A 43,179-nucleotide genomic window follows, 5' to 3' on the forward strand; every position below is an offset into this window, starting at 1 on the left:
TGAATATAGGAATATTAATTAAAGGAGTTTTAAAATGAAATTTAAATTATTAGGAACTGCAATATTATCATCAGCATTAGTATTAACTGCATGTGGACAAGATGGGGATAAGTCGAATAAAGATGATAATAAGAAGTCTGAAAGTAAGTCAGATAAGAAGTCAAACGATCCAAAAGAAAATAAAGATAAAAAATCAGAAGACAATAAAAAGAAAGATAGTAACAAAGATAAAGGTCAACCAAGTGAAGACACACAACAAAATGAACAGTCTAATGAGCAACAAACTCAACAAAATAATACACAGAACAATTCAAATCAAATTAACCAACAACAAAACAATCAACAGGCACAACAATCTAATAGTAAAGAGCCTACAAAAGAAGAAATCGCAGAATGGGATAGACAAAACGTCAAGGGTGGTACCGATTACGGTTTAATAGACCCTAAAGAAGATAATGAGTCTTCACAATCTCAAAATGAAGAACCTGATGAATGGGTTAAAGGTCAAGAAGAGTGGGCTAACGCTAACCAATCACAAAAAGAAGAAATACGTAAGCAAGACGCAGAAAAATATGGTTATGAATATGACCCTAAAAATTACGAGGAATAACAATCCGCCCTTTTTTCACTACGGCAACTACGCTATTACATTTGAGCCGTTGAGAGTATATGGATATAAAAATATAGAATAAAGGAGGTTGAGGGATGGAAGGAAATAAGAGGGAAGTTTATAAATCATTTTTAAAAACTACAACAAAATTAGTTGATATTTATGATAGTGCTAATCTACAGAATCGAAAAATAAAGTATTTACCAGAATGGTTAGAATTTTATACAAGTCAGTTATTAGAAGAAAACAATAACAAACATAAATTATACTCAACGTACAAAAGAGGCACTATTATCTATGTAAATTTAGGTAGTAATATAGGGAATGAATTTTCCGGTAATCATTTTTGCATAGTTCTGGATAAAAAAGACAATCCTAAAAAGAGTACTGTTACAGTTGTACCTTTATCATCTAAAAAGTCCAGTCATTATACGCAATTAACTTCATCTATTTTTGATATTACTATAGACGAATTAAATAAAAAGGCAATCCAATTAATTGAAGAAGCTGATAAAACGGAAGATTTTGCTAATTTGGTGATGGATAAACATGAAAATTATATAAAAAGTAGAGCAGAAAGAACTGCACTATTAATTAAGTACAAATATTTATCAGAAGAGTACATAGCTAAAGAGTTTGAAGAACTTGAAGTTCTGATAAAAAAAGAAGCTAAAATATTCAAAGAAAGAATATCTAATTTAAAAAGTAGAGCTGAAAGTATCAGTCTTGTACGAAAAGTTTTTGAAAGACATAAAAACAAACAATCTTTTGCAAATGTTTCTGCAATAACTACAATAAGTAAAAAAAGAATTCAAAAAATTAACAGTGAAGATCCTACAGGAAAAATCAGAATTAGCACTGATGATTTAAAGAAAATTGAGAAACAAATAATAATCAGATTCATAAAAAGTTGAAATTAAGGGTAACATTTGGTATATTTATATTAACAATTCGCGGTGAAATCCCGCTTTCTACTAAATTATAGTAGCTCATTCCCGGTAACCATTCCGATTGACCAGATGTTAATTCATCTGGTCTTTTTTATTTTTTTAGGAAAGCAAGAATCCTTCACTTATTCCCAACAATTTATAGAATTTATTGTTAGTGAAATAAAAAAGAATCCAATAAAATTTGTGGATAGTTTAAGAAATAAAAAAAGATAACCCCAGGCACATAGGAATGCTCAGTGCTTTTGCACCTACCCCATTTTGGGACCCAGCGTTAATCCTTCTCGAGTTATCTTAAGTATAGTATAAGTTACATTGATTACTATTTCAAGAATTATTTATCGGGTAGTTAACCTACCCTTATTATTTTTTACTTTTTTTGAGGAGGAATAGGCAAAATGGCAACATTTACAGTTAATAAACGTAAAAATAAAACAAGTTCATCGTGGCAGTACGACGTTAAACACCCTACTTTAAAATCGGGGAAGAAACGTAAGTCTGGATTTAAAACTAAAGCAGAAGCCACTAATGCAGCACAACAATTAATTAGAGATTTAGAAGATGGAAACTACATAGAAGAAAGTAAAAGGTTTGTTGATTATTATAATGACTGGATTGAAATTAAAAATAAGAAACAGTTATCTACCAAACAATTTTATTGGTATGAAAGAGCTATCAAGTTATTTACCGAACACTTCGGAGAACACATGTTAGTGAAAAATATTACTCGAACAGATTATCAGAAGTTTTTAAATAGCTACGGTAAAGGGCGTACAGATGAAACAGTAAGAAAAGTACACGGATGCTTAATGAGATGTATTAGAGATGCAGTTTATGATGGTTATTTAAGGAAAGACCCTACTTATAATGTGACTGTTAATGGAACTGAAAATGCGAAAGATGAAAAATTTAAATATATAACTATTAAAGATTATTTAGCAATGATGGATTATTTCAAATCAAGAAATGAAGAGAGTTATATATTTCTATATATATTATCGATAACCGGTGCAAGATATAGCGATGTGATCAACATGACGTACAAAGATTTAAATAAAGCACCTGGAGTCGTTCATCTTCCCGGAACAAAAACGAAAAATTCAAAACGAAATGTTGAAGTTAATCCAAAAGATATTACACATATTAATACAAAATTATCAAAATTGCCTCGTCGTATTAATGGTAAGTTGTTTAACGTTAGTCATACAGCGATTGCTCAATCATTTAGACATACTAAAAGTGTTATAGGTTTAGAGGATGAAAATATCACTCCTTATTCACTAAGACACACGCATACTTCTTATTTATTGTCTAAAGAAATACCAATTGAATATATAAGTAAACGTTTAGGGCATGCTACGATATCACAAACACTAGACACGTACTCACATCTATTAGAAGAACATAAAAAAGAGCAAGGCCAACGTGTCAGAGAATTATTCTCTTGACACATATTTGACACTTACTCTCTTAAAACCCTGTCATATCAAGGGTTTAGTACGGAAACGGAGGGATTCGAACCCTCGCGCCGCTCTCGCGACCTACACCCTTAGCAGGGGCGCCTCTTCAGCCAACTTGAGTACGTTTCCATATGGCTCCGCAGGTAGGATTCGAACCTACGACCGATCGGTTAACAGCCGATAGCTCTACCACTGAGCTACTGCGGATTAATGTTATTTTATGTATCTCTATCAAGCACAAATATTATTATATCAATCTTGTTGAGTTTTTCAAGAGATATCTTAAAAAAATATACGGAACATTTACACTAATTTAATATTAACGTTCCGCATATTTTAAAAATAAACACACGAAGTTCAAAACAATTATTAATATTAAAATGCTAGAATTTACGGCTATTTTTCTTCAAAAAGAGAGTATCTAGATAAAGCTTCAAAAATATTTAATGAGGATTGATTATAGTCAATAGGTTGCTCAGGATCATTTGATTTCATACGCGCTTGCTTATCGACCATGTAGTAATAAATAATTGCATTCGTATATTGATGCCATAAACTATGATACGAAACATTTAATATAAACGATTCATTATTAGCAAATGTGATTTTACTTTTACGATTTTTAAGTTCTTTAATACTTTCAATATAATGCATGTTAATCCATATATTTTCTTCTTGTCGATCAGAATGAGTTGGGAAAAAGTAAGTTGGAAATAAAGGAGTAAGTAAAATAGGTGGTTTACTAGTAATACCAGTAATTCGATTTGTTTCAGACTTCTTGCTCAAATAGCTATTACCATAAAATTTGCAAGACCTTTCAATAATTCTTTGTACTTTAAAAGGACTCTCCTTTCTAGTTTTATCAAATCTAATAATCTCAGCTCCTGAAGTTTGTTGATATTCATCATACCTTGGGCGAATTAACATGTCACCTTTTCTAATAACATAGATTGATTCACTAAAATTAGTCATTTGATTACCTCACTTCACAAAAATATTAATTATTGTTACTATTTTCTTTTAATAATAATAACTTAATATTAGTTTATACGAAGCATGAATTAAATCAAGTTCTACTTTTATTTTCTTTTTACACATATTTCTTTCTAAATGTCAGAATATTCATTGATTTCAAAATACAAAAACTGTATACTACTCATATATAAATAAAAAAGAAAGGTAGTGATTTTTTATGAATCATAATACTAATGTTAAACACACTACTCTCGAAGACTTTGTGACCACTGTAAACGATTTAGGTGTTGAACTCGTTATCGATGAAGCGCTAAGGGAAGCGAGAAAGAAACAGCTTAAAACGCTTATCGATGAAGCACTTGTTAACAAAAATAAGGAAAATTTTATTCAGTATACAGAAGAATATAAAAAATTGGAGGCTTTTCTCAGTGAATAATTTAGATTCGAGTCACTCATTATAAATGGTCTATTCCCTACTTAATTTAAGTTTGAGAATAGACCTTTTTAATATAATTAAGACATTAATCTAATAATTTCATATTTATCAATATCACCAAAATAGTGATAAAAGTCATAATTTGCTAATGCTTCTTCTAAATGTTCAAAGTCATGTAAGCAACCTACAAGTGCACGCTCTAACTCAGTAATATCTCCTTCGCCAAAGAAATCACCAAATATCTTAGCATGTTCTATACGACCTTTTTTAACATCCAATTTGATTTGTATGAACCCTTTTTCAAATTTTTCTTCACGCTCAAAATTATATTTAGGATTATTACCGTAATTCCACTCCCAAGTACGATATTTCTCATTGCTCAACCTTTCAATGTTATTCCAATCTTCATCAGTTAAAACATATTCTTCTACTTCATTTTCCCCAAAAATAGTTTTAAGAATAATTTGTTTAAATTCATTAATGTCTAAAGGTTCTTCTAAAAACTCATCAATATTAGCAACACGCTTTCTAACTGATTTCACACCTTTAGATTTAATCTTAGCAGGATTAACTTTCAAAGCATTTTGAACTTCGTCTAATTCACAATTTAACATCAACGTACCATGGCTGAACATTCTATTTTTCACTTTCACCATAGCATTTCCCGAAATTTTAGCTTCTCCCACTTGAATATCATTTCGTCCTGTCATTTCAGCGTTGACACCAAGTGATTGTAAAGCTTGAACAATCGGCATTGTAAATTTTTTGAAGTTGTGGAAACTATTACCATCATCATCAGTAATAAAACTAAAATTTAAATTTCCAGTGTCATGATAAACCGCACCGCCACCAGAAATACGTCGAACGACATCAATTTTATGTTGATCAATGTACGCTTTATTAACTTCTTCTATCGTATTCTGATTTTTACCTACGATAATTGAAGGTCTATTAATATAGAATAAGAAATAACTTTCCTCAGATGGAAGATTTTTAAGAACATATTCCTCCATTGCTAAGTTAAGTGTGGGATCAGTAATATTATTATTACTAATAAACTTCATAACATTCCTCTCCTTAAAAAATCTCTCTATATGCCCTTACCCTAGTTATGAATGATTTATAATAAAATTTCCAATTATATACTCATTTATGTCTTACTTTTCATAATTAAATCTGCAAATAGAGTTTTTTTAAAGATATTAGTTTATTTGTTATGTAAATTTTAGTACAATATTACCTAGCTATGATTTAAGGGAGGACTCATTATGACTGTTGCAGAAGTAGGTAATATTGTAGAATTTTATGATGGTTTAAGAGGCCGTGTTGAGAAAATTAATGACAATTCTGTTATTGTAGATTTAACAATCATGGAAAACTTTAATGAACTAGATTTACCTGAGAAGACTGTCATTAATCATAAGCGATATAAAATCGTTGAACAAGAAGGTTAATTATAATGAAAAATGTTTCTAAAGCTTTAATTTGGTTTATTATAAGTTTCATCGTATTTCACGCTATTTTATTTGTGATGTGGGGTGAACACCAAGAGTACTGGTACTTATATACTGGCATTATGCTAATAGCAGGAATAAGTTATGTGTTTTATCAAAGAGACATTGCATCAAAACGTTTATTAACTTCAATTGGGATTGGTATAATTACAAGTATTGTACTTATTATTGTACAACTTATTTTTTCACTTATTTCATCAGATTTATCATATGCATCGTTAATTAAAGAATTATCTAGAACGGGTGTTTATTTTAAATGGCAAATGCTCGTCACTTTATTGTTCGTGATTCCATGTCATGAATTATATATGAGAACGGTCTTACAGAAGGAATTAATTCGATACAAATTACCTAAATGGTTAAGCATACTTATTGTCGCAATTTGTTCAAGTTCCTTATTCATTTATCTCGATAACTGGTGGATAGTATTCTTTATATTTATAACTCAATTAATTTTATCAGCAAGTTACGAATATACTAGACGTATAGCTACAACTTCTATTGCTCAGATTGTTGCTATTATATTATTATTGATTTTTCACGGATAAAAAGCATTTCTTAGTCTTATTACTTTAGGCTAAGAAATGCTTTTTTATGAAGTAAATTTACCTCGTGTCTCGTTGATAATAGTGAGGGGGTTATTTAAAGGTTAACTTTAAAATTATTTTCAACTTTTACATCATAGTTTGTGTTTTTTAAATTATTTCTAATCAAGCCGCCCATAGTTTCTCCATACGTTTCATGAATGATTGCATCTTCTAAATATTCTTTATAGTTTCTATAACAATAATCCGTCATAGTTATTCTATACATTCGCTCACTATCTAAGTCTTCTATTTCGACCCTATGATAAGGTTCTTTATTCATATCAACTGTATAATTAAAACCTTGCCAAAATGTAAATAAAGTTTCATCTACAATCGTTAAACTCAATGTTCCCTGTTCAAATTCAATATGAGAGTAACTATATTCAATGATGTCTTTGATATTTTTACCTTTAACAGTTAAATCAACTGGTTTGTCTGGATGAGGATAAGCATCATATAAATCTCTATTACGAATGACACCGTTTAACCCTTCTTCACCATTCTTAGGTATATGCACACAAGAAATTTTGTAATCATATGCATTCCTAATACCATCATGAAGTAATTGAGCAAATGGATGAGGCTTACAAATTATCTCCTCGATACCGTTAATTTCGAGATTAAATTTATTATTAGATATTACCTCGTCTGCCCAATATTCTACAGCCTTACGATCATAATACGTTTCTTTGAGTAATAACTCATCTTCTTCATAATTATTTAAATCTATGACTTTCGATTCTATATTATCAATTTCATATGAGGTCGTACGCTTTTTAAAGTGTATGGAGAGATGAACTAATTCTTCGGCATTTTGCCCCGCTTGAACATAAACTGTCTCATGATCTTTACCAACTACAGTTTGATGTTGATGTGCGGTAATAATTAAATCTATCACACCTAATTCTTCCATAATTTTTTCAGCTTCGTTTGCATTTTGTTCATTTCTTTTGTTTTGTTTGCTAATTTTATTGAGTCCGCCATGATAGATAACAATAAGGAAATCCGGTTCCTCTACTTCATGGATATATCTAATCCATCGCTTAGCAGATAATAACGTCTTTTCAATACTGACATCATCTTCCATTTCGGCATATTCATTTTTCATAAGTCCGTCCGCTGTTAATCCGACAATGGCTATTTTTAAATCATCGTAATTTTTAATTGTATATGGCGTTGAAAAATATGGCTCTCTAGTTACCGTATACTCTATATTCGCAGATAACCATGGAAATCGAGCCAATGCAACAGATCGCGTTAAAAATGATAGACCAAATTTAAATTCATTAGGACTTATACCACTAGCATCATATTGCATAGCATTCATTAATTTAATCATTGGATGTCGCTTATAAGGAGCGACAACTGCATAATAGAAAGCAGCAAGTGAACCGGCTAAACTTCCTCCGCTATCTAATAAAATGACATGTTTATTTAGTTTACGTGCATTTTTTACGTAAGTTCCTGCTCTGTATATATTAGATCCATAATCACCATTTAAGAAGTGACTATGCATATCTGAAGTTGCGATGACATCTACAGTTATATTTTCATTCTTTTCCATCAGGCCACTCCTCTCAATAGATTAAGTTTAACATGGAAGCAGCATCGAGTGTTATTAAACTAATAGTCAATTATTAAGTTACGTAATGATTTTCAAGTTAAAATAAAAACACTTTCAGCAAAATAAAATATTTTACCAAAAGTGTTTTCATATTTTTTAACCAATTTGTATACGTTCTTTAGGATAGCTATATTTATCTGGTTCTTTACGTCCAGCAAGCATGATAATGAATGAAATTAAGCCAACACGTCCTATAAACATAAGAACCATTAATACAATTTTAGTTATATTACTAATGTTGTCAGCAGTCGCACCTAGACTCAGTCCACAAGTCCCAAAAGCTGACATGACTTCAAAGAACACTTGTAAAAATGATAACTTACCTTGTTCAGTGGCTGATATCACAATCATACTTATAAACGTTAAAATTGATGCCATTGTAAATACTGCGAAGGATCTTTGGATATCCATAATGTGAACTTCCCTATTAAAGGCCTTTATAGCTGTTTTATCAGCAGTATTATTAAAATTAATCACAAAAAGTATAAGAATTGCAAAGGTAGTCGTTCTAATTCCTCCCCCAACTGAACTTGGAGAGGAACCAATAAACATTAATATACTCATAATAATATTCGTTGCATCACTGAAATGCGATGCATCTATTGTTTGTAAACCAGCACTTCTAGTAGTCGCTGACTGGAATAATGAATAGAATAAAGATTGATGCCAACTTAATCCCTTAAAAGCATGGTTATGTTCAAGTAAGAAAATTGATATAACACCAAATACAAATAAAAATAAGTATGTAGACGTTGTAATTTTAGTAAATAATGAGAACCTAAAATTAGTAACTCTATTCTTTAAATACGCTTTTAATTCTAATAGCACAGGAAATCCAATTGACCCTAATACAATTAAGAACATCACTATGGTTTGAACAAAGTAGTCTTTGGCATAGGGTACAAGTGATTGACCAGTAATATCTAGACCACCATTGGTCGTTGCTGAAACTGAAACAAATATTCCCTGCATAAAAGCATTTTTCAAGTCAGGATTATCTCGATAAAAATAAAAAGCTAATAATAATCCTCCTACAAGTTCAATCACAAATATTGTTCTTACAATTTCCAAAATCAGTTTAACTGTACCACTCATTGTATCCTTATTATTATCTAACATAATAAGTTGACGTTCTCTTATACCAATGTGTTTGCCTAAAACTACCCATAACAGTGTACCGATGGCCATAACACCAATTCCACCAATATTTAAGATAACTAATATGATAATTTGTCCAAACGTAGAATAAGTGTCTCCAATACTTACTGGAGATAACCCTGTCACACTAATTCCTGAAACTGCAACGAATAATGTATCAATAGGATTAACATTTACACCGGGTTTATGCACATAAGGTAGATTTAATAATAAGAATGCAACCACAATTGCAAAGAGATAATATAGTACAATCCCTTGTTGAGGACTCGATTTCTTAAGTAATTGACTTAAAATAGACATAGATTTCACCTCAACGTTTATTTCAATTTAATTTTGATATTTTTTTCTGAACCATTTCTGTATATTTTAGCTGTTAAAGTTTTTAAATCGTCTTTATGACTAAATATTATCTGTCTATAACGTAGATTATCTTCAACAGTTTTACCATCTAATTCTACTATTACATCATCTTTTTTCAAGCTTGATTTTTCACCTAAGCCATTTTTTTCAACGTCACCAATTAAGACACCGTTGTTTACATTAGAAGGTAAATTTGAAGAATTACGTTCTGACTCATCCATATCTGCTACATTTTTAATTTTAATGCCAGTATTCGGATATTTTACTTTTCCTTTATCTTCTAATTGTTGCGCTATTTTACGTACATCATTAATTGGAATAGCAAAAGCCATGCCCTCGACATTTTCCATATCAATTTTTAAAGAAACTATACCGATTAGCCTACCATCTTTATCAACAACTGCGCCACCTGAATTACCAGGATTTACAGGAGCATCAATTTGAAATGCTTTCATTAATACATCATAACTACCATTTTTATCTATATCTACAGGTACATGACGGTCTAAACCTGAAATAATCCCCTTAGAAACACTGCCTTTAAAGTCTACACCTAATGGATTGCCCACGACTAAAATAGATTCACCTAATACTAAATTATTTGAATCTCCCATCGTAATAGTCTTGATACTGTCGTCTGAAATTTTAGCTTTAACCACAGCTATATCTGACCATTTGTCTTTACCAATGACTTTACCTTCAACTGATTTATTATTACTATATGTAACTTTCTGTTTTTCTTTGTCACCTACAACATGTGCATTCGTTAAAATATAAATAGAGTCGCCCACTTTTTTGTAGACGACACCTGATCCAATTTCATTATCTGAGCCAGATTTACTTTTCGGTACAGTAGTATTATTTGATAAATCATTTTGAACAGTGACTACTGATTTGACAGTGTTATTCGCATTCTTCATTGTTGTAGTATAATTTTTATTCGCCCCATTAAATGCACTATCATTTGTGTGATCATTTTTATTTACTGTAGTAAAAATAGCATTAAGTATTAATAACAATAAGATGATTCCTATAATAATCAGTAATTTAGGCCAATGTTTTTTAAAGAATGAGGTAATCACATCTATAATGTGATCAAAATGATCACCTTTGTTTTCGTGATGTTGATTATGTGAGGTCTCTTGTGATGAATGAGTATTGTCCTTTTTAATATTTTGATTTTTAGGTTGATTATTTATAGGTGAGTAAGGTTTTTTATTTTCATGTTTACTTTTCTCTGCTGTCTTGTGATTCTTTTCTGGTTCATTACGTGTAGCTGAATCTTTATGAATCTCATTTTTATCACGAGTTATTTCTTTATTATCCACTACATCTGCTTTGGATGACTGTGGTTGATTTCCTTTATCCTTAGAAAGATTATTATCTTTACTATCTACATCTTGGTGATGATTTGTTATTGAATAAGGTACCTTATTGTCTCTATTGTCTTTATTTTGCGCAATTTGACTATGTTCTTTATTATTTCGTTGGTCTTCTGATAAATTTAAACCATCTTTAGTTTTGTTAGTTTCTGACTGTTCTAACCGACTTGCTTGTAATTCTTGATTTTCACCATTTTGTCTTTCCTGAGCTAACTCATGTTGCTGTTGAATTTCTTCTTGAGTTAATTTCTCTATTCTAGCTTTACGTAAATTATCTTTCACACGCTCTTCATTCATCTTAGATTGTTGCTGTGCTTTTTCAACTTTTTTCTCTCGTGCTTCACGTTCTCGTCTTATACGTTCTTCTCTTTCTTCATTATGAAAAAATTCTCGTCGTTTACGACGATACTGGCTACGGGGTATGACTTGCTTTTTATCATTATCCACTTGATGACCCACTCCTAAAATTACTTTGATTCGTATGATATGTAAAAAAATATATATAAGTTATTTCTAAGCTTTTCCAAATTCATAATGATTTAGTTCATAGTTTAAATTCTAATATTTAAACTATAAAACTGCAATGTTCAACACAACAAAGTTAAAAAGAAACTCCACTCAAATTTTAAGTGAGTGGAGCATTTCAAAACTAATATCATTACTTTTGATTCTTTTTATTTTTAATTACAGAAGTAAACCATCCTATAAGTACTAATAAAATAAGTACCGCCCAGAAGATTGACTGCCATAGTGCCCCGTGTGGAAATTCTTCAGGTAAGACACCAATATCAGGATGTGCCAGTACCATTACTACTAGCTTAATACCAACCCATCCAACAATCGCGAATGCTGCACCTTCTAAACCAGGGTATTTGTTTAGAAGTTCAACAAACCAATTAGCAGCGAATCTCATGAGAATGACACCTATCATACCACCTAAGAACATAACGATAAATTGGCCTAAATCCATTCCACCGAAATGGATGCCCATCTTAGGTAACGTCACCGCAATAGCTAGGGCTGCTAACATAGAATCGATTGCGAATGCTATATCAGCAAATTCTACCTTGAAGACTGTGCCCCAAAATGCTTTAGGTCCAACCTTCTTTTCATTACCAGATTCATCATAGTGGTGGTCATCACCCGTTTCTTTATGATGCTCTTCGTCAGATTTATGGAAGAAATCCCATAAGTTTTTAATAGACATATAAATTAAATATATTGCACCAATCGCTTGGATCCACCAGAAATTCGCAATAATGCTAATTAAGAATAAAGCAATAAATCTAAATATAAATGCACCTAATAAACCATAAAACAATGCTTTTTTACGTTGCTCTGGTGGTAAATGTTTGACCATCACAGCCATAACAATTGCGTTATCAGCTGCTAATAATCCTTCTAAGAACACAAGTACTACAAGCACCCATAAATAAGGTAAAATCAAACTTGGATCCATAGTGGACAACTCCTTTTATTTCGAAATACAAATAAAGAGACCTATGCTATATCCTAGCAAAGGTCTCACTAAGCAATAGTATTGCCCACTTTACCGGAAGACTTACCTTCGTAATGACGATAAAGTGTTAAATAGTATTCTACTAATCACTTTAATTAGCATTTACTATCCTCAAGTTACTCCCCTCTGACAAACGTGTCATAGGTATTCATTTGTTAATAATAGTATACATAGTTTGTATAACTAACTCAATCTAAATTATATTAAATTCGTTTTATACTTTTCTTAAAGATACCCATTAAATACCCTTCAAACTGAAAGTTAAACTTAAAGATTATAATAAACTGTATAATTTAATATCAGGGAACTTTTCTTCAAACCATCTTGTCGCAAATTCGTTTTCAAATAGGAACACGTAATTATCGTATCTGTCTTTCACAAGAATTGAACGTGACGTATTCATGTTGTCTTTAATATCTTCTTCATTTTCAATCCAACGTGCAATTTTACGGCCAACCGGTTCCATTACTACATCGACATTGTATTCATTCTTCATACGGTGTTCAAAAACTTCAAATTGTAATTGTCCCACAGCACCAAGAATGATTTGATTGGTATGTAGTGTTTTATAATATTGAATTGCACCTTCTTGCACGAGCTGTTCAATTCCTTTATGGAAATGCTTTTGTTTCATCACATTTTTAGCAGAAACTTTCATAAATATTTCAGGTGTAAACTGTGGTAAATCTTGGAAACTATATTTCTGTTTACCACCAACTAGTGTATCACCGATTTGATAATTACCTGTATCGTATAAACCAATAATATCTCCCGCTACTGCATGGTTAACTGTTTCTTTATCATCCGCCATGAATGATGTAGAACGTGTAATCTTTTGTTTTTTACTCGTTCTTTGTAATGTGACGTCCATACCTCTTTCAAACGCACCACTGACAACACGCATGAAGGCAATTCTGTCACGATGTTTTGGATCCATATTTGCTTGAATTTTGAAAATAAAACCTGAAAAATCTGTATCAAATGGACTTACTTCAACCTCTTCATTTGTTTGACGTGCATTTGGCATTGGCGCATGATCAACATATGCATTCAAGAAGTTTTGCACACCAAAATTAGCTAAAGCAGAACCAAAGAAAACTGGTGTAAGTTCTCCGTTTAATAACGCATCATTATCAAAGTCTTCACCCGCTTCTTCTACAAGCATCATTTCTTCAATTGCTTGTTCAAAAGCACTATCATTTTTTATCTCATGATTTTCTTCGAGTTCATAATCTTCATTTAGATGTAATAAATTCTCTTCATCTCTGAATGGTTCAATTGTTTTAGATTCTCTATCAATAATACCGAAAAAGTTTTGTCCCATACCTATAGGCCAATTCATAGGATACGTTTCAATATTTAAAGTTTCTTCGATCTCATCTAATAACTCAAACGGCTCTTTACCTACTCGGTCGAGCTTATTTATAAAAGTGAAAATTGGAATGCCACGCATTTTACAAACTTTAAATAATTTGAGTGTTTGAGGCTCAATCCCTTTCGCACAGTCAATGACCATTACAGCACTATCCACTGCCATTAATGTACGGTACGTATCCTCAGAGAAGTCTTCGTGTCCTGGTGTATCTAAGATATTAATTTTATAGTCATCATAATCGAATTGCATCACAGAACTTGTAACTGAGATACCACGTTCTTGTTCTACTTTCATCCAGTCACTTGTTGCGAATTTTCCTGACTTTTTACCTTTAACAGTACCTGCTTCTCTTATCGCACCACTGAAGTATAACAATTTTTCAGTTAAGGTCGTTTTACCAGCATCGGGATGTGAGATGATGGCAAATGTTTTTCTAGACTCTACTTCTTCCTTTAAATTCATTTATTTATTCTCCTTTTAGTTTGTTGCGATTAATTCACAAATGTCGCGTGCAAGTGCGTCCGCTTCATTTTCCGTATAAAAATTAAAAAATTGCATTAATAGTTCTTCATGAATTTCATCTTTAGACATTTCAATAGGCAGTTCAACAGACCAGTATATATCTGGAATCGCGATCATCATAACTTCCTTATCTACATTTTGGTAAAAATAGACATTCATTCTTAAACTATTATGGCAAAGTTGCTTAATCTTCAACAGGGCCACCGCCAAATTTCTTATACGCAGCTTCTAATCCGATTAAATCATCTCTATGCGGCACTTTCACATGTCCTGGCATGATTTGATAAGGTTCTCTACCTTTAGAGGCTAATACGACAGTATCGCCAGGTTCAGCTACATCTATTGCATGTCTAATGCCTTCTGCACGATCGTCAAATTCCACATAATTATCATGTGTAGCGCCTTTAGCCAATTCGGCTGTAAGCATTTTAGGATCATCGTTAGCAGGGTTGTCTGGAGTAAAGATAACATAATCTGCACGACAAGCAACACTACCCATTTCTGGAGTTTTAGTCATATCTCTTTCACCAGCCATGCCAACTAAGAATATTAATTTTTGTTTTACAAATGGTTGCACAGCATCAATTAATTTATTCATTCCGTCTGCAGTATGTGCATAGTCAATAATTAAATCGATTGGTAATGATGGGTCAAGCACTTCTAAACGGCCTTCCACAGGTTCTAAAGAAGTTACAGCATTAATAATTTCTTCCATTGTGGCACCTTTACTCCATACCGCAATGATAGCTGCCATAATATTAGAAATGTTGAAACGTCCAACATATGGTGACTTCACATGATAATCTCCGAATGGTGTACTCAAATCAAACTCGACACCTTGAAGAGATTCATTAATATTTTTAGCCATAAATTGTGCTTCGTTATCTATACCATATGTAAATACTTCATAAGGCGTGACACTTGCTAAGTAACCTGAAAAATCATCGTCATTATTCAACACAACATATTTTTCTTTAGATAAATCTTCACCGAGTTGGCTAAATAATAATGATTTAGCATGACCATATGCTTCCATTGTGCCATGGAAATCCAAATGATCTTGAGTTAAATTTGAGAAGATAGCTACATCAAATTCAACACCTCTTAAGCGTCCAAGAGATAAACCATGACTAGACACTTCCAACGTCATTGCTTCAGCACCCTCATCCACAGCATCTTTAATTTTCTTAGTTAAAGAGACCGTTTCTGGTGTAGTGTTTGCACCTTTCGTCTTCTTTTCATTAATTTGGAATCCATTTGTTCCTAAATATGCACTACTTTTATTTAACTTTCTGTAAATTAAATGAATCATCGTAGCAATTGAAGTTTTGCCGTTGGTACCTGTCACACCGTATGTTGTTAATTGATGACTCGGAAAATCAAATAACGTATGGGCAAGCAAACTCGCAACACGTAAAGTGTCAGGAACAATGACTTGTGTCACGTCTCCCTCAAGTTCTAGTTCTCTATTCACGACAACAATACGACATCCTTGTTCAATGACATTTTGACAAAATTTATGACTATCGACCGTATATCCTTTAGAAGCAACGAATATACTTCCTTCTTTGGCTGTACGTGAATCAGTAGTAATATCATCTACATTTATATCTAACGTTCCAATTACGTTTTTTACTCTTATTTTTTCGAACAACGCACTTGCATTCAAAATGTATCGCTCCTTTTTTTACAATAATTCTATTATACACGTTTTGTGAGTGTTGATAAATTTATTCTTATTTGTGCAATTCAATGTGTTCCAAATGAATTCTTCAATATTTAATATTATTTCATTTTAACTATCTATATATGATTTTAATGTTAATATGAAGCTATTTTATTAAGCTAAAGTAAAAATATCTTTAAAATATTTCCATAACCCTTTTCATCCCGATACAATTTCTACAAATAATGCTAGTATGAAAATAGGTTAAGAAATTATAAAGATTTTGCTAAGATACTTTTGAGTTACAACGAATTTTTATTTGAGTAATTTAAAACTTATTTTGAAGATGAGTATGGTATACTGCATAAATAAAAATTTTAGTTATTTAGTTTGCATAGTAGTTAAACTATTCGAAAAGTGTTGCACACTGCATTTATAGTGGATGATTGCTAAGATTTATTGTCGCTTAATTCCTTTTATAATGTATGAAAATACGTTACACTTATTATAAATTTTAAAAATTAATGGAGGGTGGCTATAAATGGTTACTCAAAATAAAAAGATATTGATTATTACTGGCTCTTTTGGTAACGGTCATATGCAAGTCACGCAAAGTATTGTCAACCAATTGAATGAAATGAACCTCGATCATTTATCAGTAATACAACATGATTTATTTATGGAAGCTCATCCAATTATGACTTCTATATGTAAAAAATGGTACATCAATAGCTTTAGATATTTTAGAAATATGTATAAACGTTTTTATTATAGCCGCCCTAACGAGCTTGATAAATGTTTTTATAAATATTATGGATTAAATAAGTTAATTAATTTACTTATCAAAGAGAAACCGGACTTAATCTTATTAACATTCCCTACTCCAGTGATGTCAGTATTAACAGAACAATTCAACATTAACATCCCAATTGCCACTGTCATGACTGATTATCGTATGCATAAGAACTGGATTACTCCGGATTCGCAAAGATATTACGTAGCTACAAAGGATACGAAACAAGATTTCGTAGAAGCTGGTGTTCCAGCCTCTCATATTAAAGTTACAGGTATCCCAATTGCAGATAAATTTGAAGAACCTATTAATAAAGAAGCTTGGTTAGCCAAACATCATTTAGACCCGAATAAACCTACGATTTTAATGTCAGCTGGTGCATTCGGCGTATCTAAAGGGTTCGATTACATGATTAATGAAATATTAGATAAGAGTCCTCACTCTCAAGTGGTGATGATATGTGGGCGTAGTAAAGAACTCAAACGCTCATTAAAATCAAAATTTAAAGATTATCCAAGCGTTTTAATTCTTGGCTACACAAATTATATGAATGAATGGATGGCTTCAAGTCAGCTCATGATTACTAAACCAGGCGGGATTACAATTTCCGAAGGATTAACAAGATGTATTCCGATGATTTTCTTAAATCCTGCTCCTGGACAAGAACTTGAAAATGCTCATTATTTCGAAGAAAAAGGATTCGGCAAGATTGCAGATACACCTAATGAAGCAATCAATATCGTATCCGATTTAACCAATCATGAACATAAATTGGAAAATATGACTAATCAAATGCGAGAATCAAAGGTAAGTTATTCAACTCAAAAATTATGTAGAGACTTATTAGACTTAATTGGTCACTCATCACAACCTGAAGAAATATACGGAAAGGTTCCTTTATATGCAAGATTCTTCGTTAAATAATTATTCTAATAACAGAAATTTCGTTATTATGTTAGTTATTTTATTCTTAATGGAATTTGCACGAGGCATGTACATACTAAGTTATATTAACTTCTTACCTACTGTGACGTCGATTGCAATTGCAATTACTTCATTTGCATTTTCCATTCATTTTATAGCTGATGCAGCTACGAACTTTGTCATTGGTTTCTTACTCAAGAAATTTGGTGCCAAAGTGGTACTTACTGCTGGCTTTTTACTCGCATTTGTAAGTTTATTTTTAGTGATTTGGTTTCCAGCCTCACCTTTTGTAATTATCTTTAGTTCAATTATGCTGGGTATTGCTGTGAGCCCTATATGGGTGATCATGCTGTCTAGTGTCGAGGAAAATAATCGTGGCAAACAGATGGGCTATGTTTATTTTTCATGGTTACTTGGTTTATTAGTCGGTATGGTTGTAATGAATTTACTAATCAAATTACATCCTACTCGATTTGCATTTATGATGTCATTAGTTGTTCTTGTAGCTTGGATTTTATATTACTTTGTTAACATTAAATTAACTAACTATAATACTAAACCAGTTCCCGAGCAACTTAAACAAATTGTAGATGTAACAAAACGCCACCTTGTTTTATTTCCCGGGATATTATTACAAGGTGCAGCTATAGCAGCACTAGTCCCAATTTTACCTAAATATGCTACTAAAGTAGTTAAAGTTTCTACCGTTGAATATACTGTTGCTATCATTATTGGCGGTATTGGCTGCGCAGTTTCAATGTTATTCTTATCGAAGATTATTGACAATAACAGTCGCGGATTTATGTATAGTATTATTTTCGGTGGATTCATCTTATATACTATCCTAATATTCGGACTATCAATGGTAACTAATATTTATATCGTATGGGGCATTGCCCTGTTTATTGGATTAATGTACGGAATTTTGTTACCAGCGTGGAATACGTTTATGGCTGGACATATTAACCCCGACGAACAAGAAGAAACTTGGGGCGTATTTAATAGTGTTCAAGGTTTCGGATCTATGATAGGTCCTTTAATCGGTGGTTTAATTACACAATTTACAAATAGTTTAAATAATACATTCTATTTTTCAGCTTTAATCTTTATATCGCTAGCTGTATTTTACGGTTATTACTTTATTAGTGGTAAACAAAACTCCAAATCATAATAGATCACTAAAGCGTTCAGAATTTTTGGGTTCTGAACGTTTTTCTTTTATCCTAATAAAAAAGAAAGCTAAGACATGATTATCTCAGCTTTCTTTAACATATTGGCAATAAATGTCTGAATTGGGATTGCGCTTATGCTTATACTAAGCTTCTTTCAATCATAGCCATCCTTGCCAGCGGTTCCCAACATAGAGAATTTCTTTTTTATGAAATTCTGCAAATAATGCAAGTTGGATGTGGAACAACAAAAATAATTTGCCAAATGAAATGTCTGCCCCACTTCCATATATTTTTATTATCCTAACTTAAATGTCTCTATTACTGACCATTTATCGTCTTCTTCACTATATTGTAGTAAAGAAAGTTCACTAATTGTTTCTTTATGATCTACCCCTGCTAATTTAACTTGACCATAAATATCTTCGAACTCTTGGCTTGAAAGGCCTTGTGCAATTGTAAAATGCGGAACAAAAGTATGTTCAGCTTTACCATAAAACTCGTCAGTGTTAAATTGATCGAATAATTTTTCTAATGAATCAGTTTTTGCCACTTTGAAGTAAATCACATTTGTTGTTGGAGCAAAATTTGAAGCTTTTGTCGCATGTACATCGACAGGTTGAATGTCGCTAATACGTTTTTTCACTTCTTCTTTAATAGAATTTAATTCATTATCGTCGATTTCAAATTGAGATTTAATTGTAATATGAGGCATAATTTGCGCATAATGTGTATCATAACGCTTACGGTATGCATTCACCTCATCTTGAAATGACTCAGACGGAACTAATGCTAATCCTAAAATCATTTAAATTCCTCCTTTGTTTAACATATTTCCATTATATCAAAATTTTTTGAAAACCGTTACTTTAAAAGTGAAAACAATTACATTTTAGAAATTTCTACATTTAAGATATCTACTTTTCAAGAAACTTCTAAATCATTTTTATAATGTCAAATATTTCTTTTAAAACAAGGACTTAATCAGGGATAACATCGCTTAAGAAATATTTTAAGATATCTCCTAACATAGGTTTCCACGATTTCCAACTATGACCGCCTTCAAATTCAGTATAATAATAATCCATATCATAGCCTTTAATGAGCTCAGAAAGTTCTCTATTTGGTGTGAGAAAATTAGCTCTTTCACCATTAGTAGGTAAAGTAAAATCTTCTTCCTCTAAACCAATTGCATGCCATAAAGTAAGTTGCTTTCTATCATCACAACTTTCTAATTTCTGTTTAATATTTTGGTTATACATCGGGCTTAACATTGCAACCTGACTGAAAATCGTCGGATACGTTAAAGCTGTCATCAAAGCAATACTACCAGCTAAACTGTCCCCTATAAGTAATCTAGCATTACCTACTTTATAAGTTGGAAAAGTAGAGTCAATATACGGCAGAATCTCTTTACCAACAGCTTGTACAGTTAGATGAGAACGGCTTCCAGAAGGATGGAATTCTTCTCTACGTTTATCAACATCTTCATAATGAAATCCTACAATAATTGCTCTTTGTATGTCATTATCCTTTCTCAATTGTTCATAAGCACGTTGTATTCTACCAAATCTTAAGAAATCTAATCCATCAAAACATAAAATAACTTGATACTTAAATAGTTCTGTATACTCCTCTGGCAAATAAATGGAGAGCGTTACATCTCTATCTAAAATATCACTATGTATTACCTTTTTATTTATCTTTCCAGCATTAAACTCTGTCATATATGAGCCCCCTCGTCGTAGTAATATTATTGTACCAATACTTAAACTACTTTTAAATTCTTGAAAATCAATTTAACGATTGAATATCATGTTTAAATCACATTCTTAAAAATCAAAGTTGTTCACTAAATCATGTTCATTGTTCAAATCATATTTTCTGATTCTCATCATTCTTAACGATGACTAGGAAAGCATTTTTCTCTTTTTAAAGATAGGTTTTTAAGATATACTTATTAGGAATAAATAAATGAGACGTAATAGGAGGAAAGAGGTTTATGTTCAATAAAGTTTGGTTTAGAACTGGCATATTTTTCATCATGCTGTTCATACTCATCAAACTATTTATGGAAGTACACAATGTATTTACACCAATTGCTACAATTATCGGCTCTGTATTCCTTCCATTCTTAATTAGTGGTTTTCTATTTTACATATGTTTACCATTCCAAAATTTGCTTGAAAAGTGGGGATTTCCACGATGGGCAAGTATTCTAACAATATTTATCGGTTTAATAGCAATCATTGCTATTGTAGTTTCATTTATCGCACCGATTATTATTTCCAATATAAATAACTTAATCAAACAAACACCAGCATTGCAAAAAGAAGCTGAACATCTCATCAACTTCTCTTTAAAACAAATGGATAAACTACCTGATGATGTGACACACCGCATTAATAAAGCTGTTAGATCTATGGGTGATGGCGTAACGTCAATCCTATCTAATTCAGTCACATATATTACATCATTTATTTCAACAGTTTTCTTATTAATCATGGTGCCTTTCATCTTAATCTATATGTTAAAAGACCATGAAAAATTCATTCCTGCTATTGGTAAATTTTTCAAAGGTGAACGTAAAGTATTCGTAGTAGATTTATTAAAAGACTTAAACTTCACTTTAAAATCTTATATCCAAGGACAAGTAACGGTTAGTGTCATACTAGGTATCATTTTATATATTGGTTATACTATTATTGGATTGCCTTATACGCCGTTACTAGTATTATTCGCCGGTGTAGCTAACTTAATTCCTTTCCTAGGACCATGGCTATCATTTGCGCCTGCCGCTATTCTAGGTATTATCGATGGACCAACAACATTCATTTGGGTATGTATTGTAACTTTAGTTGCTCAACAACTTGAAGGTAATGTAATTACGCCTAACGTTATGGGTAAATCTTTAAGTATCCATCCTCTAACAATCATTGTTGTGATTTTGGCAGCAGGAGATTTAGGTGGCTTTACTTTAATTCTTATCGCTGTACCATTATATGCAGTACTTAAGACATTAGTTAGCAATATATTTAAATATCGCCAACGTATCATTGATAAAGCGAATAGCAATGTTAAAGATTAACAATAACTTGATATATAAACATCACTTACCTTTTCGTAAGTGGTGTTTTTTTATGAATACAGAAAAAGCGGTTGAGCTTGCAACTCAACCGCTTCATACACTTCAATATTTTAAATGAAGTTATTTATTATTTAATTGCGTGGAAACCACTATCAACGTGGATGTTTTCACCAGTTACACCGCTTGATAAATCACTTAATAAGTAAGCTGCAGTTTTACCAACCTCTTCTTGATCCACATTACGTTTTAATGGTGCACGTTCTTCAATTTCTTTAAGAATTGTATTAAATCCGCCTACACCTTTTGCACTTAAAGTACGAATAGGACCAGCTGAAATAGCATTCACACGGATATTATCTTCTCCTAAATCTAAAGCTAAATATTTCACATTAGCTTCTAAGCTTGCTTTAGCAACACCCATCACATTATAGTTTTGAACCGCAAATTCTCCACCAAGATAAGTTGTTGCGACAATGCTACCGCCTTCAGGCATCAATTTCTTAGCTTCATGTGCAACAATTGTTAATGAGTAAGAACTAATGTCTTGTGCAAGTAAGAAACCGTCACGAGATGTTTCAGAGAAACGACCTCTTAAATCTTCCATATTAGCGAAAGCAATTGAATGATATACACCATCAATGTTACCTACTTCTTCACCAATTTTAGCAAAACCATTGATAACGTCTTCATCACTTTGCACATCAATTTGATATAAATGATGTTCAGATTGATTTAATTGTTCTAATAACTTTTCTAATTCTTTGCGACTACGATCTTTACGATATGTAAATACTAATTTCGCACCTAATTTGTCTAATACTTTAGCAACGCCAAAACCGATACTACGTTTATTCGCAATACCCATAATGACATATGTTTTATTCTCCAAATTTAACATTGCAGTATAACTCCTTAATAATAAAATAATTAATGTTTATTTATGGTTAAAAACCAACTTCATTTATAACCTATTTACCATATACAGTTTAACACTTTTAGTACCTGATAATAAAGTGATTTAGCATGCCACGAAAGACTTATACTCAACCCTACTTAAAAGAACTGGCGCATTTTATCATGCACCAGTTCATTAACTATGGGTTATTCTAATTTAATAATAAAATTCTAATTCTTGTTTAAGTTCATCAACATATTCTTTTGATCCTGTAACAATTAAACGGTCTTTATAACGCAATTGTGTATCACCATGAGGCACTATGGATTCGTTATTACGTAAAATTCGAACAAATATAATGTCTCCTCCGAATGGGAAATTACGTAATTGAATATTTTCATATTGATGATTTAACATTTGAATTTCATATAGAGATGTTTCCACATTACTTAAAAGATTTAACATATTCGGTGTTTCAATTAAACCTTTTAATAATATTTTATTACTAAGGTAGTTACTGAATACTTCAATACCTTGTGCTTTAATTTCAGCATCTTCGTTTGAATTTTCTAATCTACAAATCACACGATTCACTTCATGCCTCTTAGCCATTAAAGCAACTTTTCTATTAATTTCATCATCATTCGTGGCACATACCACAATATCTCGTTCAAAAAGTCCTAAACGTTCTAATAAGTCTTCTTCATAATCAGAAATCTCTACCATTGTAATTTCATCTGATAATTTTCTACTGTCACTTAAATCCTTTCGATAATAAAGTGATATATCATACAATTGAGAGGTCAAATTCTGTGCAATTGGAATTGTTAACTGGTTCTTACCAATTAAACTCACTTCTATGCGACGATTAACTTCATTCGGAATTGGAAACATTTTTTTGAAAATAATCGGCACAAAAACGCATGTAATGACAGCACTTAAAATTAAAATGCCTGACGTTTCCGCTGAAATTGTTTTGAGTTGCTCTGCAATTTTTGCTGCTGCAATAACTAATGAAAGTGTAGAAGTTAATAAAAATGCTGAAGCAATCGTCGTTTTTGTATCAAACCAACGCTTGATAAAGAATACTGGTATAAGTTTTGAAACGATAAAAGCTAAAATAAGTACAGGAATAATTAAAAGTATCGATGGTTCTTTAATTAAGGACGGAATATTTAAGTCCACACCCACCATAATAAAGAATATCGGTATAAAGAATCCGTAACCGAAAGAATCTAATTTTTCCACCATTTCTTCATCTGGATTAAGTAAAGACACGACTACACCTGCTAAGAATGCACCTAGTATATATTCAGCGCCTACGCCCTCAGCAAGAGCTACTAGTAAAATAATCAATGCAAAAACTGCGCGAATCCCTATTTGTGTCGTCCCATCCATTAACTTTTGTAAAAACGACATTCTTTTAAATAGTCCGCCTAATATGTAGAAAATGACAGTGAAAACGATTAATATACCAGTTAACCAAATCGTACTACCACCATGACCGTTGATAGCACCATAGATCGTTAATAAAATCATTGTAACTAAGTCAGCCAAAACTGCGACTAATAGTATGAACTGACCTATTGTGGTACGCATAATATTCATTTCTTTAAGTGTCGGAACCACAACGCCTAAAGATATGGTAGATATTATGATTACCATTAATAGTACGTCATCTACTAAACCTAACCACTTGAATATGTAGGCTAAAATGATTGAAATAAGCATGATAAAACCAAATACAGTTAATGCTAGGTTTAAATGACTCGGTATATGTGTTTCTTGTTTATTTTCACCTTGTCTTGAACGGGAATCCTTTTTAAAAGCCTTGAAATCAATTTCTAAACCGCTTAAAAACATTAAAAATATAAAACCTAATGTAGATAAAATATTAAGTACCGAATCTCTCTCTACTATGTTGAGAAGAGAATGGCCAATAATAATTCCCATCAAAATCTCTGCCACAACGACAGGCAAGAAATTAATATTAAGTCGGTTAACGATAATTGGAGTTAAAAATGCAGCAACAACTACAATAACTAATGATAAAAACTCCATGAGACCTCCTAAGTTAAATATGACATAAATGAAGTTGCTAAACCGAAATAAATTAACATACTGACAATATCATTAATTGTTGTAATAAATGGACCACTTGCAACTGCTGGGTCAATTTTAAATTTATTCATAAGAAGCGGAATCATAGAACCTACTAATGTACCCACTGTCATAGCACAAGTTAGACTTCCACCTACAATAAGTGCTAATAACGGTTGTCTGTATATAACTACAATAATTAAGAAAAGTACAATAGCACAAATCAGTCCAGATAAAAATCCACTACCGGCCTCTCTTAATGCAATTCTAAATTTACTTTGTTCATTTATTTCTCCAGTTGAAATATTACGTACTGAAACGGCTAACGATTGTGTACCTGAATTTCCAGACATCCCACTAATAATAGGTATAAACGCAGCTAATAAAGCAACCTTCGATAAAGTATCTTCGAAACTACCTAGAATTGTTGCTGTTATCATCCCTAAGAACGTTAAGACGATAAGCCACGGAAGACGTTTAGTCGCAGTTTTTACAACAGAATCACTTGTAGAGTCTATATCAGAGACACCGGCTAAACGTGAGTAGTCTTCACTAGCCTCTTCATCCATGACATCTAAGATATCGTCTATAGTAATGATACCTAATAAATGATTTTGGTAATCTACAACTGGTACTGCGATAAAGTCATAATCTCTCATAACTTGTGCAACGTTTTCTTGGTCATCAGCGACATTTACACTAATGACACGTTCACTCATAACATCTTCTATATATGAATCATTCTCCGCAACAATTAAGTCTCTTAAAGAAAGTACGCCTACAAGTTGACCTGCTTCATTCACAGCGAAGATAACATAAATTGTTTCAGCATCTGGAGCTTGTTCTTTAACATGCATCAGTGCTTCTTTAACAGGTGTCGTAGTTTTAAGAGAAATATATTCTGTAGTCATGATACCGCCAGCGGTATCTTCTTCATAATGTAATAAAGCTTTTATCTCATTTGCTTCATCTTTATCCATTAGTGTAAGTAAGCTAGCGACTTTAGATTTAGATAATTCATTTAAAATATCTACTGAGTTATCATAAGACATTTCTTCTAAAACATGACTCGCATAAGTAGCATTAATCTTATCAAAAAGGTCTTCGTAATCTTCATCGTCAATATCTAATTGATCGAAGAAATTTGCTACTTCTTTCGGGGATAAAAACTCAAATATTTTTTGTCTTTTATCATCGTCTGTGTCCTCAAAGTACTCACTTTGTTCGTAATTGTGCATAGATAAAAATTCATCTCTAAACTGATCTATATCATTTTCATCTAATAATTTATCTAATAATTCTTCATTATATACGTCTTCACGCACATTCTCTTTTATCTCTGCGTCGTTAGACATTCATTACACCTCCAAAGCATATTTATTATAGCATGTTAAATAAATTAATTAATTGTTTGTAATCAATATTTATTGATATTTCATTTTTGTAAATTGGATGAAGAAATTTAACTGCACAACATTGTAAACTTTGTCCTTTTATCTGTCTATGGTGTCCTCCATATAAGTCATCGCCAACTATCGGGTGCTCTATATGCTGAAAGTGCACACGGATTTGATGCGTACGTCCGGTATGTAATTTGACTTTACACAAACTCGCATTGTCTTTTTGAGCTAATGTGTAGTAACTTGTTTTAGCATATTTACCATCTTTTGAAATTTTACGAGTAATAATACTCTTATTATCCCTTGCTATAGGCGCTTCAATGACACCTTTTGCTTTTGTCCGACCATATGCAAGACAGACATATTCCTTTTCAAACTTAACTTTTGAAAATAAATGATGGATATGTCCATACTTAGCAAATACAACTATTCCCATTGTATTTCGATCTAACCTAGTAACTATGTGCGGGTTTGACTTTTCGCCTTTATTGATTAGATATGCTAACACCTGCTCCACTAAACTCTCATGAGGATGTTCTCTAGAAGGCGCACAGTTTTGATATTGAGGTTTGTTAACTATAACTAGAAAATCGTCCTCGAAAATAATTTCCAATGCTTTTTGATAAGGGATTAAATTTGAACTAGGTCGCTCTATTGGCATATGGACTTCTAAATGATCACCAAAAGTCATTTCTTTCCTGACAGTTACAGGTTGCTTATTTACAATTAAAGCGCCATTACGTTTAATGGCGCTAATAGTCTTTTTAGAGTAATCATGTCTCTGCAAGAAAGATTTAACTGTTTCAAATTCCTTTATTACATAAGTGAAAATCATCTTTCATCATCACTTGAGATAAATGAATCATGCACTCTTTTCCAAAAAGGAAATGGTCGAAATCTCGCAAACCTTACTTTTTCATTTGCTACTCTAAATTGAATGGCATTTACATTTTTATGTTTAATACTTACGTGGTCAATTGTTGTTCTAATTGTGTCATGATTGACAGGCATAATTAGACAAGTATGATGCTTTGGTAATACCAAAGGCGATCCCACAGTTCTAAACACACGATTATTAATTGAAGCTATTTCAGCTATTTGCATCGCTTCTAATGATGGATGAATGAGCGCACCTCCTAAAGCTTTATTGTAAGCTGTTGAACCAGAAGGTGTTGAAATACATAGCCCATCCCCTCTAAATCGTTCAAAATGTTTGCCACGAATATTAACGTCCACAACTAAAGTTGAACCATTTTCAGTTTTCATGGTGGCTTCATTTAAAGCAAGATATCGCGTTTCATAACCGTTATCGTTATATCTTACGATTAGCTCTAATAAAGGATATTCAATAACTTGGAATTCAGAATTATTGATTTCAATAATTAACTTCTCGACTTCATGAGGTAACCAGTCTGCGTAGAAACCTAAATGACCGGTGTGTATACCTACAAACGCAACTTTTGAAAGCATATGACTATATTGATGGAATGCTTGAAGTAACGTGCCGTCCCCACCAACAGATATGACGATTTCTGGATTTTCACTATCCTCTACCATTTGAAAATCCTTCATATGATTAATCATTTTATGTTTTAATGCATTCGATTTTGAATCACCTTTAGTTAGGATTGTATAACGCATCATTTACACCTCATTAGTCATTTTCATGTTTCTTGGCACGTTTCTGAGTATAATATTTTTGTGCCTCTTGAATTTCATCCTTAATCTCTGACATTTCCTCATCAAGTAAATATGCAGCTTCAGCAGCTCTTTCAAGACGATGTTGAATTTCATCAGGATAATCGCCATCATATTTGTAACGAAGCGTATGTTCTATTGTTGCCCAAAAGTTCATTGCTAAAGTTCTAATTTGAATTTCTGCTAAAATATGTTTTTGTCCATTAAGCGTTTCAATTGGATACTCAATGATGACATGATAAGAACGATAACCACTCTCTTTTGTATTACGAATATAATCTCGTTCTTCAATAACCTTAAAGTCTCTTCGCTGTCTTAGTATGTCCACTACCACATCAATATCATCTACGAATTGACACATCATTCTCAACCCAGCAATGTCATACATTTCTTCATGTAAGCGGTCAAACGGAATACCTCTTTTATTAGCTTTATCAATGATGCTTGATATTGGTTTTACTCTTCCTGTAACAAACTCGATAGGTGACGTGTTTTCACCCACTTCATATTGTTTACGTAAACCTTTGAGTTTTACTTTTAGCTCATCTACCGCTTGTTTATAAGGTGTTAAAAATTGATCCCATTGGTTCATTTTGTTTCACTCCGCTTCACTCTAGTTCGAAAGTTTTTTCAACAGCTGAAACAAACTCCTTACCATAGTTATTATTTCCTTCAATATTATCTAATATATAATCTAATTCTTCTTGGAAGTGCTCTAATTCTAAATGATTATTTATGATAACCTTCTTATCTCTATTTTCATGTAACATCGACCATGTCTCTTGTACAAAAATTAAATAAGAATACGATTCGCCGTCATCAAGTATGTATGCGAAACCATAATTATCACTATCAACAAGCATTTGTCCAACTTCTTCTAATCCGTCTGTAGGATCCTCAGAGAAGCAATAAATGCCATCTTCTTCTACTTTAATTTCATTTATATAAATACGCATGCCTGTCTTCCTCCTTATTCCATACTAGTTTAACATAATATATACTTACAAAACACGCCACAACTTACATAGAAATCATAGTACAACTCACTAAAATTCATATTTTCACAACTTATTTTCAACTTTAGAAATCTTAGCAAATATTAAATTCATTTTCAGATAAAAAAGGATCACAGAAAAAAATTTCAGATTGCTACTTACAATGATTAAATTACTTTAATTTAACAAGAACTTTCTTCATAATTAGAAATACTCAGAAGCGTTTAAACGAGGTGTTAATAATGGCAACAAATAATGAAATTGAGTTCAAGCAAATTTTAAATGAAAACGTATATCATCAAATTCGTAACACTTATTTTGAAAATGATAAACCCTTTACTCAAACGAACTATTATATTGATACGAATGATTTCAAATTGAAGAAACATCAATCAGCATTGCGTATAAGAGTTAAAGACAATCAATATGAAATGACCTTAAAGGTACCTGCAAAAGTTGGTTTAACCGAGTATAACCACGAGATTAATATTTCTCCTAAAATAGATACAACAATCTCATTGTCTCAACTACCTGAAGACATCAGGGATATTATTGAAAATCAATTTGGCGTTTCCGATAAAGAACTTATCATTTTAGGAGCGCTTACCACTCATAGATTAGAAACGCAATTTCAAAATGAACTTTTAGTTTTAGACCAAAGTGAATATCTAGGTAAAACCGATTATGAACTTGAATTTGAAGTTCATTCATACGATGAAGGTTATGAAAAGTTTAATCATTTACTTCAAGAGTTTAATTTAAGTCATGAGAAACCGTTAAATAAAGTTCAACGATTTTTTGAAGAAAAGCAAAATTCAAGCAAAGAATAACGAGATTTCCCATAAGGGCAAATTACTTTCAAATGTAAAAATTCATGTTATATTAGATATATATTAATGGAACACGGTGATATTATGTCTAAAACACCATATGAGATAGTAGGTCCAGAAGCATTGTATCAAATGATTGACCACTTTTATTATCTAGTCGAAAGAGACGAACGAATTAATTATCTATTTCCAGGGGATTTTAGGGAAACAAGTCGAAAACAAAAGCAGTTTTTAACTCAGTTTCTTGGTGGACCAGACTTATATACTCAAGAACATGGTCATCCCATGTTAAAAAGAAGACATATGGAATTTACAATTACTGAATACGAACGTGATGCATGGTTAGAAAACATGTATACAGCGATTCAACATGCAAACTTCCCTGCAGGTGTCGGTGATTATTTATTCGAAAGACTACGTTTAACTGCTAATCACATGGTAAATTCCGAAAAATAATTGTAGGTGAATATACATGGCTGAAGAATTAAGAATAATGGATAATAAGAGTCGTGAAGAGACAAATCTGTCACCTGTAAGTAAAATAGAAATCTATTCATTTTTTGATCCTTTTAGTAAAGAGTGTTTTAAATTATCAGCTATCTTATCTAAATTAAGAATTGAATATAATCAATATATCCGAGTAAGACATATCTTAAATCCATCTCTAAAGGTTTTAACAAAGTGTCAAGCTCAAAGTACTTCTGATTTCGATAATATCGCTCTTGCATATAAAGCTGCAGAACTACAAGGTCGTATAAGAGCTGAGAGATTTATTCATTTAATGCAGAATGAAATAATACCTAAGCGTGATATTATTACAGAAGACATGATTTGTGATTGCATAAAAAATGCAGGCATAGATTATGAAGTTTTCAAGGAAGATTTACAAAAAAGTAAACTCACAGACAGTTTAAAAGTTGATCTTCATATTGCTCGCGAAATGGATATCGAACAAGCGCCTTCTCTCGTTTTCTTCAGTGAAGATGTGCACGAAGAAGGTTTAAAAGTCGAAGGCTTATATCCATACCATATTTATACTTATATTATCAATGAGTTAATGGGCAAACCTATCGAAAAGAATCTTCCGCCTAAATTAGAACAATATATTCAAAAGAAACAATTAGTTACAATGGAAGAATTATTAACTATATACGAATGGCCAGAAAAATTATTAAATAAAGAATTAAAAAAACTATCACTGCAACAAAAGGTTGAGAAATTACAGTATCCTGAAGGCGATTTTTGGAAATCCAAAATGCCTCAGTGTTAATTGAATCATAGATATGAAAAAGGACGACTAACTTTTAGTCGTCCTTTTTCATATCTATATACGAGTAATCTTATACTCTTTTATGTATATAAAATGTATATTTTACACATGCAAAAATTAGCGATTTAAATTTGAACATAAAAAAACGCCGTGTCTGATTACACGACGCTAAACAAAGGGGATGGGAGAAATTTTTCACTTCAAACAAAGGGGTATGTTTGTTATGTGATTAATTTCATGTTCATAATATAACACGGTACATACCCCTTTTCAACCTTTGATTAATTATAAATTTAAATTGTCACAATCTGTTCAAATTGTAAGCGAATTCAATCATGTTAAGCTTTCATAAGTTTTTCAAAAGCGTCTAATTTTTGTTCAAATACCTCACATGCTTCTTCAATTGGTTTAGGAGTAGTCATATCTACACCCGCATTTTTCAAGATATCAATAGGATAATTTGAACTACCTTTTTTCAAGAATTCATTAATATATCTTTCAACTGCCGGCTTACCTTCTGTTAAAATTTGATGACTTAAACTTTGTGCTGCACTATAACCAGTAGCGTATTGATATACATAATAATTCATATAAAAGTGTGGAATACGTGACCATTCTTTACTAATATCTTCATCCGTTTCAACAGCATCACCGAAATATTGCTTATTAAGCTTCGCGTATTCTTCATTCATACGAGTCGGTGTAAGTGGTTCCCCAGCTTCTTCAATTTGGTGAATTTTATGTTCAAATTCAGCAAACATAGTTTGGCGGAACAACGTTGCTCTGAAACGTTCTAATTCTTGATTTAATAAAAGTAAACGACGCTCATCGTCTAAATGCTTATCCATATAATCGCTTAGTAATGCTTCATTACATGTAGATGCTACTTCAGCAACGAAAATTGTATAATCGCTTAAATTTGATGGCTGATTTTGACGACTAAAATAACTATGTGCTGAATGACCAAACTCATGTACTAATGTGTATAAATCAGAAACAGTATTAGACCAATTTAATAAAATAAAAGGATTTGTTAAATGCGCACCAGATGAGTAACCCCCAGAACGTTTACCTTTGTTTTCATATACATCGACCCATCGATTCTCTAAACCTTCTTTAACTACATTTAAGTATTCTTCACCCATTGGTTCTAAAGCTTTTAGCATCCATGATTTAGCTTCTTCATAAGGCATTTCAAATTTTACATCCTTAACTAGAGGCGTATATAAATCATACATTTTTAAGTCTTCAATACCTAATAACTCTTTTCTTAATTTTGTATATCTGTGTAACAACGGAAGATATTTGTGCACTGTTTTAACTAAGTTATCGTATACTTCTTCTGGTATATGATTATTACTTAATGCGCGTTCACGAGCAGAGTTATAGTTATGTGTTCTAGCATTAAACACATTTTTCTTAACCTCACCTGCTAATGTTGCACCTAATGTATTATTGTGTGAGCCATAAGCTTTGTATACATTTCTAAAAGCTGACTCTCTTAAATGACGATCATCTGACTCAAGATATTTGATAAATGTACCTTGAGTGAGTGAATGTGCATTCCCATCTTTATCAATTGCGTCTTCAAATTCTAAATCTGCATTACTAAACATGCCATAAACATTTGAAGGCGTTGATAAAGCATCTTGTGCTTCAGTTAATAATTTTTCTGTATTCGCATCTAAAATATGTGGACGCTTTTCATTGATGAGTTTCAAATCAAACTCGTAACGTTTTAATTTATCGTATGATGAAACAAAAGATTCAATTGTAGACTCATCAATTTGAAGTATTTCAGGTACTAAAAAGCTCCACGCAGAACTATATTTAATAACCAATTGATGTGCACGTGCTTCTAATCCAGTATATTTATCATTAGCAGTATCTTGGTCTTGTTTAAGGTGTGCATAGACATAAACTTTTTCCAGTTTAGATCCTAATTCATCTTCAAACGCTAATGCGTTGTATAGCGTTTCAGGACTATCCCCTAAGTGACCTTTAAACTGCTCTTCTTTACCTATTTCATTTTCAACTTCTTTAAAGGCTTCTTCGAAAGCATTATCATCTTTGAAAATTGTAGTTAAATCCCATGTATATTCAGGATATTTACGTTCCTGTTCTTCTCTTGTTAATTGTTGACTCATAAAGTAAACCTCCTTGATTATATCAATAGCTTAATTTTCTCATTTTAGGACTACTTTTGCACGTTTAAGCATTTAATAAAATACATTTTCTCAAATTCGTTTACTAGATTCTTCAATACTGTGAATTTGTTGTACCTATAGCATGCAAAACGCCTGAATTTAACTTTACGCATCAATAATTGACACGCTTCATAACTCTTAAAATCTCGTCTCAGTAATAAATATTGAAGCTGCCATTCAATAGGATGTGTTTCGATGTATATTTGATTTTCAAAAATAAATCCTAATCTATTGCAAACCTTTTCATCATTCATTCGTAATTGATACATTGCACTTAAAGTTGGCTCTAATACAGAATTTTTCCATCTACATTGCTTAATGTAGTTTAAAATTTTGGTTCTGGTTAATTGATAGACTTTATAATGTCTGTGATTACCTTTATCAAAAAGCGTTGTTAAATTTGATGTATAACTTTTAGCTACAAATTTTTTCCCACCAATATTTTGAAGATGTCTATAGATTACTAATTCTGCTTTGTCGATACTCCATGTGAAAAGTGTCCGACTCATAGGGTTAATAAATGTAGCTTGAAATTGATTAAGTTTCATGATGTTCTTTTTGATTACCATATCACTAATCAACCAATAAACGCTTAATCCAATGCTTTCTAGTCCTCTAGTTCTTTTCATAATTTCATTTACACTTATTCTAGAAAATTGGACTTCTATAGCAAATTTATTATCAATAACTAAATCAGGATATTGATATACCCCACCATAATAAGGCTCAATTTGTACATGATGATTTAATTTCTCAAATTTCTGAGCTAATAATATTTTCGTTTGATAATGTTCATACGTTTCATTTTTATAGCATGGTCTAGAACCTTTTACTTTATGTGCAAAATGGGGAATGACTTTCTCTCCACGTCGAAACACAACTTCGGATTGACAATGTGGACACATATACATTTGTTTTTTTGATGCATTTTTAGCTAAAATTCTTTGATTATTTTCACCAATTGCTACTAACATCTCTTCACCTCATATATTACAACGAGGTTGTAGGTATTTTTACTTTTAAAAATTAAAAAAAGGCGCCTTTATAAGGCACCTTGTAAAAAACTCTTATTATTCTTCTGCGTCAGTAAAATATCTACGAACTTGAGAAGTAACATTATGACTCATGATGATTTTAGCGTAGTCATTTAAATAAACTTCTGTCTTATCAGTTGGATAAGCAAATTCTAATAATTGACTATAGCTATCATTAATGGCTTCTTGAGAAACAGAGTCATCAAAATGAATTGAATAATAATACTGATTATTAATCATATATAATAAATCTTCGTATTCATTCGTATTTTGGTTATTGTGATATGCATAATTAATGACATGTTCTAAATCGTCAAATTTAACAATTACTGTTCTAACATTTGAACGTTTTTGAGTACGTTCATGATTAGCTTTTTGTTCTGCTTTCTTCTGTTGACTGCGTTGTTCAAATAACTCTTCTAAATTATCTTCACCGTCTAAGGTTTGAGCTAGTAATTCATTAACTTGATCATCAAACTGATCATTTGTATCTTCATCAGACATGTTCATTGCATCTTCATTTTTAGATTTAGAGATGGTAACTTCCACACCTTTTTCGAAAGCATGTACTTGAATCCATAAAGGACCTTCTACCACAAAATCTTCTTCTTCATTAATTTCGTCCATCATTGACCAGAAGAATTCTTCGCCACGTTTACGGTTAGTCCATAAATCTTCACGGTTAAAACCACGTGCTTCAATGTCGCTGTATGTTATAAACAATTTAACTGTTGTATCATCAACGCGTTCTATTCTCATATCATCTCACTCCTTACAGTCGATGAATAGTAATCATATTGTATTAGAACGGAACGTAAATTACAATCTATTTGTTTGATTAAATTTAACTATTTTCATTTGGATATTCATATTAACATATTCCCTATTTTGACGCCAAAAAACCATCCGTCAATAATAAGTCGCAACATGCAAAAGAGACTGGGACATAATTAATTGTCTCAGCCTTCTTAACATATTGGCAGTAGATGTCTGAATTAAAAGTGCGCTTATATCAAGCTTCTTTCAATCCTAGCCATCTTTGCCGGGGTGGGACAACGAATATAATTTTGCTAAATTATATTTCTGTCCCTCTCCCTTGAATCTTTTAGTAAAGTGATTAAATCACATAGTTATATTGGTTATTAGTCAACCAAACGTTGAGCTTCTTGTAATTGGAACGTACGAACTTTTCTTGGTAAGAAACGTCTAATTTCATCCTCGTTGTATCCAACTTGTAAACGTTTGTCATCTAAAATAATAGGGCGACGTAATAAACCTGGGTTATCTTGAATGATAGAATATAAATCTTGTAAAGGTAAAGAATCAATGTCTACATTCAATTTTTGATATGTTTTAGAACGAGTTGAAATAATTTCATCAGTTCCGTCTTCAGTCATTTTTAAAATTTGTTTAATTTCATCAATTGTTAAATGTTCAGAAAAAATGTTACGCTCCGTATATGGAATGTCATGTTCTTGTAACCATGCTTTCGCTTTACGGCAAGATGTGCAACTTGGTGAAGTAAATAATGTTACCATACATCTCACTCTCCTATTGAATGAATTAAATTCATTATTTTTAATATAATTATCGATTTAAGAAATTGAATTTTTAAGCTTTCTTAATCTTACACTTAATAGTATAACCACCTAAGATTAAAATTAAATGAGAAAATCCTAATTTTTCTGAGAAATCTTGAAATTCATCAAATAATTAATTTGTATATTGTGTATACCCAAATATACTAATATTCTAACACAACTTACAATTTAAAGAAATACTGTTATAATGTTATCTAAACAATATTAATTAGAAAGTAGGCATCTAATATGGAAACTTTATTTTCAGGAATTCAACCGAGTGGTATTCCTACTATTGGCAATTATATAGGTGCACTAAAACAATTCGTAGATGTACAAGATGACTATGATTGTTTTTTCTGTATCGTTGATCAACACGCCATTACAGTACCACAAGATCGTTTGAAATTACGTAAACAAATTCGACAATTAGCAGCAATTTATTTAGCAACAGGAATTGATTCAGATAAATCAACACTCTTTATTCAATCTGAAGTTCCTGCGCACGTGCAAGCTGGTTGGATGCTTACAACAATTGCTTCAATAGGTGAACTTGAACGTATGACACAGTTTAAAGATAAAGCTCAAAAACGTGTCGATGGCGTACCAGCAGGTTTATTAACTTATCCTCCTTTAATGGCAGCCGATATCGTTATTTATAATACAAATATCGTTCCAGTAGGAGACGACCAAAAACAACATATGGAACTTACACGTAACTTAGTAGATCGTTTTAACAGTCGTTATAATGATGTTTTAGTAAAACCAGAAATCCGTATGCCTAAGGTTGGCGGGCGCGTAATGAGTTTACAAGACCCTACTAAGAAAATGAGTAAAAGTGATGATAATCAGAAAAACTTTATTTCACTTTTAGATGAGCCGAATGTGGCTGCTAAAAAAATCAAAAGTGCTGTAACAGACTCTGACGGGGTTATTAAATTCGACCGAGATAATAAACCTGGCGTTTCTAATTTATTATCAATTTATTCTGGTTTAACTGATGAACCTATTAAAGATATTGAAGCAAGATACGAAGGCGAAGGCTATGGTAAGTTTAAAGGCGACTTAGCTGAAATCGTTAAAGAATTCCTTATTAATTTCCAAGAAAAATATGAAAGCTTTTATAATTCAGATGAATTAGACGACATCTTAGATAAAGGTAGAGACAAAGCGCATAAAGCTTCATTTAAAACATTGAAAAAAATGGAAAAAGCAATGGGATTAGGACGTAAAAGATAATTACAATATAAATGGTACTGGAACAACTACTCCAGTACCATTTATTTATGATTAATTTATTATTTTCTTCCCTTAGGATTAAATGCATCTTTAAGACCTTCACCTACAAAGTTAATACTTAATATAGTGAGTGTAATCATCAAAGCTGGGGGCATCCAAATCCACGGCTTACTACTTAATACATCCCCTTCTTGAGCATCACTTAGCATATTACCCCAAGAAGGTATTGATTTGCTTATACCAAAACCTAAGAAGCTAAGTCCAGATTCGACAACTATCATTCCAGCAAACGTTAATGTTGCTTGTACAATAACTACACTTAAAATATTGGGGAGCAAATGTTTTAATATAATCTTGTATGTAGGTGTACCTATAGATTGTGCTGCTAAAAAGTACTCATTTTCTTTTTCTTGTAGTACCTTACCTCTTACTAACCTAGCGATGCCTCCCCAACTAAGGATAATAATTACAAATACTAAAATGATGGCTGAGCCATATGGATTCTTAATTTTATCTCCTAATGCTGCATTTAAAACAATTGCAAAAATTAAGAATGGAAATAACATAACAAACTCCGTAACCCTCATTAATATAGTGTCTAAAATTCCACCAAAATAGCCTGAAATTACACCAATAGTTATCCCTAATACGAGCATACCTATAGTTGATGTAAAACCAATAGCTAGAGAAATTCTTCCAGCATACAACAACCTACTAAAATTATCTCTCCCTCCAGCATCAGTACCTAATAGATTTTCAACTGACATATCACCTTTAATATTTAATAAATCTTGTTTGTTTATTGGTAAAGGTGCAATCAGAGGCGCAATGATTGAAATAATTGCTATTAATATAAGAAAAGTAAGTGAAATCATAGCTAGTTTATTGTGACAAAACTTTCTTAAAGATATTGCAAATGGCGAATAAGATTTTTTCTTCAAGATAATCATCCTCTCATTTAATTACTTCGTATTCTTGGATCAACTAGACCATACGTAATGTCTGAAATTAAGTTACCTAATAATCCTAAAAATGAGAAAAATAATGTCATTGCCATCATTACCGGATAATCTTGACCTGTCACAGATTCTAAAAATAATTTTCCTATTCCATTGTATGAAAATATAGTTTCTGTAATGACTGCACCACCTAAAATACTGACAATATCTGCTCCTAAAAATGTAATAATAGGAATTAATGAGTTTCTCAAAATATGTTTGATATAAATTCTATTGGTAGAAAGACCTTTTGATTGTGCAGTTAAGACATAATCCTTTTGGGAGTTTTCAATAATATCGTTACGTAAATATTGTATATAGCCTGCTGTAGAAAGTAATCCCAATGTCGCTGCAGGTAAAATTATGTGATATATCTTGTTTATATAATAAGATAGTGTTCCCTCTTGTACATTGATATCTACGGATCCCTGAAATGGAAATAAATTCAATTGAAATGCAAAGAAGAAAATTGCAAATACTCCAGCTATAAAGGAAGGAATTGCTAACATGATATAGTTAAATATTTGAATTGAATAATCACTAATTGTATATGCATATCTACCTGAAATAATTCCTAATGTGAAAGAAATTATATATGTAATAATAAGAGACATTGCACCTAGAAGAATCGTGTTAGGTAACCTTTCTTTAATTAAATCCATTACCGGTCTTTTATATTTAATCGATTCTCCAAAATTGCCATGAACAATATTATTTGCCCATCTTATATATTGTTTTGGTATAGAATCATTTAGTCCTAACTTTTCTCTTTGCGCATCAAGAGCTTCTTGCTTAATGTTTGGGCCTTGCTGTCCGGAAAATGGATCTCCCGGTTGTATGATTGCCAATGAAAACACAACCATAGAAATTAAAATAAGCAAAGGAATCATTAATCCTAATCGTTTAAGTATTAATTTAACCATTAGCTACACTCCCCACACTTTTAGGATAAAAACAAGCGACTTTATGACCATTTATTACTTCTTTTAGTTGAGGTTTTTCTCTTTTACATTTATCTTGAACTAATGGACATCTTGTTTGAAATGGACAACCACTAGGAGGATTACTAGGTGAAGGTAACTCACCCTGTAAAATAACTCTGTTCTTTTTTTCTTGATTAAATTGTGGAATTGAAGAAATAAGTGCTTGAGTATAAGGATGTAAAGGCTTATTGTAAATATTTTTATGAGAAGCTATTTCAACCATATGACCTAAATACATCACTCCTATAACATCACTTATATGTTTTACAACGCTTAAATCATGAGCTATAAATAGATAACTAAGTTTAAATTCATCTTGTAAGTCTTTCAAAATATTTAACACTTGTGATTGAACTGATACATCTAATGCACTCACTGGTTCATCAGCAACTATTAATTTAGGGCGCAAAGCTATAGCTCTTGCTATTCCTATACGTTGTCTTTGACCACCGGAAAATTCATGAGCATATTTATAAAATGCTTCTTCACCAAGACCTACACAATTGAGTAAATGCATTACCTCTGCTTTAACTTCTTCTTTACTCATTTTCTTGTAATTTAATAAAGGCTCAGCTACAATATTTCCTACCATCTGCATAGGATTCAAAGAAGCGTAGGGATCTTGAAATATCATTTGAAAATCTTGTCTAGCTTCTCTTAATTTTTTACCTTTTAAGTATGTAATATCTTTATTGTCTAATTTAATTTGACCACTCGTAACTGTATCCAATCTAACAATAGTTTTACCAATTGTGGATTTACCACAACCTGATTCACCTACTAAACCGAATGTTTGACCTTTCTTAATAGAAAAAGAGATGTCATCAACAGCTTTAACATATTGTTTATTTTTAAATATACCTGTCTTTAATTCATAGTATTTTTTGACATTTTTTACTTCTAATAAGTTATTCATGATGTTCTGCCTCACTTTTTCTATCGAATAAATGACATCGAACTAAAGTGTCATTTATATTACTCATACTTGGACATATACTATTACAAATATCTAATTTTTCATCACATCGATTTGCAAATCTACAATTATTAAATTGAAATTCCGTGATAGATGGCACTATTCCTTCGATCGTTTCTAATCTTTCTCTTTCACTATCTAAAGTAGGAATAGTTCTCAATAATTTTTTAGTGTATGGATGTTTAGGATTTTCCAAAATTTCTTTAAGTTCTCCATACTCTACGATTTGGCCCGCATACATAACCATTACTTTGTCACAGAATTCTGAAACGACACTTAAATCATGAGTAATTAATATGATGGACATCTGAGTATCTTTTTGAATGTTCTTTAATAAATCTAAAATTTGAGCCTGTATAGTCACATCCAATGCAGTAGTAGGTTCGTCAGCTATTAGTAATTTTGGAGAGCAACTAATTGCCATTGCTATCATTACTCTTTGTCTCATTCCTCCTGAAAGTTGATGAGGGTAACTATTTAGAACTTCCTCTTGTCTAGAAATTCCAACTTTTAACAATAAATCTTTAGCTTCTTGATACGCCTCTTTTTTAGATTTCTTTTGATGTACTAATATACTTTCAATGATTTGATTTTTTATTTTGAATACAGGATTTAATGCTGTCATAGGTTCTTGGAATATCATTCCTATATCATTACCTCTAATTTTAAGAAAATCACTCTCGTTATATTCATCTATGCGTTTTCCTTCGAAAATAACTTCACCATGTGTAATTTTCGATATTTTGTCTGGTAATAACTTAATAATTGACTTATTCAATATTGATTTTCCGCAACCCGATTCACCCACTACACCTAAAACTTCACCTTTTTCTAATTTAAAACTTACTTTATCGACTGTAGGATACCATTGTTTATTTATAAATAAAGATGTCTCAAGTTCTTTAACTTCTAAAAGATGATTCGTCATCATATCCCCCCTTTAAAAATAAACCCCGACAAATCGTCGAGGTTTAGCTCATTTTAATTAACCTTCGTTAATTGATATAAATCTTTGTCACTACCAATTTCTATATCATAGTTACGAACTTTATCATTAACTATACTTATAGATTTCATTTGTAACATTGGTAAAGCAGGCAACTCTTCATTCATATATTTTTGCCATTGAACATATAGTTCTTTACGTTTTTTCTCATCTTTACCAACCTTGTCAAAATCTAAAGCATCATCTAAAAGCTTATCTGATTTTGGAAGAACTGTTCTCATTTCATTCATTGGTCTATCAGTATGGTATAAATCAGATGGATCTGGATCAGTTCCACCTGCCCAAGTTCTAAAGTACACTTCCATATTTTTAGAGGCATTAGCTAAATCATCATTATATTTTCCAAACTCTACTAATTTAACTTTAGTTTTTAGACCAACTTTTTCCCAGAAATCTTTAATTGCTGCAGTTCTTGGTTCAAATGTTGGGTTTGAACCAGCATAATGTTTAAGATTAATAACAAATGGTTTACCTTTAGGATCTTCTCTAAATCCATCACCATCTTTATCTTTATAACCAAGTTTATCTAGAATCTTTTTAGCTTTCTCAGGATCATATTTATATTCTTTTAAATCTTTTGAATCAGCTGCAATCCATTCTGTTGAAGGAACGTATGAATTGATTTCAGTTCCATAACCATTGAAGAATGCATTAATCCATTTTTTTCTATCAATTGCATAAAGTAAAGCTTGTCTAAGTTCTTTACTTTCATATTTTGGACGAACTTCACCAGTTTTATTCTTAGCTTTATCATAATCATGTGATACAAAACCAATAACTGCATAATCAAGACTTGGCGTAGATAAAACTTTAATTTTTTCTTTAGACTTTTTAGCTTCTTTAGCCATTGGCGCCGTAGCTTCATTCACTAAATCAATATCGCCTTTTTCCAAAGCTTTAATCATTTGTGGTTGATCGATTACTTTTATTTCAATTTTGTCTAAAGCTGGTTTACCTTGCCAATAATCATCAAAACGTTCTAATTGAATCGCTTCACCTTGAACAATTTTCTTAACTTTATACGGTCCAATACCAATAGGATGCTTACGAATTTTATCTGACTTAGCTAAATCTTTTACAGGGACATCGCTTAAATATTTCTTACTTAACAGAGGCCCAGATATAAATCCAGTTAAATAATTAACTTTCTTCTTATCAAATGTAACCTCCATAGTATAATTATCTTTCTTCTTAATACCACTAATATGATCTGCTTTACCATCGTGCATTTCTTTGGCACCTTTAATATTTTCTACAGATGGATAGTAACTTCCTGAATAATCTTTATTTGCTAACACTTCTAAAGTGTAAATCCAATCATCTATTGTCAATTCATTACCATCATGCCATTTGATACCTTTTTTAATCTTAAATTCAATTTTTTTACCTGGGTCAATATCTTTCCATGAAGCAATAAAAGGTTTAGGTTTAACTTTTTTATCAACTTTAATGACATTTTCATTAAAATAACCTTCAACTGTAGCATCTGTGTGATCAGAACTTAAAATTGATGAATAAACGCCAGTAGGTGCAGCAGGCATACCAACTTTTAATGTACCGCCTTTATGTTCAGAAGTATCAGTTTTACTTTCATCATTAGAAGCGTCTTGTTGTTTGCCTTTTCCACAGCCACTTAGTACTAATATAATAATTAAAACTAGAGTTAAATACTTAAAGTATTTTCTCATCCAATTCCCCTCCTGCTAATTCTTAGTTGTTTGTTTTAGTTTACTATTAAAAATTTATATTACAAGTTAATTTTTAGAAATTTCTGATAATTTGTTTTCTTAATTTCTATAATGTTTATCAAAATAAAAAAGATGTGCGAATTATATTTTTAAATATATACATACTGAAAC

Annotated in this window: 41 protein-coding genes, 2 tRNA genes and 1 riboswitch; of the genes, 14 read left to right on the plus strand and 29 right to left on the minus strand. The window is 31.6% G+C overall.

All coding sequences use genetic code 11. From position 1 onward, the window contains the following. Nucleotides 1-34 precede the first annotated feature (34 nt). From CD155_RS04545 to CD155_RS04560, 4 genes are all read left to right on the plus strand, one after another. Nucleotides 35-610: a hypothetical protein gene (locus CD155_RS04545; protein ID WP_103212659.1), complete on the plus strand. Its 576-nt coding sequence runs from the start codon at nt 35-37 to the stop codon at nt 608-610. A gap of 95 nt (nt 611-705) precedes the next feature. Further along, a complete protein-coding gene (locus CD155_RS04550; RefSeq protein WP_103212660.1) occupies nt 706-1,524 on the plus strand; it encodes a type II toxin-antitoxin system PemK/MazF family toxin in 819 nt (272 codons plus the stop codon). A 105-nt stretch (nt 1,525-1,629) separates the two neighbouring features. Next, nucleotides 1,630-1,773 (plus strand): hypothetical protein, encoded by a 144-nt coding sequence (locus CD155_RS04555; protein ID WP_256605077.1) that lies wholly within the window; start codon nt 1,630-1,632, stop codon nt 1,771-1,773. Between the two features lie 182 nt (nt 1,774-1,955). Then, nucleotides 1,956-3,005, plus strand: a complete 1,050-nt coding sequence (locus CD155_RS04560; RefSeq protein WP_103212661.1) for a tyrosine-type recombinase/integrase — start codon at nt 1,956-1,958, stop codon at nt 3,003-3,005. A gap of 52 nt (nt 3,006-3,057) precedes the next feature. Here CD155_RS04560 and CD155_RS04565 read toward each other — a convergent pair. The 3 genes from CD155_RS04565 to CD155_RS04575 all read right to left on the minus strand — a co-directional run bounded on the left by CD155_RS04565 (nt 3,058) and on the right by CD155_RS04575 (nt 3,989). Then, nucleotides 3,058-3,146 (minus strand) — tRNA-Ser (locus CD155_RS04565). A gap of 3 nt (nt 3,147-3,149) precedes the next feature. Beyond that, a tRNA-Asn gene (locus CD155_RS04570) sits at nt 3,150-3,224 on the minus strand. Between the two features lie 189 nt (nt 3,225-3,413). Then, the gene (locus CD155_RS04575; RefSeq protein ID WP_002441902.1) at nt 3,414-3,989 is read right to left on the minus strand and encodes a competence protein ComK; all 576 of its coding nucleotides are present in this window, start codon (nt 3,987-3,989) and stop codon (nt 3,414-3,416) included. Between the two features lie 220 nt (nt 3,990-4,209). On the opposite strand from CD155_RS04575, the gene CD155_RS04580 reads away from it, so the two are divergent. After that, the gene (locus CD155_RS04580) at nt 4,210-4,428 is read left to right on the plus strand and encodes an IDEAL domain-containing protein (RefSeq protein WP_070831970.1); all 219 of its coding nucleotides are present in this window, start codon (nt 4,210-4,212) and stop codon (nt 4,426-4,428) included. Nucleotides 4,429-4,505: 77 nt separating this feature from the next. Here the strand turns inward: CD155_RS04580 and lplA are convergent, their stop codons facing one another. Continuing rightward, the gene (gene lplA, locus CD155_RS04585) at nt 4,506-5,492 is read right to left on the minus strand and encodes a lipoate--protein ligase (protein WP_002441899.1); all 987 of its coding nucleotides are present in this window, start codon (nt 5,490-5,492) and stop codon (nt 4,506-4,508) included. 204 nt (nt 5,493-5,696) lie between these two features. Here lplA and CD155_RS04590 point away from each other — a divergent pair, with 204 nt between their 5' ends. Beyond that, nucleotides 5,697-5,882: a YkvS family protein gene (locus CD155_RS04590; RefSeq protein ID WP_002433441.1), complete on the plus strand. Its 186-nt coding sequence runs from the start codon at nt 5,697-5,699 to the stop codon at nt 5,880-5,882. A 5-nt stretch (nt 5,883-5,887) separates the two neighbouring features. Further along, nucleotides 5,888-6,490 carry a CPBP family glutamic-type intramembrane protease gene (locus CD155_RS04595; RefSeq protein ID WP_002441897.1) on the plus strand — a complete coding sequence of 201 codons (603 nt, stop codon included), beginning with the start codon at nt 5,888-5,890 and terminating at the stop codon, nt 6,488-6,490. A 94-nt stretch (nt 6,491-6,584) separates the two neighbouring features. Here the strand turns inward: CD155_RS04595 and CD155_RS04600 are convergent, their stop codons facing one another. The 7 genes from CD155_RS04600 to CD155_RS04630 form a co-directional block, all read right to left on the minus strand. Further along, the gene (locus CD155_RS04600) at nt 6,585-8,093 is read right to left on the minus strand and encodes a bifunctional metallophosphatase/5'-nucleotidase (protein ID WP_070872979.1); all 1,509 of its coding nucleotides are present in this window, start codon (nt 8,091-8,093) and stop codon (nt 6,585-6,587) included. Nucleotides 8,094-8,249: 156 nt separating this feature from the next. Continuing rightward, a complete protein-coding gene (locus tag CD155_RS04605; RefSeq protein ID WP_002441893.1) occupies nt 8,250-9,611 on the minus strand; it encodes a TrkH family potassium uptake protein in 1,362 nt (453 codons plus the stop codon). Between the two features lie 17 nt (nt 9,612-9,628). Continuing rightward, on the minus strand, nt 9,629-11,500 hold the full coding sequence (locus CD155_RS13280; RefSeq protein WP_103212662.1) for a trypsin-like peptidase domain-containing protein: 1,872 nt from the start codon (nt 11,498-11,500) through the stop codon (nt 9,629-9,631). Nucleotides 11,501-11,711: 211 nt separating this feature from the next. Then, on the minus strand, nt 11,712-12,512 hold the full coding sequence (locus CD155_RS04615; protein WP_002441889.1) for a TerC family protein: 801 nt from the start codon (nt 12,510-12,512) through the stop codon (nt 11,712-11,714). A 70-nt stretch (nt 12,513-12,582) separates the two neighbouring features. Continuing rightward, nucleotides 12,583-12,709: riboswitch (yybP-ykoY riboswitch) on the minus strand. A gap of 137 nt (nt 12,710-12,846) precedes the next feature. Further along, a complete protein-coding gene (locus tag CD155_RS04620) occupies nt 12,847-14,409 on the minus strand; it encodes a peptide chain release factor 3 (RefSeq protein WP_070831979.1) in 1,563 nt (520 codons plus the stop codon). Between the two features lie 15 nt (nt 14,410-14,424). After that, nucleotides 14,425-14,664 carry a YueH family protein gene (locus CD155_RS04625; RefSeq protein WP_070831982.1) on the minus strand — a complete coding sequence of 80 codons (240 nt, stop codon included), beginning with the start codon at nt 14,662-14,664 and terminating at the stop codon, nt 14,425-14,427. After that, the gene (locus CD155_RS04630; RefSeq protein WP_103212663.1) at nt 14,654-16,138 is read right to left on the minus strand and encodes a UDP-N-acetylmuramoyl-L-alanyl-D-glutamate--L-lysine ligase; all 1,485 of its coding nucleotides are present in this window, start codon (nt 16,136-16,138) and stop codon (nt 14,654-14,656) included. The genes CD155_RS04625 and CD155_RS04630 overlap by 11 nt, the downstream gene beginning before the upstream one ends. A 538-nt stretch (nt 16,139-16,676) precedes the next feature. Between CD155_RS04630 and CD155_RS04635 the strand changes: the two genes are divergently transcribed. Then, nucleotides 16,677-17,852, plus strand: a complete 1,176-nt coding sequence (locus CD155_RS04635; protein WP_103212664.1) for a diglucosyl diacylglycerol synthase — start codon at nt 16,677-16,679, stop codon at nt 17,850-17,852. Then, complete coding sequence (gene ltaA, locus CD155_RS04640; RefSeq protein WP_103212665.1) at nt 17,830-19,023, plus strand: lipoteichoic acid biosynthesis MFS flippase LtaA; 1,194 nt, start codon at nt 17,830-17,832, stop codon at nt 19,021-19,023. Before CD155_RS04635 ends, ltaA begins: the two co-directional genes overlap by 23 nt. A 296-nt stretch (nt 19,024-19,319) precedes the next feature. Here the strand turns inward: ltaA and CD155_RS04645 are convergent, their stop codons facing one another. Both CD155_RS04645 and CD155_RS04650 read right to left on the minus strand, forming a co-directional pair. Further along, a complete protein-coding gene (locus CD155_RS04645) occupies nt 19,320-19,829 on the minus strand; it encodes a YjcG family protein (protein WP_002441877.1) in 510 nt (169 codons plus the stop codon). 172 nt (nt 19,830-20,001) lie between these two features. Further along, nucleotides 20,002-20,748: an esterase family protein gene (locus CD155_RS04650; RefSeq protein ID WP_103212666.1), complete on the minus strand. Its 747-nt coding sequence runs from the start codon at nt 20,746-20,748 to the stop codon at nt 20,002-20,004. Between the two features lie 275 nt (nt 20,749-21,023). Here CD155_RS04650 and cozEa point away from each other — a divergent pair, with 275 nt between their 5' ends. Continuing rightward, nucleotides 21,024-22,109, plus strand: coding sequence for a lipoteichoic acid biosynthesis protein CozEa (gene cozEa / locus CD155_RS04655; protein ID WP_103212667.1), 1,086 nt, complete (start codon nt 21,024-21,026; stop codon nt 22,107-22,109). 127 nt (nt 22,110-22,236) lie between these two features. Here cozEa and fabI read toward each other — a convergent pair whose 3' ends face one another. From fabI to CD155_RS04690, 7 genes are all read right to left on the minus strand, one after another. Further along, on the minus strand, nt 22,237-23,007 hold the full coding sequence (fabI, locus tag CD155_RS04660; protein WP_002441867.1) for an enoyl-ACP reductase FabI: 771 nt from the start codon (nt 23,005-23,007) through the stop codon (nt 22,237-22,239). A 213-nt stretch (nt 23,008-23,220) separates the two neighbouring features. Next, the gene (locus CD155_RS04665) at nt 23,221-25,065 is read right to left on the minus strand and encodes a monovalent cation:proton antiporter family protein (protein WP_103212668.1); all 1,845 of its coding nucleotides are present in this window, start codon (nt 25,063-25,065) and stop codon (nt 23,221-23,223) included. An 8-nt stretch (nt 25,066-25,073) separates the two neighbouring features. Beyond that, nucleotides 25,074-26,459, minus strand: a complete 1,386-nt coding sequence (mgtE, locus tag CD155_RS04670; RefSeq protein ID WP_103212669.1) for a magnesium transporter — start codon at nt 26,457-26,459, stop codon at nt 25,074-25,076. A 25-nt stretch (nt 26,460-26,484) separates the two neighbouring features. Then, nucleotides 26,485-27,339 (minus strand): RluA family pseudouridine synthase, encoded by an 855-nt coding sequence (locus CD155_RS04675; protein ID WP_103212670.1) that lies wholly within the window; start codon nt 27,337-27,339, stop codon nt 26,485-26,487. After that, entirely contained in the window at nt 27,336-28,145 is an 810-nt protein-coding gene (locus tag CD155_RS04680) for an NAD kinase (RefSeq protein ID WP_070832000.1), read from the minus strand. The genes CD155_RS04675 and CD155_RS04680 overlap by 4 nt, the downstream gene beginning before the upstream one ends. Nucleotides 28,146-28,158: 13 nt before the next feature. Continuing rightward, nucleotides 28,159-28,794 carry a GTP diphosphokinase gene (gene yjbM / locus CD155_RS04685; protein WP_002441856.1) on the minus strand — a complete coding sequence of 212 codons (636 nt, stop codon included), beginning with the start codon at nt 28,792-28,794 and terminating at the stop codon, nt 28,159-28,161. Nucleotides 28,795-28,810: 16 nt separating this feature from the next. Further along, the gene (locus CD155_RS04690; RefSeq protein ID WP_070832003.1) at nt 28,811-29,158 is read right to left on the minus strand and encodes a UPF0738 family protein; all 348 of its coding nucleotides are present in this window, start codon (nt 29,156-29,158) and stop codon (nt 28,811-28,813) included. Between the two features lie 281 nt (nt 29,159-29,439). Here CD155_RS04690 and CD155_RS04695 point away from each other — a divergent pair, with 281 nt between their 5' ends. The 3 genes from CD155_RS04695 (at nt 29,440) to yjbH (ending at nt 31,297) form a co-directional block, all read left to right on the plus strand. After that, nucleotides 29,440-30,027 (plus strand): CYTH domain-containing protein, encoded by a 588-nt coding sequence (locus CD155_RS04695; protein ID WP_103212671.1) that lies wholly within the window; start codon nt 29,440-29,442, stop codon nt 30,025-30,027. A gap of 84 nt (nt 30,028-30,111) precedes the next feature. Continuing rightward, complete coding sequence (locus tag CD155_RS04700) at nt 30,112-30,483, plus strand: truncated hemoglobin YjbI (RefSeq protein ID WP_070872998.1); 372 nt, start codon at nt 30,112-30,114, stop codon at nt 30,481-30,483. Nucleotides 30,484-30,499: 16 nt separating this feature from the next. After that, a complete protein-coding gene (gene yjbH, locus CD155_RS04705; protein WP_002441849.1) occupies nt 30,500-31,297 on the plus strand; it encodes a protease adaptor protein YjbH in 798 nt (265 codons plus the stop codon). A 338-nt stretch (nt 31,298-31,635) separates the two neighbouring features. On the opposite strand, the gene pepF is transcribed toward yjbH, so the two are convergent. The 4 genes from pepF to spxA all read right to left on the minus strand — a co-directional run bounded on the left by pepF (nt 31,636) and on the right by spxA (nt 36,076). Beyond that, nucleotides 31,636-33,444, minus strand: a complete 1,809-nt coding sequence (pepF, locus tag CD155_RS04710) for an oligoendopeptidase F (RefSeq protein WP_103212672.1) — start codon at nt 33,442-33,444, stop codon at nt 31,636-31,638. Between the two features lie 50 nt (nt 33,445-33,494). Beyond that, nucleotides 33,495-34,478: a competence protein CoiA gene (locus tag CD155_RS04715; protein ID WP_103212673.1), complete on the minus strand. Its 984-nt coding sequence runs from the start codon at nt 34,476-34,478 to the stop codon at nt 33,495-33,497. 96 nt (nt 34,479-34,574) lie between these two features. Continuing rightward, nucleotides 34,575-35,297 carry an adaptor protein MecA gene (gene mecA / locus CD155_RS04720; protein ID WP_103212674.1) on the minus strand — a complete coding sequence of 241 codons (723 nt, stop codon included), beginning with the start codon at nt 35,295-35,297 and terminating at the stop codon, nt 34,575-34,577. Between the two features lie 383 nt (nt 35,298-35,680). After that, nucleotides 35,681-36,076, minus strand: a complete 396-nt coding sequence (spxA, locus tag CD155_RS04725; protein WP_001829294.1) for a transcriptional regulator SpxA — start codon at nt 36,074-36,076, stop codon at nt 35,681-35,683. 291 nt (nt 36,077-36,367) lie between these two features. Between spxA and trpS the strand changes: the two genes are divergently transcribed. Beyond that, entirely contained in the window at nt 36,368-37,357 is a 990-nt protein-coding gene (gene trpS / locus CD155_RS04730; protein WP_070832021.1) for a tryptophan--tRNA ligase, read from the plus strand. Nucleotides 37,358-37,416: 59 nt separating this feature from the next. Here the strand turns inward: trpS and opp4C are convergent, their stop codons facing one another. From opp4C to opp4A, 5 genes are read right to left on the minus strand one after another with little or no spacing between them, the layout of a single operon-like run. Further along, the gene (opp4C, locus tag CD155_RS04735) at nt 37,417-38,298 is read right to left on the minus strand and encodes an oligopeptide ABC transporter permease (protein ID WP_103212675.1); all 882 of its coding nucleotides are present in this window, start codon (nt 38,296-38,298) and stop codon (nt 37,417-37,419) included. 17 nt (nt 38,299-38,315) lie between these two features. After that, nucleotides 38,316-39,278 carry an oligopeptide ABC transporter permease gene (gene opp4B, locus CD155_RS04740; RefSeq protein ID WP_103212676.1) on the minus strand — a complete coding sequence of 321 codons (963 nt, stop codon included), beginning with the start codon at nt 39,276-39,278 and terminating at the stop codon, nt 38,316-38,318. Beyond that, entirely contained in the window at nt 39,271-40,254 is a 984-nt protein-coding gene (locus CD155_RS04745; protein WP_103212677.1) for an ABC transporter ATP-binding protein, read from the minus strand. Before CD155_RS04745 ends, opp4B begins: the two co-directional genes overlap by 8 nt. Beyond that, nucleotides 40,247-41,242: an ABC transporter ATP-binding protein gene (locus CD155_RS04750; RefSeq protein ID WP_103212678.1), complete on the minus strand. Its 996-nt coding sequence runs from the start codon at nt 41,240-41,242 to the stop codon at nt 40,247-40,249. The genes CD155_RS04745 and CD155_RS04750 overlap by 8 nt, the downstream gene beginning before the upstream one ends. A gap of 53 nt (nt 41,243-41,295) precedes the next feature. Beyond that, nucleotides 41,296-43,008 carry an oligopeptide ABC transporter substrate-binding protein gene (gene opp4A, locus CD155_RS04755; RefSeq protein WP_103212679.1) on the minus strand — a complete coding sequence of 571 codons (1,713 nt, stop codon included), beginning with the start codon at nt 43,006-43,008 and terminating at the stop codon, nt 41,296-41,298. Nucleotides 43,009-43,179 lie beyond the last annotated feature (171 nt).

The sequence above is a fragment of the Staphylococcus caprae genome, assembly GCF_002902725.1.
GTDB classification, from domain to species: domain Bacteria; phylum Bacillota; class Bacilli; order Staphylococcales; family Staphylococcaceae; genus Staphylococcus; species Staphylococcus caprae.

Coding starts and splice junctions, on each gene's coding strand:
- CD155_RS04545 (WP_103212659.1), top strand. CDS start 35: ATGAAATTTAAATTATTAGGAACTGCAATATTATCATCAGCATTAGTA.
- CD155_RS04550 (WP_103212660.1), top strand. CDS start 706: ATGGAAGGAAATAAGAGGGAAGTTTATAAATCATTTTTAAAAACTACA.
- CD155_RS04555 (WP_256605077.1), top strand. CDS start 1,630: ATGTTAATTCATCTGGTCTTTTTTATTTTTTTAGGAAAGCAAGAATCC.
- CD155_RS04560 (WP_103212661.1), top strand. CDS start 1,956: ATGGCAACATTTACAGTTAATAAACGTAAAAATAAAACAAGTTCATCG.
- CD155_RS04575 (WP_002441902.1), bottom strand. CDS start 3,989: ATGACTAATTTTAGTGAATCAATCTATGTTATTAGAAAAGGTGACATG.
- CD155_RS04580 (WP_070831970.1), top strand. CDS start 4,210: ATGAATCATAATACTAATGTTAAACACACTACTCTCGAAGACTTTGTG.
- lplA (WP_002441899.1), bottom strand. CDS start 5,492: ATGAAGTTTATTAGTAATAATAATATTACTGATCCCACACTTAACTTA.
- CD155_RS04590 (WP_002433441.1), top strand. CDS start 5,697: ATGACTGTTGCAGAAGTAGGTAATATTGTAGAATTTTATGATGGTTTA.
- CD155_RS04595 (WP_002441897.1), top strand. CDS start 5,888: ATGAAAAATGTTTCTAAAGCTTTAATTTGGTTTATTATAAGTTTCATC.
- CD155_RS04600 (WP_070872979.1), bottom strand. CDS start 8,093: ATGGAAAAGAATGAAAATATAACTGTAGATGTCATCGCAACTTCAGAT.
- CD155_RS04605 (WP_002441893.1), bottom strand. CDS start 9,611: ATGTCTATTTTAAGTCAATTACTTAAGAAATCGAGTCCTCAACAAGGG.
- CD155_RS04615 (WP_002441889.1), bottom strand. CDS start 12,512: ATGGATCCAAGTTTGATTTTACCTTATTTATGGGTGCTTGTAGTACTT.
- CD155_RS04620 (WP_070831979.1), bottom strand. CDS start 14,409: ATGAATTTAAAGGAAGAAGTAGAGTCTAGAAAAACATTTGCCATCATC.
- CD155_RS04635 (WP_103212664.1), top strand. CDS start 16,677: ATGGTTACTCAAAATAAAAAGATATTGATTATTACTGGCTCTTTTGGT.
- ltaA (WP_103212665.1), top strand. CDS start 17,830: ATGCAAGATTCTTCGTTAAATAATTATTCTAATAACAGAAATTTCGTT.
- CD155_RS04645 (WP_002441877.1), bottom strand. CDS start 19,829: ATGATTTTAGGATTAGCATTAGTTCCGTCTGAGTCATTTCAAGATGAG.
- CD155_RS04650 (WP_103212666.1), bottom strand. CDS start 20,748: ATGACAGAGTTTAATGCTGGAAAGATAAATAAAAAGGTAATACATAGT.
- cozEa (WP_103212667.1), top strand. CDS start 21,024: ATGTTCAATAAAGTTTGGTTTAGAACTGGCATATTTTTCATCATGCTG.
- fabI (WP_002441867.1), bottom strand. CDS start 23,007: ATGTTAAATTTGGAGAATAAAACATATGTCATTATGGGTATTGCGAAT.
- CD155_RS04665 (WP_103212668.1), bottom strand. CDS start 25,065: ATGGAGTTTTTATCATTAGTTATTGTAGTTGTTGCTGCATTTTTAACT.
- mgtE (WP_103212669.1), bottom strand. CDS start 26,459: ATGTCTAACGACGCAGAGATAAAAGAGAATGTGCGTGAAGACGTATAT.
- CD155_RS04675 (WP_103212670.1), bottom strand. CDS start 27,339: ATGATTTTCACTTATGTAATAAAGGAATTTGAAACAGTTAAATCTTTC.
- CD155_RS04680 (WP_070832000.1), bottom strand. CDS start 28,145: ATGCGTTATACAATCCTAACTAAAGGTGATTCAAAATCGAATGCATTA.
- yjbM (WP_002441856.1), bottom strand. CDS start 28,794: ATGAACCAATGGGATCAATTTTTAACACCTTATAAACAAGCGGTAGAT.
- CD155_RS04690 (WP_070832003.1), bottom strand. CDS start 29,158: ATGCGTATTTATATAAATGAAATTAAAGTAGAAGAAGATGGCATTTAT.
- CD155_RS04695 (WP_103212671.1), top strand. CDS start 29,440: ATGGCAACAAATAATGAAATTGAGTTCAAGCAAATTTTAAATGAAAAC.
- CD155_RS04700 (WP_070872998.1), top strand. CDS start 30,112: ATGTCTAAAACACCATATGAGATAGTAGGTCCAGAAGCATTGTATCAA.
- yjbH (WP_002441849.1), top strand. CDS start 30,500: ATGGCTGAAGAATTAAGAATAATGGATAATAAGAGTCGTGAAGAGACA.
- pepF (WP_103212672.1), bottom strand. CDS start 33,444: ATGAGTCAACAATTAACAAGAGAAGAACAGGAACGTAAATATCCTGAA.
- CD155_RS04715 (WP_103212673.1), bottom strand. CDS start 34,478: ATGTTAGTAGCAATTGGTGAAAATAATCAAAGAATTTTAGCTAAAAAT.
- mecA (WP_103212674.1), bottom strand. CDS start 35,297: ATGAGAATAGAACGCGTTGATGATACAACAGTTAAATTGTTTATAACA.
- spxA (WP_001829294.1), bottom strand. CDS start 36,076: ATGGTAACATTATTTACTTCACCAAGTTGCACATCTTGCCGTAAAGCG.
- trpS (WP_070832021.1), top strand. CDS start 36,368: ATGGAAACTTTATTTTCAGGAATTCAACCGAGTGGTATTCCTACTATT.
- opp4B (WP_103212676.1), bottom strand. CDS start 39,278: ATGGTTAAATTAATACTTAAACGATTAGGATTAATGATTCCTTTGCTT.
- CD155_RS04745 (WP_103212677.1), bottom strand. CDS start 40,254: ATGAATAACTTATTAGAAGTAAAAAATGTCAAAAAATACTATGAATTA.
- CD155_RS04750 (WP_103212678.1), bottom strand. CDS start 41,242: ATGACGAATCATCTTTTAGAAGTTAAAGAACTTGAGACATCTTTATTT.
- opp4A (WP_103212679.1), bottom strand. CDS start 43,008: ATGAGAAAATACTTTAAGTATTTAACTCTAGTTTTAATTATTATATTA.